Origin of the sequence: Mycobacterium kyogaense (genome assembly GCF_036946525.1) — a bacterium.
Taxonomy (GTDB): Bacteria; Actinomycetota; Actinomycetes; order Mycobacteriales; family Mycobacteriaceae; genus Mycobacterium; species Mycobacterium kyogaense_A.
The window spans coordinates 56410-113145 of record NZ_JAQIIY010000010.1 but is presented as its reverse complement, the minus strand read 5'-3'; the positions used below and the strand labels follow the sequence as shown (position 1 = coordinate 113145).

55 protein-coding genes, 1 tRNA gene and 3 pseudogenes (2 of these 59 cut by a window edge) are annotated in these 56736 nt (G+C 65.1%); 37 read left to right on the top strand and 22 right to left on the bottom strand.

The genetic code is table 11. The features are described from left to right. Nucleotides 1-711: the 3' portion of an agmatinase gene (gene speB / locus PGN37_RS08985; protein WP_335330682.1), read on the top strand. Its footprint begins 258 nt before the window's first position; 711 of the gene's 969 nt are visible here — the last part of the coding sequence; its start codon lies beyond the left edge, outside the window; its stop codon occupies nt 709-711. Between the two features lie 69 nt (nt 712-780). Here the strand turns inward: speB and sucD are convergent, their stop codons facing one another. Together sucD and sucC are read right to left on the bottom strand one after the other, a co-directional pair. After that, nucleotides 781-1683 (bottom strand): succinate--CoA ligase subunit alpha, encoded by a 903-nt coding sequence (gene sucD / locus PGN37_RS08980; protein ID WP_335330681.1) that lies wholly within the window; start codon nt 1681-1683, stop codon nt 781-783. Nucleotides 1684-1695: 12 nt separating this feature from the next. Further along, a complete protein-coding gene (gene sucC / locus PGN37_RS08975) occupies nt 1696-2859 on the bottom strand; it encodes an ADP-forming succinate--CoA ligase subunit beta (RefSeq protein WP_335330680.1) in 1164 nt (387 codons plus the stop codon). Nucleotides 2860-3127: 268 nt separating this feature from the next. Between sucC and PGN37_RS08970 the strand changes: the two genes are divergently transcribed. After that, nucleotides 3128-4171: a M23 family metallopeptidase gene (locus tag PGN37_RS08970; protein WP_335330679.1), complete on the top strand. Its 1044-nt coding sequence runs from the start codon at nt 3128-3130 to the stop codon at nt 4169-4171. After that, nucleotides 4172-4798, top strand: coding sequence for a hypothetical protein (locus tag PGN37_RS08965; protein ID WP_335330678.1), 627 nt, complete (start codon nt 4172-4174; stop codon nt 4796-4798). It abuts the gene before it with no gap. Here PGN37_RS08965 and pcrA read toward each other — a convergent pair. Continuing rightward, nucleotides 4795-7128, bottom strand: coding sequence for a DNA helicase PcrA (pcrA, locus tag PGN37_RS08960; RefSeq protein ID WP_335330677.1), 2334 nt, complete (start codon nt 7126-7128; stop codon nt 4795-4797). The two genes, PGN37_RS08965 and pcrA, sit on opposite strands and share 4 nt — an antisense overlap. A gap of 200 nt (nt 7129-7328) precedes the next feature. On the opposite strand from pcrA, the gene PGN37_RS08955 reads away from it, so the two are divergent. Continuing rightward, on the top strand, nt 7329-7646 hold the full coding sequence (locus tag PGN37_RS08955; RefSeq protein WP_335330676.1) for a chorismate mutase: 318 nt from the start codon (nt 7329-7331) through the stop codon (nt 7644-7646). A gap of 55 nt (nt 7647-7701) precedes the next feature. On the opposite strand, the gene PGN37_RS08950 is transcribed toward PGN37_RS08955, so the two are convergent. Then, nucleotides 7702-9717, bottom strand: coding sequence for an acyltransferase family protein (locus PGN37_RS08950; RefSeq protein ID WP_335330675.1), 2016 nt, complete (start codon nt 9715-9717; stop codon nt 7702-7704). A gap of 72 nt (nt 9718-9789) precedes the next feature. Then, the gene (locus tag PGN37_RS08945) at nt 9790-11247 is read right to left on the bottom strand and encodes an NAD-dependent succinate-semialdehyde dehydrogenase (protein WP_335330674.1); all 1458 of its coding nucleotides are present in this window, start codon (nt 11245-11247) and stop codon (nt 9790-9792) included. Nucleotides 11248-11296: 49 nt separating this feature from the next. Between PGN37_RS08945 and pgi the strand changes: the two genes are divergently transcribed. Next, nucleotides 11297-12949 carry a glucose-6-phosphate isomerase gene (gene pgi / locus PGN37_RS08940; protein WP_335330673.1) on the top strand — a complete coding sequence of 551 codons (1653 nt, stop codon included), beginning with the start codon at nt 11297-11299 and terminating at the stop codon, nt 12947-12949. A gap of 49 nt (nt 12950-12998) precedes the next feature. Here pgi and PGN37_RS08935 read toward each other — a convergent pair whose 3' ends face one another. The 5 genes and pseudogenes from PGN37_RS08935 to PGN37_RS08915 all read right to left on the bottom strand — a co-directional run bounded on the left by PGN37_RS08935 (nt 12999) and on the right by PGN37_RS08915 (nt 15905). Next, on the bottom strand, nt 12999-13808 hold the full coding sequence (locus PGN37_RS08935) for a glycoside hydrolase family 16 protein (RefSeq protein WP_335330672.1): 810 nt from the start codon (nt 13806-13808) through the stop codon (nt 12999-13001). Between the two features lie 30 nt (nt 13809-13838). Then, nucleotides 13839-14588, bottom strand: a complete 750-nt coding sequence (locus PGN37_RS08930; RefSeq protein WP_335330671.1) for an SDR family oxidoreductase — start codon at nt 14586-14588, stop codon at nt 13839-13841. Nucleotides 14589-14659: 71 nt separating this feature from the next. Then, complete coding sequence (locus tag PGN37_RS08925) at nt 14660-15133, bottom strand: zinc finger domain-containing protein (protein WP_335330764.1); 474 nt, start codon at nt 15131-15133, stop codon at nt 14660-14662. A 138-nt stretch (nt 15134-15271) separates the two neighbouring features. After that, nucleotides 15272-15517 (bottom strand): annotated as a pseudogene (locus PGN37_RS08920) (DNA-formamidopyrimidine glycosylase family protein); the annotation flags it as partial. A gap of 4 nt (nt 15518-15521) precedes the next feature. Continuing rightward, entirely contained in the window at nt 15522-15905 is a 384-nt protein-coding gene (locus tag PGN37_RS08915) for a phage holin family protein (protein WP_335330670.1), read from the bottom strand. A 126-nt stretch (nt 15906-16031) separates the two neighbouring features. Between PGN37_RS08915 and PGN37_RS08910 the strand changes: the two are divergent. From PGN37_RS08910 to PGN37_RS08880, 7 genes and pseudogenes are all read left to right on the top strand, one after another. Then, a pseudogene (locus PGN37_RS08910) lies at nt 16032-16934 on the top strand (AurF N-oxygenase family protein); the annotation flags it as partial. Between the two features lie 20 nt (nt 16935-16954). After that, the gene (locus tag PGN37_RS08905) at nt 16955-17662 is read left to right on the top strand and encodes a DUF4873 domain-containing protein (protein ID WP_335330669.1); all 708 of its coding nucleotides are present in this window, start codon (nt 16955-16957) and stop codon (nt 17660-17662) included. A 66-nt stretch (nt 17663-17728) separates the two neighbouring features. Continuing rightward, nucleotides 17729-18601 carry an LLM class flavin-dependent oxidoreductase gene (locus PGN37_RS08900; RefSeq protein ID WP_335330668.1) on the top strand — a complete coding sequence of 291 codons (873 nt, stop codon included), beginning with the start codon at nt 17729-17731 and terminating at the stop codon, nt 18599-18601. A 24-nt stretch (nt 18602-18625) separates the two neighbouring features. Beyond that, on the top strand, nt 18626-19336 hold the full coding sequence (locus PGN37_RS08895) for a class I SAM-dependent DNA methyltransferase (protein ID WP_335330667.1): 711 nt from the start codon (nt 18626-18628) through the stop codon (nt 19334-19336). A 68-nt stretch (nt 19337-19404) separates the two neighbouring features. Then, on the top strand, nt 19405-19749 hold the full coding sequence (locus PGN37_RS08890; protein WP_335330666.1) for a hypothetical protein: 345 nt from the start codon (nt 19405-19407) through the stop codon (nt 19747-19749). A 65-nt stretch (nt 19750-19814) separates the two neighbouring features. Then, a complete protein-coding gene (locus PGN37_RS08885) occupies nt 19815-21233 on the top strand; it encodes a sugar porter family MFS transporter (protein ID WP_335330665.1) in 1419 nt (472 codons plus the stop codon). A gap of 19 nt (nt 21234-21252) precedes the next feature. Next, on the top strand, nt 21253-21891 hold the full coding sequence (locus PGN37_RS08880; RefSeq protein WP_335330664.1) for a glyoxalase: 639 nt from the start codon (nt 21253-21255) through the stop codon (nt 21889-21891). Here the strand turns inward: PGN37_RS08880 and PGN37_RS08875 are convergent, their stop codons facing one another. Then, nucleotides 21892-23064 (bottom strand): aromatic ring-hydroxylating oxygenase subunit alpha, encoded by a 1173-nt coding sequence (locus tag PGN37_RS08875; protein WP_335330663.1) that lies wholly within the window; start codon nt 23062-23064, stop codon nt 21892-21894. A 69-nt stretch (nt 23065-23133) separates the two neighbouring features. On the opposite strand from PGN37_RS08875, the gene PGN37_RS08870 reads away from it, so the two are divergent. Beyond that, nucleotides 23134-23748 carry a TetR/AcrR family transcriptional regulator gene (locus tag PGN37_RS08870; protein WP_335330662.1) on the top strand — a complete coding sequence of 205 codons (615 nt, stop codon included), beginning with the start codon at nt 23134-23136 and terminating at the stop codon, nt 23746-23748. Between the two features lie 50 nt (nt 23749-23798). Further along, nucleotides 23799-24272 (top strand): ribonuclease HI, encoded by a 474-nt coding sequence (gene rnhA / locus PGN37_RS08865; RefSeq protein WP_335330661.1) that lies wholly within the window; start codon nt 23799-23801, stop codon nt 24270-24272. Nucleotides 24273-24282: 10 nt separating this feature from the next. Here the strand turns inward: rnhA and PGN37_RS08860 are convergent, their stop codons facing one another. Beyond that, complete coding sequence (locus tag PGN37_RS08860) at nt 24283-25773, bottom strand: HNH endonuclease signature motif containing protein (RefSeq protein ID WP_335330660.1); 1491 nt, start codon at nt 25771-25773, stop codon at nt 24283-24285. Between the two features lie 76 nt (nt 25774-25849). On the opposite strand from PGN37_RS08860, the gene PGN37_RS08855 reads away from it, so the two are divergent. Then, entirely contained in the window at nt 25850-27037 is a 1188-nt protein-coding gene (locus tag PGN37_RS08855; RefSeq protein WP_335330659.1) for an alpha/beta hydrolase family protein, read from the top strand. Between the two features lie 6 nt (nt 27038-27043). Here the strand turns inward: PGN37_RS08855 and PGN37_RS08850 are convergent, their stop codons facing one another. Beyond that, nucleotides 27044-29323, bottom strand: coding sequence for an ATP-dependent DNA ligase (locus PGN37_RS08850; protein ID WP_335330658.1), 2280 nt, complete (start codon nt 29321-29323; stop codon nt 27044-27046). An 82-nt stretch (nt 29324-29405) separates the two neighbouring features. Here PGN37_RS08850 and PGN37_RS08845 point away from each other — a divergent pair, with 82 nt between their 5' ends. From PGN37_RS08845 to PGN37_RS08790, 12 genes are all read left to right on the top strand, one after another. Then, the gene (locus PGN37_RS08845; protein WP_335330657.1) at nt 29406-30821 is read left to right on the top strand and encodes a mannitol dehydrogenase family protein; all 1416 of its coding nucleotides are present in this window, start codon (nt 29406-29408) and stop codon (nt 30819-30821) included. Beyond that, nucleotides 30818-31774, top strand: coding sequence for a carbohydrate kinase family protein (locus PGN37_RS08840; protein WP_335330656.1), 957 nt, complete (start codon nt 30818-30820; stop codon nt 31772-31774). Before PGN37_RS08845 ends, PGN37_RS08840 begins: the two co-directional genes overlap by 4 nt. A gap of 9 nt (nt 31775-31783) precedes the next feature. Continuing rightward, complete coding sequence (gene ku, locus PGN37_RS08835; RefSeq protein ID WP_335330655.1) at nt 31784-32743, top strand: non-homologous end joining protein Ku; 960 nt, start codon at nt 31784-31786, stop codon at nt 32741-32743. Nucleotides 32744-32798: 55 nt separating this feature from the next. Then, a complete protein-coding gene (locus tag PGN37_RS08830; protein ID WP_335330654.1) occupies nt 32799-33590 on the top strand; it encodes an SDR family oxidoreductase in 792 nt (263 codons plus the stop codon). Nucleotides 33591-33598: 8 nt separating this feature from the next. Beyond that, a complete protein-coding gene (locus PGN37_RS08825; RefSeq protein ID WP_335330653.1) occupies nt 33599-34675 on the top strand; it encodes an NAD(P)H-dependent amine dehydrogenase family protein in 1077 nt (358 codons plus the stop codon). Between the two features lie 20 nt (nt 34676-34695). Next, nucleotides 34696-34944 carry a hypothetical protein gene (locus PGN37_RS08820; protein ID WP_335330652.1) on the top strand — a complete coding sequence of 83 codons (249 nt, stop codon included), beginning with the start codon at nt 34696-34698 and terminating at the stop codon, nt 34942-34944. Between the two features lie 7 nt (nt 34945-34951). Beyond that, nucleotides 34952-35185: a hypothetical protein gene (locus PGN37_RS08815; protein ID WP_335330651.1), complete on the top strand. Its 234-nt coding sequence runs from the start codon at nt 34952-34954 to the stop codon at nt 35183-35185. Between the two features lie 93 nt (nt 35186-35278). Beyond that, the gene (locus PGN37_RS08810; protein ID WP_335330650.1) at nt 35279-36505 is read left to right on the top strand and encodes an Nramp family divalent metal transporter; all 1227 of its coding nucleotides are present in this window, start codon (nt 35279-35281) and stop codon (nt 36503-36505) included. Further along, entirely contained in the window at nt 36506-37570 is a 1065-nt protein-coding gene (locus PGN37_RS08805; protein ID WP_335330649.1) for a poly-gamma-glutamate hydrolase family protein, read from the top strand. It begins immediately after the preceding gene. A gap of 82 nt (nt 37571-37652) precedes the next feature. Then, entirely contained in the window at nt 37653-38384 is a 732-nt protein-coding gene (locus PGN37_RS08800) for a DUF1365 domain-containing protein (protein ID WP_335330648.1), read from the top strand. A 16-nt stretch (nt 38385-38400) separates the two neighbouring features. Then, nucleotides 38401-39009: a sigma-70 family RNA polymerase sigma factor gene (locus PGN37_RS08795; RefSeq protein WP_335330647.1), complete on the top strand. Its 609-nt coding sequence runs from the start codon at nt 38401-38403 to the stop codon at nt 39007-39009. Next, nucleotides 39006-39728, top strand: coding sequence for an anti-sigma factor (locus PGN37_RS08790; protein WP_335330646.1), 723 nt, complete (start codon nt 39006-39008; stop codon nt 39726-39728). The genes PGN37_RS08795 and PGN37_RS08790 overlap by 4 nt, the downstream gene beginning before the upstream one ends. On the opposite strand, the gene PGN37_RS08785 is transcribed toward PGN37_RS08790, so the two are convergent. Then, complete coding sequence (locus tag PGN37_RS08785) at nt 39725-40819, bottom strand: glutamate--cysteine ligase 2 (RefSeq protein ID WP_335330645.1); 1095 nt, start codon at nt 40817-40819, stop codon at nt 39725-39727. The genes PGN37_RS08790 and PGN37_RS08785 overlap by 4 nt on opposite strands. A 128-nt stretch (nt 40820-40947) precedes the next feature. On the opposite strand from PGN37_RS08785, the gene PGN37_RS08780 reads away from it, so the two are divergent. Next, nucleotides 40948-41772 (top strand): LLM class F420-dependent oxidoreductase, encoded by an 825-nt coding sequence (locus PGN37_RS08780; protein ID WP_335330644.1) that lies wholly within the window; start codon nt 40948-40950, stop codon nt 41770-41772. 6 nt (nt 41773-41778) lie between these two features. On the opposite strand, the gene PGN37_RS08775 is transcribed toward PGN37_RS08780, so the two are convergent. From PGN37_RS08775 to PGN37_RS08765, 3 genes are read right to left on the bottom strand one after another with little or no spacing between them, the layout of a single operon-like run. After that, nucleotides 41779-42048: a cytochrome C oxidase subunit IV family protein gene (locus PGN37_RS08775; protein ID WP_335330643.1), complete on the bottom strand. Its 270-nt coding sequence runs from the start codon at nt 42046-42048 to the stop codon at nt 41779-41781. A 1-nt stretch (nt 42049) separates the two neighbouring features. Beyond that, complete coding sequence (locus PGN37_RS08770) at nt 42050-42616, bottom strand: cytochrome c oxidase subunit 3 (RefSeq protein WP_335330642.1); 567 nt, start codon at nt 42614-42616, stop codon at nt 42050-42052. Next, nucleotides 42613-43266, bottom strand: coding sequence for a hypothetical protein (locus PGN37_RS08765; protein WP_442932891.1), 654 nt, complete (start codon nt 43264-43266; stop codon nt 42613-42615). The genes PGN37_RS08770 and PGN37_RS08765 overlap by 4 nt, the downstream gene beginning before the upstream one ends. A gap of 143 nt (nt 43267-43409) precedes the next feature. Between PGN37_RS08765 and PGN37_RS08760 the strand changes: the two genes are divergently transcribed. Next, nucleotides 43410-43482: transfer RNA gene (locus tag PGN37_RS08760), tRNA-Arg, on the top strand. Between the two features lie 209 nt (nt 43483-43691). Here the strand turns inward: PGN37_RS08760 and queC are convergent. Genes queC through PGN37_RS08740 form a run of 4 tightly spaced genes read right to left on the bottom strand, consistent with a single transcriptional unit; the run spans nt 43692 to nt 47774 of the window. Further along, nucleotides 43692-44372 (bottom strand): 7-cyano-7-deazaguanine synthase QueC, encoded by a 681-nt coding sequence (gene queC / locus PGN37_RS08755; RefSeq protein ID WP_335330763.1) that lies wholly within the window; start codon nt 44370-44372, stop codon nt 43692-43694. Nucleotides 44373-44386: 14 nt separating this feature from the next. Further along, nucleotides 44387-44824, bottom strand: a complete 438-nt coding sequence (locus PGN37_RS08750; RefSeq protein WP_335330640.1) for a nucleoside 2-deoxyribosyltransferase — start codon at nt 44822-44824, stop codon at nt 44387-44389. A 9-nt stretch (nt 44825-44833) separates the two neighbouring features. Then, complete coding sequence (locus PGN37_RS08745) at nt 44834-46543, bottom strand: SIR2 family protein (protein ID WP_335330639.1); 1710 nt, start codon at nt 46541-46543, stop codon at nt 44834-44836. Between the two features lie 10 nt (nt 46544-46553). Continuing rightward, nucleotides 46554-47774, bottom strand: a complete 1221-nt coding sequence (locus tag PGN37_RS08740; protein ID WP_335330638.1) for a DUF6884 domain-containing protein — start codon at nt 47772-47774, stop codon at nt 46554-46556. Between the two features lie 505 nt (nt 47775-48279). Between PGN37_RS08740 and queD the strand changes: the two genes are divergently transcribed. From queD to PGN37_RS08700, 8 genes and pseudogenes are all read left to right on the top strand, one after another. Continuing rightward, nucleotides 48280-48678, top strand: coding sequence for a 6-carboxytetrahydropterin synthase QueD (queD, locus tag PGN37_RS08735; RefSeq protein ID WP_335330637.1), 399 nt, complete (start codon nt 48280-48282; stop codon nt 48676-48678). Further along, a complete protein-coding gene (locus PGN37_RS08730; protein ID WP_335330636.1) occupies nt 48679-49440 on the top strand; it encodes a 7-carboxy-7-deazaguanine synthase QueE in 762 nt (253 codons plus the stop codon). 435 nt (nt 49441-49875) lie between these two features. Continuing rightward, nucleotides 49876-50160, top strand: coding sequence for a helix-turn-helix domain-containing protein (locus PGN37_RS08725; RefSeq protein WP_335330635.1), 285 nt, complete (start codon nt 49876-49878; stop codon nt 50158-50160). Beyond that, complete coding sequence (locus PGN37_RS08720) at nt 50157-50945, top strand: 8-oxoguanine DNA glycosylase (RefSeq protein ID WP_335330634.1); 789 nt, start codon at nt 50157-50159, stop codon at nt 50943-50945. Before PGN37_RS08725 ends, PGN37_RS08720 begins: the two co-directional genes overlap by 4 nt. Nucleotides 50946-51378: 433 nt before the next feature. Continuing rightward, nucleotides 51379-52521 (top strand): PfkB family carbohydrate kinase, encoded by a 1143-nt coding sequence (locus tag PGN37_RS08715; protein ID WP_335330633.1) that lies wholly within the window; start codon nt 51379-51381, stop codon nt 52519-52521. Next, nucleotides 52467-53156, top strand: a complete 690-nt coding sequence (locus tag PGN37_RS08710) for a 7-cyano-7-deazaguanine synthase (protein ID WP_335330632.1) — start codon at nt 52467-52469, stop codon at nt 53154-53156. The genes PGN37_RS08715 and PGN37_RS08710 overlap by 55 nt, the downstream gene beginning before the upstream one ends. A gap of 1214 nt (nt 53157-54370) precedes the next feature. Then, nucleotides 54371-55492 (top strand): Shedu anti-phage system protein SduA domain-containing protein, encoded by a 1122-nt coding sequence (locus PGN37_RS08705; protein WP_335330631.1) that lies wholly within the window; start codon nt 54371-54373, stop codon nt 55490-55492. Nucleotides 55493-55942: 450 nt separating this feature from the next. After that, nucleotides 55943-56050: pseudogene (locus PGN37_RS08700) on the top strand (IS30 family transposase); the annotation flags it as partial. Between the two features lie 54 nt (nt 56051-56104). Here the strand turns inward: PGN37_RS08700 and PGN37_RS08695 are convergent. Beyond that, nucleotides 56105-56736, bottom strand: partial view of a GAF and ANTAR domain-containing protein gene (locus PGN37_RS08695; protein WP_335330630.1) — the 3' portion only. It continues 55 nt past the right edge of the window; the window shows 632 of its 687 coding nt (coding positions 56-687); its start codon lies off the right edge, out of view — the gene reads right to left on this strand; the stop codon is at nt 56105-56107.

The following is a 56736-nucleotide window of genomic DNA, read 5'->3' as shown; positions in this document are numbered from 1 at the left end:
CCGCTGCAGGCGGTGCAGATCGTCGACGCGGGCGACATCACCGTGACGCCCTACGACATCGCCGAAGCCTGCCTGCAGATCCAGCGGCACATGCGCGAGGTGATCGGCGAGCGGGAGCGCAGGGTGGTGGCGATCGGTGGTGACCACACGATCGCGCTGCCGGCTCTGCGGGCCTTGCACGCTGTGCACGGTCCGCTGGCGCTGGTCCACTTCGACGCGCATCTCGACACCTGGGACACCTACTTCGACGCCCCGGTCACTCACGGCACGATCTTCCGCCGCGCGTTCGAGGAGGGACTGCTGGTCCCCGATCATTCGATCCACGTCGGCATCCGCGGGCCGCTGTACGACCGCGTCGACCTCAACGAGGACGCCCGGATGGGATTTCGCACGATCCGCGCAGGCGATCTCGACGTGATGGGCGTCGACGCGGCCGTCGACGCGGTCAAGCGCCGCGTCGGAGACGTCCCCGTCTACCTGTCTATCGACATCGATGTCCTGGATCCCGCCTTCGCACCGGGCACCGGCACGCCGGAGTCCGGTGGTCTCACCGCCCGCGAACTGCTCCGTATGCTGCGAAACCTGTACGGACTCAACCTCGTCGGCGCCGACGTCGTCGAGGTGTCCCCCGCCTACGACCACGCCGAGATCACCTCGATCGCCGCGGCCACCGTGGTGTTCGACCTACTCGCGCTGATGACCGTGCCATAAACGAGACTGCGGCCAGATCGCCGGCTCCGAAGAAGAGGCGATCTGACCGCAGTCTCGACCGTGCCTGAGTTACAGGGTTTCGAAGATCTCCCGGGCCAGCTTGGCGGTCTCGGACGGCGTCTTGCCGACCTTGACACCAGCGGCCTCCAGGGCCTCCTTCTTGCCCTGCGCAGTGCCCGCACCGTCGGAGACGATGGCGCCCGCGTGGCCCATCGTCTTGCCCTCGGGGGCGGTGAAGCCTGCGACGTATCCGACCACCGGCTTGGTGACGTTGGCCTTGATGTATTCGCCGGCCTTCTCCTCGGCGTCGCCGCCGATCTCGCCGATCATGACGATGAGCTTGGTCTCGGGGTCCTTCTCGAACGCCTCGATGGCGTCGATGTGGGTGGTGCCGATGACCGGGTCGCCGCCGATGCCGATGGCGGTGGAGAAGCCGAGATCGCGCAGCTCGTACATCATCTGGTAGGTCAGCGTGCCGGACTTCGACACCAGACCGATCGGGCCCTTGCCGGTGATGTTGTTCGGCGTGATGCCGACCAGCGACTCGCCCGGGGTGATGATGCCGGGGCAGTTCGGGCCGATGATGCGGGTCTTCTCACCCTTCTCGACGTTGTAGGCCCACGCGTAAGCGCTGTCCTGCACCGGGATTCCCTCGGTGATGACCACCAGCAGCGGGATCTCGGCGTCGATGGCCTCGATGATCGCGTCTTTGGAGAAGGCCGGCGGCACGAAGGCGATCGACACGTCGGCGCCGGTCTCCTTCATCGCCTCGGCCACCGAACCGAACACCGGCAGCTCGATGTCGTTGCCGTCCTTGTCCTGGTGCGAGACGGTGGTGCCCGCCTTGCGCGCGTTGACGCCGCCGACGACCTGGGTGCCTGCCTTGAGCATCAGCTTGGTGTGCTTGGTGCCCTCACCGCCGGTGATGCCCTGGACGATGACCTTGCTGTCCTTGTTCAAAAAGATCGACATCGTTTGTGTCCCTTACTTGTTCGCCAGCTCGGCGGCCTTGTCGGCGCCGGCGTCCATGGTCTCGGCCTGGATGACCAGGGGGTGGTTGGCCTCGGCGAGAATCCGCCGGCCCTCCTCGACGTTGTTGCCGTCCAAACGCACGACGAGCGGCTTGTTCGCCTCGTCGCCGAGGATCTCCAGGGCCTTGACGATTCCGTTGGCAACCGCGTCGCAGGCGGTGATGCCGCCGAACACGTTGACGAAAACGCTCTTGACCTGGCTGTCGCCCAGGATGACGTCGAGCCCGTTGGCCATCACCTCGGCCGAGGCGCCGCCACCGATGTCGAGGAAGTTGGCGGGCTTGACGTTGCCGTGCTTCTCACCGGCGTAGGCGACGACGTCGAGGGTCGACATGACCAGACCCGCGCCGTTGCCGATGATGCCGACCTCACCGTCGAGCTTGACGTAGTTGAGGTCGTTCTCCTTGGCCTTGAGCTCGAGGGGATCGGTGGCGTCCTTGTCCTCGAATTCGGCGTGGCCGGGCTGCCGGAAGTCGGCGTTGGCGTCGAGGGTGACCTTGCCGTCCAGCGCCAGGATCTGATCGTCAGGGGTACGCACCAGCGGGTTGACCTCCACCAGGGTGGCGTCCTCGCCGATGAACACCTCCCAGAGCTTCTGGATGGTCACGGCCGCGGCGTCGAGCACCTCGGCGGGCAGGTGGCCCTTCTCGGCGATCTCGCGCGCGAAGGCCAGGTCGACACCCTTGACGGCGTCGACGGGGACCTTGGCGAGGCGATCCGGCTTGGTGGCAGCGACCTCTTCGATCTCCATGCCGCCCTCGACGGAGCACATGGCCAGGTAGGTGCGGTTGGAGCGGTCGAGCAGGAAGGAGATGTAGTACTCCTCGGCGATGTCGCTGGCCTCGGCCACCAACAGCTTCTTGACGACGTGACCCTTGATGTCCAGACCGAGGATGTTCTGAGCGTGGGTGAAGGCGTCGTCCGGCGTCGCGGCGTACTTCACGCCGCCGGCCTTACCGCGGCCACCGACCTTGACCTGCGCCTTGACCATGACCGGCTTACCGATCTCCTCGGCGATGGCCTTTGCGTCTTCGGCGCTGTCGGTGACGCGGCCGGGCGTGGTGGGAACGTTGTGCTTGGCGAAGAGTTCTTTCGCTTGGTACTCGAAGAGGTCCATGGACTCTCAGACCATCCCTGTCTGTCGGCGGCGGGTGAATGTGTGCCCGACGGGCTCCGTAGGGGACTGTATCGACCCGGCATTCCGAAGTTGACATCGCCTGCCTGTCATGTGGTCGATCTCACCGACCCCTCAATCGTGATTCAGGTCACATTCTCGGGTCGACTACAGTCACGGGTTGGCACTCGCATTGGATTTTGGTTAACGTCCTGTGGTCTAGATAACGCTTTGGTCACGACGGTTCACGAGAGATTAAGGACGTCTGAGGTTGGCTCAGCATCGATCGCCTCGCTTCTCCGAGGCCCTCGCGGCACCTGAAGCCACCGAAGTCACTGACATCATCCCGTTCAACGAGTTCGGCGCCCTGGGCGAGCTGCACGATCTCGACAGCCCGGCCGATGACGTGTTCGACCGCGACACACAGGTCATCCACGCTCCCGAACTCGACGATCTGCTCGACACCGACGATCTCCAACCGCTGCGCCTCGTACCGGCCGAATTCCGTTCCGCCACCAGCACCCCGCGCTCGCGCGCATACCGCGACAGCCACACCGACCGCAGCGACGGCACCGCCACCACCGACGTCATCGACATGCGCGGCCGCACGGGCCAGCACCGCAAACCCGAGGTTCCCGTCAAGGGCCGGTTGATGGTCGCGGCCATGGCCGTCGGCGCCACCGCCGCGGGCGCGTACAGCGTCACCACGGCTGCCGAGAAGCAACCTGCAGAGACCGTGCTCGCATCCGACTCGACCACGATGGGCGGCCCCGGCGTCATCACCGGCTCGGTCGACGGGATGCAGATCGTCACCGTCGCCCCCGCAGCAAACTCCGCCATCCATGCCGAAGAGATCACCAAGGCCGCCGCGTTCGCGCAGGAGCGCGCCGAGCGTGAGGCACGCCTGGCCCGTCCGCAGTTCGTGATGCCGACGCGCGGGGTGTGGACGTCCGGGTTCGGCTTCCGCTGGGGTGTGCTGCACGGCGGCATCGACATCGCGAACAGCATCGGCACGCCGATCGTCGCGGCCGCCGACGGTGTCGTCATCGACGTCGGTCCGACCGCCGGCTACGGCGCGTGGGTCAAGCTCAAGCACTCCGACGGCACGGTCACGTTGTACGGGCACATCAACACGTGGCTGGTCAGCGTGGGGCAGCGTGTCATGGCAGGCGATCAGATCGCCACGATGGGCAACCGGGGCAACTCCACCGGACCCCACCTGCACTTCGAAGTACTTCTCGACGGCACCAACCGCATCGACCCCGTCGGGTGGTTGGCCAAGCGTGGACTGTCCCCGGGCAGCTACGTTGGCTGAGTGGCCAGCGACGCAGGCGATCAACCCGAGCACCCCGGCACCTCGCCGGATGATGCGGACACCCGGATTCTGCGCCGGGCTCCGCTGACTACAGGTTCGCAACCGCTGCCGTCGCAGCCGTTCTCCACGTCCGCCGAACCCGCCACCTCGATCCTTCGGCGTCAGCCCACCGGCGAGTTCCCCGCCGCGGCAGAGCCCGCAACCGGCTTCATACCCCGCGCTCAGCCCGTCGCCGTCGGCCCCCCGCACGCGCCGCGCGTACCCGCCCGATCGGCGATCGCGACCGCCGTCGTCAGCATCCTGTCCGGGTGGGCCACCGCCGTCATCGCGACCAACCTGATCTCTGGCTGGTCGGCGACCGACCCGCTGTTCTGCGTCGCCATCGGCTTCCTCGCCGCGATCTCTGCCGGGGCCACCATCGGCGGGCTGATCGCGCTGCTGCTGCGGCGCAGGATGGGCAGGCTGCTGGTGATCGTCGGCGCAGCGATCGCGCTACTGATCTTCGCGGGCCTGTTCGTCGCGGGCGCGGCGCTGCCCGCCCTCGTCTACGGCATCCCGGTGCTTCCGGTGGCGTCGATCGTGCTGGCGCTGCTGCCGGAGACGGCGCGCTGGGGCCGCTCCGGTTAGAGCTTGCTGACCGGCGCGTGGTTGTGCATCAGCTTGACGCGCCCGGCACTGCCGAAGTCGATCAGCGACATCGCCGACTCCCCCATGCCCGAGACCTCCTCCACGCGACCGAGCCCGTACTTGTCGTGCGTGACGCGATCCCCGGGCTCGAGCACCAGCAGCGGCCGCTTACCGGCCGACGAGCGCGCGGGCGACGGACGCGGCGTACCGAACCGGCCTGCCCCACTCACCGGCGCCGAGAAGTGCGACGTCGGCGCCTCGACCCGGCGCCAGTTGATCAGCTCCTGCGGAATCTCCCTCAAGAAACGCGATTCCGGGTTGAGCATCGGCTGGCCCCACGACGAGCGAACCTTCGCCCGGGTGAGGTAGAGACGCTGGCGGGCCCGGGTGATGCCGACGTAGGCCAGCCGGCGTTCCTCGGAGAGCTCGATGGGATCACCGAGGGCCCGCATGTGCGGGAACATGCCGTCCTCCCACCCGGTCACGAACACCACCGGGAATTCCAGGCCCTTGGCGGTGTGCAGCGTCATCATCGTGACCACGCCTGACCCGTGCTCGGGGATGTCGTCGGCATCGGCCACCAGCGACACGCGCTCGAGGAACGAAGCCAGCACCCCGGTGTCGGGGACGTCCTCGTCCTGCGGCTCCGCTCCGTCTTCCGCCGCCAGGGCTCGGGCGTTGGCCTGGTCGATGCTGAATTCGTGTGCGACGCTGACCAATTCGTTGAGGTTGTCGAGCCTGGCCAGATCCTGCGGATCGGTGGAGGCTTCGAGCTCGGCGCGGTAGCCGGTTCGGTCGAGCACCGACTCGACCAGCTCGCCGAGCTCCCCGTCGAGCCCGCCCCGCAGCTCGTCGAGCATCTCGACGAACCCGGCGATCGCCTTCTCCGCGCGAGTGTTGAGCATCGGCACCTTGCCCTCGGCGGCGGCCACGAGCGCGTCGCTGAAGCTCGAGCCGGTGTTCTCGGCATGCACCGCCACACACGCCTCCGCGCGGTCGCCGATGCCGCGGCGGGGGGTGTTGAGGATGCGCCGCATGCTGACCGAGTCGCCAGGGTTGTCGAGCACCCGCAGGTAGGCGACGATGTCGCGGATCTCCCGACGCTCGTAGAAGCGCACTCCGCCGACGACCTTGTACGGGATGCCGGCGCGGATGAACACCTCTTCGAGGGCGCGGGAGGAGTTGTTGGTGCGGTAGAACACCGCGACGTCGTTGTAGGAAAACTCAGCTTCGCTGTCGGCGAGTGCGTCGATCTCCTGCGCGACGAACCGGGCCTCGTCGTGCTCGTTGTCGGCGACGTAGCCGACGATGAGCTCCCCTTCGCCGGCGTCGGTCCACAGTCGCTTGTCCCGTCGACCGGCATTGCGCGCGATGACGGCGTTGGCGGCGTTGAGGATCGTCTGCGTGGAGCGATAGTTCTGTTCGAGCAGAATCGTTGTGGCACTGGGATAGTCGCGCTCGAAGTCCTCGATGTTGCGGATCGTCGCACCGCGGAATGCGTAGATCGACTGGTCGGCATCGCCGACGACGCAGAGTTCCGCAGGCGCCACGGCGGCGGGATCGTCGTGCGACGCTTCCGTTCCGACGAGCTCACGCACCAGCACGTACTGCGCGTGGTTGGTGTCCTGGTACTCGTCGACGAGGATGTGCCGGAACCGGCGCCGGTAGTACTGCGCGATCTGCGGGAACGACTGCAGAACGGCGACCGTCTCGCCGATCAGGTCGTCGAAGTCGAGCGCGTTGGCCGCACGCAGCCGGCGCTGGTACTCGGCGTACACCTCGGCGATGATGCGGGCCAGGTCTTCAGCGGCTTCGGAGGCCTCGGCGGCGGCTTGCTCGGGACCGATCAGCTCGTTCTTCAGGTTCGAGATGCCGTTGGACAGCAGCCGCGGCGAGAACTTCTTGGTGTCCAGACCCATGTCCTTGCCGATCATCAACAGCAGACGGCGCGAGTCGTCGGCGTCGTAGATCGAGAAGTTCGAGTTCAGCCCGGGTAGCAGCGACGCCTGGTTGCGCAGGATGCGCACGCACGTCGAGTGGAACGTGGACACCCACATGTTGCGGGCGCGCGGACCGACGAGCTGGGCGACGCGCTCCCGCATCTCGGCGGCGGCCTTGTTGGTGAACGTGATCGCGAGGACCTGGCCGACGCCGACCTCACGCGCCGCGAGCAGGTAGGCGATGCGACGGGTGAGCACCGCGGTCTTCCCGGAGCCTGCTCCGGCGACGATGAGCAGCGGCGTGCCCTCGTGGAGAACGGCCTGGCGCTGCTGGGGATTGAGCCCGTCGAGGAGCTCATCGGTGCCCGTTGCCGGAGAAATTGAAGTCATACTGTTCCAAACTTACCGCCGGACGGTGACACTCTTTGCGCAGGCGCGGCAGGTAGTGGCACACTCGTTGAGTGCTTTGTCAGCAGCGACGATTTTTCTACGGGTACCGGCCAGCGGTGCCCGTGGTCTAGCTGCTTCCCAGAGCCCCGCGGTCCGCTTCCGGACCCGGGGCTCGTCTGTTGTGTGAGGCCCGGAACCGGATGAGACCAGACCAGCCACACGACGAGAATCCGGAGAACGACATGACGATTGATTCTGGGACGGACACCGCCCACATGCCCGACATCGACGACCTGCGCCAGGAAATCGACCGCCTTGACGCGACGATCCTCGAGGCCGTGCAGCGGCGCACCGAGGTCTCGCAGATGATCGGCAAGGCCCGGATGGCATCCGGCGGCACCCGCCTGGTGCACAGCCGGGAGATGAAGGTCATCGAGCGCTACAGCGTGCTGGGCGCGGAGGGCAAGAACCTCGCGATGCTGCTGCTGAGGCTGGGCCGCGGCCGCCTCGGCCACTGACTCCCTGCGATTTCGGCGTGATTGCCGTCGCTGAGCGACGACAGGCACGCCGAAATCACCGTGGCTTGACCGCGTCGAGCAGCCAGGGCGTCAGCCACTCGACGGCTTCGGGTGTGGGGTGCACACCGTCGGCACGCACCACCATCCCGTTGACCTTGGCCTGGTAGTAGCCGTTGGGGCTGAGCTTGCGGTTCAGGTCGAGCACCGTGACGTTGGGGCGCGCGTCGGTGACGTTGCGCAGCAGACTGTTCCACGCGTCGACACGCTTGGGCTGATCCTCGGGGTAGAGGCTGCCGTCGGCTTTCTCCGCGCGCCGGTTGTACGGCTCGGTCGTGACGACGATCCGGGCACCGGTCGAGCCCAGGATGTCCAGCGCGCGGGTGAGCTCGCCGCGGAGGTAGGCGTCGTAGCCGGGCTCGCCGATGTGGGTCCAGCGGCCCTCGTTCATCCGGTCGACCACCTCCCACCGGCCGACCATCAGCACAACCACGTCCGGCTTTTCGTAGCCGATGCGCTGGGCCCACCGCGCCGGCCAAGAATCGCACTCGGGTTTCTGAGGCAGTTCCTGGCCCACGTACTCATACGGCCCACCGCGCGCGATGCCGCAGCCGATCGTGGTGAAGTCGGCGAAGTCGACGCCTGGGGTATCGGGCAGGTACCGCATGATCGTCCACGCGACCGAGTCACCGAAGACCGCCACCCGCACGTCCCCCGGAGCCCGCTGGCGCACCGGCTGGGTGACCGCCACCGGCACCTCGGGAGCGACGAGAGCGGCGGAATCGATCAGCGGGCCGGCGCCCGGCTTGGGAAAGGGCACACCGGAGGGGAGCACGGTCATCGCCACGACCGCCGCGGTGGCGGCCGTCGCCGCCGACAGCCGCAGCATCGGGACGAACGTCGGACGCCAATCCCGGATGGGCTGCTCGATCAACCACCACGAGACCGCGGCCACGGCCACGGTCGCCGCGCAGCGGAGCGCGAACAGCTTCCAGCCCTCGGACCCGGTGCGTTCACCGTTGAGCAGCAGGAAGATCGGCCAGTGCCACAGGTACACGCCGTAGGAGATGGCGCCGAGGCCCACCAGCGGGCCCATCGACAGCATGCGCGCTGCCGGGCTCGTCTGATCCAGCGCCACCGGGGCGATCACCAGCACGGCGGCCACGGCGACGACGATCAGCAGTCCGCCCCGGAACTCGGCGGCCGTCCCGACGGCCAGATGCGCCGCCGTCGCCAGCACGAGCAGCCCGACGACAGGGAGCAGCCAGGCCAGCCAGCGGGTCCACCGGGAGCGCAGCGTCACCAGGCCGGCGGTCATTCCCCGCCAGTCACGCACCACCAGCGCGGCCGCGGCGGCGCCGACGAGCAGGGCCTGCATACGGGTGTCGGTCCCGAAGTAGACGCGATGAAGCGCATCGTCGGACGCCAGTGCGACCGACGCGGCCGCGGAGCCGAGGACGCCGAGCGCGGCGACGACGAACACCGCGGTGCGGACCATCGTCGCGGTGACCGCGACACCGCGTCGGTAGGCGATCGCGCCCAGCGCCGCGACGATCCCGGCGATCAGCAGCGGCCACAGCAGGTAGTACTGCTCCTCGACGCCGAGCGACCAGGTGTGCTGCAACGGTGACGGCGGCGCGCCGGTGGAGAAGTAGTCCGTCTGCTGCGCGACGAACATCCAGTTCGACATCCAGAACAGCGCAGCGACCGCGTCCTCACGCAGGCCGGCTACCGACTCCGGGGCGAACAGATCGCGCGCGGCCACGACGGCCAGCACCATCACCACGAGCGCGGGCAGCAGCCGGCGTGCGCGTCGCACCCAGAATCCGCGGAGCCCGATCCGCCCGGTTCGGGTGGTCTCGTCGATCAGCAGCGACGTGATGAGGAATCCGCTGAGGACGAAGAACACGTCGACGCCGAGGAATCCGCCCGGCAGCCCCGGCACTCCGCCGTGGTCGGCGAGCACCAAGCCGACCGCGATGGCGCGCACCCCGTCGAGCGCCGGTATCCCCTGGCCCGAACCGACATAGCGGCGTGGGCCCACCCGGATCGGCGCCGCGCTCACGGCAGTCAACTCCTGCGGCCCTCCTTGCCTTCGAACAAGGAAGCCTAGGGAGGATCGGACGCGGAATCCGGAAGGCGCGCGCTACTTCGTCAGCGCAATGTATTTCGTGTCGAGGTACTCCTCGATGCCCTCACTGCCGCCTTCCCGGCCGAACCCGGATTCCTTGACCCCGCCGAACGGCGCGGCCGCATCCGAGATCACCCCGCGGTTGACGCCGACCATGCCGGACTCGATACCCTCGGCCACCCGCAGGGCGCGATCCAGCGACTGTGTGTACACGTAGGCGGCCAACCCGTACTCGGTGTTGTTGGCCGCGGCCACCCCTTCGTCCTCGGTGTCGAACCCGGTGATGGGGGCGACAGGCCCGAAGACCTCCTCTTTGAGGATGCGCGCGTCTGCCGGCACGTCGGTCAGCACCGTGGCGGGGTAGAAGTTGCCGGGGCCGCCCGGCGCGACGCCGCCGACGGCGACTGTCGCGCCGCGGGAGACCGCGTCGGACACGAGCTCGGTGACCGTGGCGACCTGCTTGGCGTTGATCAGCGGGCCCAGCGTCGACGAGGAATCGAGTCCCTTGCCGAGGGTGAACTCGCTCATCCGCTTGACCAGCTTCTCGGTGAACTCCTCGCGCACCGCGTTGGCGACGTGGAACCGGTTGGCCGCGGTGCAGGCTTCGCCACCGTTGCGCATCTTGGCCAGTACCGCCCCGTCGACCGCGGCGTCGACGTCGGCGTCGTCGAACACGATGAACGGCGCGTTGCCGCCCAGTTCCATCGACGTCCGCAGCAGCTTGTCCGCGGACTGCTTGACCAACGCCTTGCCGACACCGGTGGAGCCGGTGAACGTCAGCTTGCGCAGCCGGCCGTCGTTGATCAGCGCCTCGGTGACGCCGCCGGGATTGCTGGTGGGCAGGATCGACAGCACGCCCTTGGGCAGGCCGGCCTCGTCCATCAGCTTGGCCAGCAGCAGCATGGTCAGCGGGGTCTCCTGCGCCGGCTTGACGATCATCGTGCAGCCGGCAGCAAAGGCAGGCCCCATCTTTCGCGTGCCCATGGCCAGCGGGAAGTTCCACGGCGTGATCGCGTAGCAGGGGCCGACGGCCTGTTTGGTCACCAGGATGCGGCCGGTGCCGGCCGGACTCGCGGTGTACCGGCCGTCGATGCGGACCGCCTCTTCGGCGAACCAGCGGAAGAACTCCGCGCCGTAAGTGACCTCACCCTTGCTCTCGGCGACCACCTTGCCCATCTCGAGCGTCATCAGCGCCGCGATGTCGTCGGCGCGATCGGTGATGGTCTCGAACACCGACCGCAGGATCTCGCCACGCTTGCGCGGCGCCGTCGCCGCCCATTCACCCTGCACCGCACACGCGGCGTCGAGTGCGGCACGCGCGTCGTCGGGGGTGGCGTCGGCCACCTTGGTGATCACCTGATCGTCGCTGGGGTCGAGCACGTCGAACGTCGACGAACCCTGCCGCTCCTCACCACCGATCCAGAGACCGGTGGGAACAGAGTTCAACAGGGCGGAAACAGACGAAGAATCCATGGCCCCATCATCGACCCTCGGTCAAGCGGACCGCACTAGGGTTCTTTTCATGGGCTCTTCCGACATCACGGCCACGCCGGCATGGCAGGCACTGTCCCGGCACCACGAACAGATCAGCGGCACCGATCTGCGTCAGCTCTTCGCCGACGACCCGGGTCGGGGAACGGAGCTGACGCTGACCGTCGGCGACATGTACATCGACTACAGCAAGCACCGCGTGACCCGCGAAACGCTGAGCCTGCTGCTGGATCTGGCGCGCGGAGCCGGGTTGCCGGAGCGGCGCGACGCCATGTTCTCCGGGGAGCACATCAACACCTCGGAGGACCGCGCCGTCCTGCACACCGCGCTGCGGTTGCCGCGTGGTGGCGAGCTGACGGTCGACGGCCAGGACGTGGTGACCGACGTGCACGAGGTGCTCGACCGGATGGGTGACTTCACCGACCGGCTGCGCAGCGGCGAGTGGCTCGGCGCGACGGGTGAGCGCATCACCACGGTGGTCAACATCGGTATCGGCGGCTCGGACCTGGGTCCGGTCATGGTGTACCAGGCGTTGCGGCACTACGCCGACGCGGGCGTCTCGGCGCGCTTCGTGTCGAACGTCGATCCCGCCGATCTCGTCGCCAAGCTCGACGGACTCGACCCGGCGGCAACGCTTTTCATCGTCGCGTCGAAGACGTTCTCGACGCTGGAGACGCTGACCAATGCGACGGCCGCGCGGCGCTGGCTGACCGACGCGCTGGGTGATGACGCGGTGAGCAAGCACTTCGTCGCGGTGTCGACGAACGCGAAGCTGGTCGACGAGTTCGGCATCGACACCGCCAACATGTTCGGGTTCTGGGACTGGGTGGGTGGCCGGTATTCGGTCGACAGCGCCATCGGTCTCTCCGTGATGGCGGTGATCGGCAAGGAGCGGTTCGCCGAGTTCTTGGCCGGGTTCCACCTCGTCGACGAGCACTTCCGCACCGCCCCGCTGGAGGCCAACGCGCCGGCGCTGCTGGGGCTGATCGGGCTCTGGTACAACAACTTCTTCGGCGCGGAAACCCGTGCGGTGCTGCCGTATTCGAATGATCTGTCTCGGTTCGCGGCGTATCTGCAGCAGCTGACGATGGAATCGAACGGCAAGTCGGTGCGCGCCGACGGGTCACCGGTGACGACGAGCACGGGCGAGATCTTCTGGGGCGAACCCGGCACCAACGGCCAGCACGCCTTCTACCAGCTGATCCACCAGGGCACCCGGCTGATCCCGGCCGACTTCATCGGATTCAGCGAGCCCACCGACGATCTGCCGACCGCCGACGGCACCGGCAGCATGCACGACCTGTTGATGAGCAACTTCTTCGCCCAGACCCAGGTGCTGGCGTTCGGCAAGACGGCCGAGGAGATCGCCGGCGAGGGCACGGCGTCGAATGTGGTGCCGCACAAGGTGATGCCGGGTAATCGGCCGAGCACCTCGATTCTGGCGACCAAGCTGACCCCGTCGGTGGTCGGCCAGTTGATCGCGCTCTACGAGCATCAGGTGTTCACCGAGGGCGTGGTGTGGGGAATCGACTCGTTCGACCAGTGGGGTGTGGAGCTGGGGAAGACCCAGGCCAAAGCGCTGTTGCCGGTGCTGACCGAGGTCGATTCTCCTGCGGCGCAGTCGGATTCGTCGACCGATGCCCTGGTGCGGCACTACCGAGCGGAGCGAGGCCGCTCGGCGTGATTTCGGCGTGGTTGTCGTCGCTCAGCGACGACGAGCACGCCGAAATCACTCACCAGACGCGGACGTAGTCGATCAGCATCTCGGCCGGATAGCTGCCGCCGCGCGGGTCGCCGCCGCCCGAGCCCGCGACGGCCAGGTCGAGGATCGGGAACAGCTGGTAGCCGGGCTCGTTGAATTGCCAGTCGGGCAGCGCATGCGCCGGCACGTCGAAATACGGTGCGGCGCCGTCGGTGTAGTCCCGCCAGAACCGCATGCCGGCGTCGTCCCACTGCACCCGCCAGGTGTGCCACGCGCTGTCGACGGAGATCGTCTGGCTGACGTGCTCGCCGCCGTTGAGTTTGGCGTGCACGGCCGTTCCCGGTGCCCAGCTGCCGTTGCCGTACCACTCCATGATGTCGACCTCGCCGCCGTTGACGGGGTTGTTGTTGGCGAGGTACCACGCGGGCCAGCAGCCGGGGGTCAGGCAGTTCAGCTTGATGCGGGCTTCCCAGTTGTGGCCGATGCCGCCGCGGAAGGTGCCGAAGATCTTGCCGCTGTAGTAGGTGTCGCCGTCCTTGGCGGCATGGAACACCAGGTTGGAGTTGCCGTCGAGGTAGACATTGCGACGGTCGTCCCGGTACTGGCCGACATTGCCGGGCTGCTCCCAGTACGTCGGGTCCTCCATGGATTCGCGCGCGGTGGCGATCTCCCACTTCGACCGGTCGGGTGCAGAACCCGCGGGGCCGTCGAAGTGGTCTTCGAACAGGTACTTTGCCGGGGCCGGCGGCGGTGCGGCTCGACCGGTCGACATCGGCAGGGTGGCACCGAGCAGGCCGATCCCGGACATCACCATCAGGCTGCGGCGGTCAAGATTGCGCATCCGACGATGAAAGCACGCGTTCCTGTGGGTTCAGGCGAAGCGCTTCGTGTACTTCGGCGGCAGCAGCTTCATGACCTCGACCAGCGGCCACCACGGCCAGCCCGGCACGACGGCGCGGCCCTTCTCCTTCTCGATGGCGTCCACCATCGCTTTGACGCCGGTTTCGTTGTCGACCATCAGCATCGTGGAGTTGGACTTCGCGGTCATCTCGGACTCGATGTACCCGGGCTCGAGCACCGTGATCTTGATGGGTCCCGACGGGTACTCCGCGCGCAGCGACTCTCCCAGCGAGGTGACGCCTGCCTTGCTGGCCGCGTAGGCGGCCTTGTGGCCGGGCACCCCGACGTTGCCGAGCACGGAGGAGACGAGGACGAGATGGCCTTTGCCTGCGGCCTTGAACATCTCCATAGCGGTTTCGATCTGCACAAGGGCCGCAACGAGATTCGTCTCAAGAGTGGCCTTGTTTGCCCACAGCTTGCCGCCACCGAGCGGATAGCCCTTGCCGATGCCGGCGTTGACGATCACGCAGTCGATGCCGCCGAGTTCCTCGGCGAGTTCGGCGAAGACCTTGGGCACCTGGTCGTGGTCGTTGACGTCCAGCGCTGCGACGGCGACCTTGACCCCGGGGTAGCGGGTCGTGATCTCGGTCCGCAGTTCGTCGAGGTTGTCCAGCCGACGGGCGCACAGCGCGAGGTCGCGGCCCTTGGCGGCGAACTGGCGGGCCATTCCGGCACCCAGGCCGGAGCTCGCGCCGGTGATCAGGATCTTCTGCCGAGTCATTCCGGCAGGATAACCGAGTTAGACAACTGCGCCGAAATCGAGGACCCGCGGGCCGCGGGGTGGCGCCCGCGCTATTTCAGCAGGCGCGACATTCGCCGGTCGGCGAGCACCTTGCCACCGGTCTGACATGTCGGGCAGTATTGGAACGACTTGTCGGCGAACGACACCTCGCGCACCGTGTCGCCGCAGACCGGACACGGCATGCCGGTCCGCGCATGCACCCGCAACCCGGACCTCTTCTCACCCTTGAGCGTGGCGGCCTGCTGACCGACCGAGCGGGTCACCGCGTCGGTGAGCACCGAGATCATCGCGTCGTGCAGTGCGGCGAGCTGCGCCTCGGTGAGCTTGTTGGCGGTCGCGAACGGCGACAGTTTGGCCACGTGGAGGATCTCGTCGCTGTAGGCATTGCCGATCCCGGCGATCACCTTCTGGTCGGTGATGACGGTCTTGATACGCCCGGAATTGCCGCGCAGCACGTCGGCCAGCCCGTCGACGGTCAGCGCCAACGCATCGGGTCCCAGCGACGCGATCTGCGGCACAGCCATCGGATCGGTCGTCAACCACACGGCGAGTCGCTTCTGCGTGCCGGCCTCGGTCAGGTCGAAGCCCAGGCCCTCGTCCCCGAGGTGCACCCGTAGCGCGATCGGCCCCTTGCCCGGCTTCAGCGGTGTCGGCGACAGCTTGTCAGACCAGCGCAACCAGCCGGCACGCGATAGATGAGTGATGAGGTGTAGGTCGCCAGCCTGCAGCCCCAGGTACTTTCCCCAGCGGTTCGCGCCGGTCACCTCCTGACCGTGCAGCGCGGACAGTGGCGGATCGAACGTCTTGAGCACCGACAGGGCGGCGACGTCGACACGGCGCACGATCTGCCCGACCGCGTGCCGGCGCAGGTGGTCGGCGAGGGCTTCGATCTCGGGCAGTTCGGGCATGTGTTCAGTCTGCCTTCACGAGGAGCGACAGCACCCAGCTCACGATCGAGAGCACGATCGCCGCCCAGATCGCGGTCCACCAGAAATCGTCGATGAACAGACCCCAGTGGGTGGTGTGCTCGGTGATCGACGAGGTGATCCAGAGCATCAGCGCGTTGATCACGACGTGGATGAGGCCGAGCGTGAGGATGTAGAGCGGGATCGAGATGATCTGCACGATCGGCTTGATGACGGCGTTGACCAGCCCGAAGATGACGGCCACCACGAAGATGATGCCGACCCGCGCCGCGGTCGAGTCGCCCCCGACGAAGGCGATTCCCGGGACAACCAGAGTGACCACCCACAGCGCCACCCCAGTGAGCGCTGCACGCAGCAGGAACGACGTCACAGTTGTCATCATGCCCCGTCGGCGCCGACCCGGGGCAGTACCGAAGGTATGCGGTACCGCGGGTATTGACATGGTGGCGTACCGCTCCCTACCGTCGTGATCACCACGGACGAAGGGACGTCGACGATGACAGCTCCAGCCGCCCAGCGCAGCACCACGACGCGCGACGGATTCGCCGACCGCCTCCTCAAGGGCTCGGTCAAGAAGTCCTACGCCCCCGTCGTCGACATCGACTGGGAGGCCCCACTGGAGCCGGACAAGTTCTTCCTGCCTCCCAAAGTGGTCTCCCTGTATGGAACCTCGTTGTGGGACAGCATGTCTCGCGAAGAGCAGATCGAACTGTCACGGCAGGAGCTGGCGAACACGCTCTCGGCGGGCATCTGGTTCGAGAACATTCTGAATCAGGCCCTTCTCCGGAAGATGATGCATCAGGATCCGACCGCGCGTGCCACCCATTACGAGCTCACCGAGCTGGGCGACGAGACCCGCCACATGGTCATGTTCGGCAAGGCGATAGAGCGCATCGGCGCAAAACCGGTGCGGCCCAAGCTGTATCAGCGCGTGATCGTCAACATGCTGCCGTTTGCCTTCCAGGGCTCGCTGCTGTGGGTGGCCGCCCTCGTCGGTGAAGAGATCTTCGATTCCCTGCAACGGCAGATGATGGACGATCCCGAGTTGCAACCGCTCGTCCAGCGCCTGATGCGCATCCACGTCACCGAGGAGGCGCGCCACATCCAGTTCGCCCGCGACGGTCTGCGCAAGCGCGCACCCCAGCTCGGCCGGCTCTCGCGCATGTGGGTCAGCAACATCAACGGCGCCGGCGGGCTGTTCTTCCGGCATCTGTTCACCAACCGAGTCCAGTACTCACGCGTGGGGCTCGACGCCGCAGAGGCGAGGCGGATCGCACGCAGCAGCCCGCACCGCCGAGAGGTGCAGGTCACGGGCTTCGCGCCGCTCGCGGCGTTCCTCACCGAGGTCGGCCTGATGGGGCCGCTGGCCCGTCGCGCGTGGCAGCGCAGCGGGTTCCTGTGACCGAGACGGTCATGTACGTGAGCGGGTCCGTCGCCGCCGAGTTCGACGAGGGGACGCACACCTGGCAGGTGGGTGACCGTTCGGCGCGCATCCTGATCGCGACCGACGGCACGCTCCCGGCAGGCGCCGCGGCACAGCCGGACGGCCTCATCCCCTATCTCGGGGTGGCAGTCGCCGGGGTGCCCAACTACTTCCTACTGTCGGGACCCGACACCGCCGCGCAGAAGAGCTACATCGCCAAATGCCTGGACCACCTCGACCGCACCGGTGCATCGCGGATCGAGGTCCGTCTCGCCTCCCAGCGCATCTTCAGTCAGCGACGTCGAGCCGGGGAGCACCGCGGCGGACGGTACTGGCGCGCAGTCGGTGCGAAGATCCCGTCGGCGTTCGAGGTTCAGCGCACGTGCCCCGACGACCTGCCCGACGATCTGGACGACGCCGTGTACGACGGGGCCGCGACCGTGTCCGTCGACGGACACGAGGTCCGGGCGCGAGTGCGGCTCACCGGGCAACTCGATCCGATCGACGGCCTTTTTCATTGGCGCGGAACGCTTTTCGCAGAGTTTGATGTCAGGCTTCCTGCCGACGTGGACATCGCGGCCGACGGCGAACCGGTTCGGGCACGACTGACGGAACGGACCCCGCAGGGCGGGATCACGGTCGTGGGCTCCGGCGCTCCCCCGTTCGCGTTGGCAAGCACCGACGTCGACGTCCCCATCCTGTAAGACCGTTGCCGCCCGCACTATCTAGAACACGTTCTAATATGCGGTCAGCGACGACCAGGAGGCGATGTGCGGTTCACCTTTGCAGAAGCGATGACCGACCCGACGTACTACATCCCGCTGGCCAAGGCGGCCGAAGCGGCGGGCTATCACGCGATGACGATCCCCGACAGCGTCGCGTATCCGTTCGAGTCGGATTCGACCTACCCGTACACCCCGGACGGCAGCCGCGAGTTCCTCGACGGGAAAGCCTTCATCGAGTCGTTCGTCCTCACCGCTGCGCTGTGCGCCGTGACGACCACGCTGCACTTCAATCACTTCGTGCTCAAGCTGCCGATCCGGCCGCCGGCGCTGGTCGCCAAGCAGGCCGGGTCGCTGGCCGCACTGTTCGACAACCGGTTGGGCCTCGGCGTGGGCACCAGCCCCTGGCCGGAGGACTACGAGCTGATGGGTGTGCCGTTCGCCCGTCGCGGCAAGCGGATGGACGAATGCATCGAGATCATCCGGGGCTTGACCTCGGGCGAGTACTTCGAGTTCCACGGGGAGTTCTACGACATCCCCAAGACGAAGATGACCCCGGCGCCGTCGCGTCCCGTGCCGATCCTCATCGGTGGGCACGCCGACGCGGCACTGCGCCGGGCCGCACGCAACGACGGCTGGATGCACGGCGGAGGCGACCCGGAGGAACTCGACGCCCTGCTGGCCAAGCTCGCCCGCTTCCGCGAGGAGGAGGGCAGTGCCGACAACGACGACTACCAGATCCATGTCATCTCGATCGACGCGTACACACTCGACGGCGTGAAACGGCTCGAGGACAAGGGCATCACCGACGTGATCGTCGGTTTTCGGATTCCCTACATCACCGGGCCGGACACCGAGCCGCTCGACACCAAGGTCCGCAATCTGGAGATGTTCGCCGAGAACGTGATCGCGAAGCTGTGAGTCGCGGTGGGTAGAGTTCGGCTGATGACACGCGGCGCCTACGACGTTCCCGACGCCTTCGACGCCGGGGCGGACGCCTACGACGTCCTCGTCGATTCGAACCCGGGGTATCACGACCACCTTCGGTTGTCGGCGCAGCGCATGGCTCTGCCGGATCAGGGCCGCGGGCTGCGGTTGCTCGACATCGGCTGCGGTACCGGCGCATCGACGGCCGCGCTGCTGGACGCGGCGCCCCACGCGGAGATCATCGGCGTCGACGGGTCGGCCGGAATGCTGGCGCAGGCGCGAGCCAAACAGTGGCCGGATTCGGTGAGGTTCGTACACAGCCGCGCCGAAGGTCTGGCCGAGGCCGGAGTGACCGGACCGTTCGACGGCATCTTGGCCGCGTACCTGGTGCGGAACCTGCCCGACCCCGATCCGGTGCTGCAGACCCTGCGTGGCCTGTTGACCCCCGGCGGCGTCTTCGCCGCGCACGAGTACTCCGTGCGCGATTCCGCTGTCGCCCGGGTGACGTGGAACCTGGTCTGTGCGGCCATCATCATTCCCAGCGGCAAGATCCGGTCGGGCGATGCCGGGCTCTACCGCTACCTGCGTACCAGCGTCAACGACTTCGACGGAGCCGCTGGGTTTCGGGAACGCTTGCAGCGCAACGGTTTCGTCGATGTGCGGAGCCTGACGGTGTCGGGCTGGCAGCGCAACATCGTGCACACCTTCCTGGCCCACGCGCCCCGCTGACCTGATCTCGCGCCGACATCGGCTGGAAATACGGGATTAACACCGCTGCGGTGGGGGCACACAGCGGCATGGCTTTCAAACTCACATACTCCGACGGGCAGGAATCCACGCACGACGACGACACCGTCTGGGAACTCGACGAGGGTGTTCTGAAGCTCGGCCGCGAAGAGGGCAAGTGGTCAGTGCTGCTGTCGCCGAGTCACTGGGCGGTCCTCGAACTCGTGGCGTCCTCGTCGTCGGATTCTGACGACGACGAGAAGGACGACGACAAGAAGTCCGACAAGGACTCCGACGACGACAAGGATTCCGACGACGAGAAGTCGGACAAGAAGTCGGACAACAAGTCGGACAAGGACTCCGACGAGGACGACGACGACGACGACGACGACAAGAAGTCCGACAAGGACGACTAGTCCCGAATCTTCTGCACGGCAGCATCTTTCGAGCTGCAGTGCACCGTGGCGCCCAGGAGGCCCGGATGAAGTCCCACGACACCGCCGCGTCCGATCAAGACAGGACCACCGCCCCGGGGCAGCTGACCGGTGCCGCGATCATCGTCGCACTCGTGTCGGCGGTGTCGGGCATGCTCTACGGCTACGACACCGGAATCATCTCCGGTGCGCTGCTCCAGATCACCAAGGACTTCGGTATCGAGGAGTCGTGGAAACAGGTGATCGCGGCGAGCATCCTCCTGGGCGCTGTGATCGGTGCTCTGACCTGTAGTTATCTGTCGGAGAGGCGGGGCCGCAAGGGGACACTGCTCATGCTCGCGGTGGTGTTCGTGGTCGGCGCTCTCTGGTGCGCCGTCGCCCCGAATCCGTTCGTGCTCTCGCTCGGCCGCCTCGTCCTCGGGTTCGCCGTCGGTGGCGCGACGCAGACCGCACCGATGTACGTCGCCGAGCTGGCGCCCCCGAAGTACCGCGGCCGGCTGGTGCTCTGCTTCCAGATCGCCATCGGCGTCGGCATCGTGATCGCGACGATCGTCGGTGCCACCGAACACATTCCGTGGCGGTGGTCGATCGGCGCGGCCGCCGTCCCGGCCGCGATAATGCTCCTGCTGTTGCTCCGCCTGCCCGAGAGTCCGCGCTGGCTCGTGAAGAACGATCGCGGCGAGGATGCCCGCGAGGTCCTCGAACGGGTTCGCCCGTCGGGATACGACGTCGACGGTGAGCTCGAGGAGATGGAAGAACTGACGCGCAAAGAGCAGACCGCGAAAACCCGGGGTTGGCCGGGGTTGCGCGAGGCATGGGTGCGTCCGGCCCTCGTCCTCGGTTGCGGCATCGCGATTTTCACGCAGCTCAGCGGTATCGAGATGATCATCTACTACTCGCCGACCATCCTGACCGACAACGGCTTCTCGGAATCGGTGGCACTCGAGGTGTCGGTCGCGCTCGGCGTCAGCTATCTGGTGGCGCAGTTGGTGGGCCTGTCGATCATCGACAAGGTGGGCCGGCGCAGGCTCACACTGATCATGATCCCCGGCGCCGCGGTGAGCCTGTTCGTGCTCGGCACGCTGTTCGTGACGGGAAACAGCGGCCGGGATTCAGTCCCGTTCATCATCGCGTGCCTGGTGGTGTTCATGCTGTTCAATGCCGGCGGCCTCCAGCTGATGGGCTGGTTGACGGGCTCCGAAACGTATCCGCTGGCGGTGCGTCCGGCGGGCACGGCGGTGCAGTCCGCGGCGTTGTGGGGGACGAATCTGCTCATCACGCTGACCTTGCTCACGCTGATCAGTGGCATCGGTGTGGGTCCGGCGATGTGGCTCTACGGACTGTTCAACGTGGCGGCATGGCTGTTCGTGTACTTCCGCATGCCCGATCTGACCGGCCGCAGCCTCGAGGAGATCGAGAGCAAGTTGAGCGACGGCAAGTTCCGTCCCGCCGACTTCGCGCGCTGATCTGACACACTCGGCGGTCATGACGTTGCGCATCGCCACGCTCGAGGTGGCCGATCCCCGGTCTGCCTGGGTGGAAGCGGGTTTCACGGTGGATGCTGGCGACGTATGCCGGATCGGTGATGTCGGCGTCGAATTGGTCGGGCGTGCCAGAGGTTCCGGCATCGTCGGGTGGTCGCTCGGCGGACTTCCTGCCGACCTGGGTGAGGACGTGGACGGGATCGCTACGACGAGATCTGGCGCCAGTGCGCCGGTGCCGGGGGTTCATCGCAACGGCGTCACCGCGATCGACCATGTGGTGTTGATGTCGCCGGATCTCGACCGGACTGTCGAGACGCTCGGCCGCCTCGGCGAGCAGCCGCGTCGCGAACGCGACGCTCATGTCGGCGAGCGGCCAATCCGGCAGATCTTCTATCGGTTCGGCGAGACGATCGTCGAAGTAGTCGGCTCGCCCGGGGCGTCGGACCCAGGGCCGTCGACGCTGTGGGGCATCACCTACGTGGTCGTCGACATCGACGAGTCGGCCCGCTTCTTCGGTGATCGAACCTCCCCGATCAAGGCAGCTGTACAGCTCGGTCGGCGGATCACCACGCTGCGCCATCGCGACCTGGGCATGTCGGTGCGTACCGCGCTGATCTCGGCGCGGCCCGCCCGACAGTGATCAGGACAGCGCTATACCGAGCTCGTCGGCGAAGACCTTGATCATGTGTTGAACCGCAATTTCGTTGCGGCCGATGATCATATGGTCGTGCTGACCGTGGCGCACACCCTGACCGCACTGCGGCAGCATCGCGAAATCCTCGTCGCGTACCGCGGCGTGGACGCTGTCGAAGATGGTCTCGTAGGTGGCGCGCATGTCGTCGTTCTGCGCGGGAACACGCGCCATCCAGCTGTGCCGGACGGTGCAGCGGGTCGGCTCGCCCGCGGGCAGCATGTCGATGATCTCCACTCCGACGGGGCTGTTGGCGAGGATGAGGTTCGGGTAGATCCAGTAGATGACGCCCATGTTGGTCAACACCTCGCGCGGGGCCGCGGGGTCGGCGTCGAGGTTCGTGATCCAGGTGAACGGGAATCCGATGCGGTGGTGTCTGCCGTACTCGTCGTAGATCGCGGTGTTGGCCAACGTGTTCTGCCCGATCAGGCTCTCCCCGTGTACGAACGGAAAGTGATAGCCCTCGGCGAAGGCCTCCAAGGCTCCCTTCCACGAGACGTCGGAGGTGAACTCGCGTTCGGCGTGGTAGCCGTATGACGCGTAGTTCCACCGCTCGAGCTCAGATGCGACGGGCCCGAGGTGGGCGTCGAGGTCGATCGTCGCGTCGGCCGTCAGGACCGCCCAGATGAAGCCGTACCGCTCTTCGGACGGCAATTCGACGAGACCGTAGTCCTTCAGGTTCATCGAATCGAAGCCTGCGCGCCCGGGGACCATGAACAGTTCACCGGTGTTCTTGTAGGTCCATGCGTGATAGGGGCAGACGAACCGCGAGGCGTTGCCAGAACCGCACGCCGGCATCGCGCCCCGGTGCCGGCAGTAGTTGAGCAGGACGCGGCTGGCACCCGTGCGATCGCGGGTGACCAGGAGCGAATCGCCGAGCACCGATCGCACGACGTAGTCGTTGGCGTTCGGCAGCTGCGCCGACGGGACGATCGCGAGCGGGACGCGGCGCAAGATCTGCGACTCCTCGACCTCAGTGGTCTTCGGATCGCGGTAGTAGTGCAGCGGCACCCGCAGCTCGCGGTCGGCCATATCGGTGGTGCCGGCGAGCGCATGGGCGAGAGCCCGCTCGGTCAACACCTCGTCGTCGCAGGGGGCAGGGATGTCGTGGGCCAGCACCATGTTCTGACCATACATTCGCTTACAACTGTATTGTCAAGGTTCGGCGACGTTTCGTGCGACGATCGCGGCATGCGCAGGCACGGGTGGGCGGGCGACATCCCTCGCGACGACGACGAGGCCGCCGGGCGCATCCTGGCGGCCGCCCGACGGGCCATCGACGGCGGGCAGCCCGCGACAGTGTCGACGATCGCGCAGGAGCTGGGCGTGACGCGGCAGACGGTCTACCGCTACTTCCCCACTCAGGAAGCCCTGCTCGCCGCCACGGCACTGTCGTCGATCGACGGCTTCCTCGATCGGCTCGCCGACCAACTGGGCACCATCGTCGAACCGACGCGAGCCGTTGTCGAGAGCATCGCCTACACGCTCGAACAACTCTCGCAGGACCGGTATCTGCGCCTGGTCGTCGAACCGGGAAAGGCGTCGGCATTCACCGCGGGCGTGACGTCCGACCTGGCGATCAGCTTCGGCCGGTCGATCCTCGAGCGCTTCGACGTCGACTGGGCTGCAGCCGGTTTCGCTGACGAAAAGCTCGACGGCCTGGTGGAGTTCATGCTGCGGATGCTGCAGTCGTTCATCGTCGACCCCGGCGGACCGGAGCGCCAGGGCGCCGGCCTGCGCGACTACCTGGCCGACTGGATCGCGCCTGCGATCCAGTCCCGCGCGGGAGCGGCGACTCGGCGGTGACGCGGCGAGTCACCCTGCCCGCCGGTCACGCGATTGCCTATCCTCGGCGCATGCCTGACGCCACCCGAGACGATGTCGTGGTGATCCACACCGACGGCGGCTGCCGGCCCAACCCTGGACCCGGTGGCTGGGGAGCGGTGCTGCGGCAGCGCCAGCATGTCCGTGAGATGTGCGGCGGCGAGTCCGGCGTGACGAGTAACAATCGGATGGAACTGACGGCACCGATCATGGCTCTCGAGGCTTTGACGCGGCCGGTGTCGGTGCACCTCTACACCGACAGCACGTACGTGCGTAATGGGATCACCAAGTGGGTGCTCGGCTGGGAGCGCAACGGCTGGCTGACCGCCGCCAAGCAACCGGTGAAGAACGTCGACCTATGGCAACGACTCCAAAAGGCTTGTGCGCGGCACGAAGTGGAGTGGTTCTGGGTGAAGGGCCACTCCGGCGTCGACGACAATGAGCTGGCCGATGTCCTCGCCACCCGCGGCATGACCGAGGCCATTGCCGCAGGGATCGCGATCTAGCAAAAGGCCCTCAGGCCACTTGGTTGTCGGGTGGTGCGGGTCCGCCGGGTTCTGACGGGTCGCCGGTCGACGGCGGCGGGCACGTGTCGGCGCCGCGAACCGGATCGGCCTGCGCGACAGCGTCGTTCCCCTCCTCCTCGGGTGGGCGGAGGAGGCGTTCGGGGGTGTGGTGGGTGTTGATGCGGGTTTGTCCGGTGTCCAGGTTCGGCGGTGGGGTCCATTCGACGTCGTGGCGGGCGTTCATCGATGTGGTCCAGCCGCCGGGTGCGACGGCGCGGTTATCGGGTGGGCAGGCCAGGCCGAGGTCGTCGATATTGGTGAGCCCGCCGTCGGCCCAATCGGCGGTGACGTGGTGGACCTGGCAGCCGTACGCCCCGACGGGGCAGCCGGGTTTGGTGCAGCCCCCCTCGCGGGCGATCAACATGATTCTTTGCGCCACCGAGGCGGTGCGCCGCGCCCGGAACAGGTCCAGCGCGGAGCCGGTGGCCCGGTCGAAGACCGCCAAATAGTGGGACGCGTGGGCGCCCATCCGGATCACGTCCTTGATCGGGAGGCGGGTGCCGCCACCGGTGGTGCCGATTCCGGCGCGGGATTCGAGGTCCTGGAGGGTGGTGCGCACGATCACCGTGACCGGTAACCCGTTGAGCTGCCCGAGTTCCCCGCTCATCAGCGCGATGCGTCCGACGGCGAGCAAGGCATCATGGTGGCGTTGGGCCAGGCTGCGGTGATCGTTGTCGATCTGGGCTTGGGTCGGCGTCCCCGAGATACACGGCTCCTCGTCGTCAGGGTTGCACATGCCCGGCGCGGCGTACTTGGCGAAGATCGCCTCCCACACCGCGGCGGCTTCCGGGGTCAGATCTCCCTGCCACGCCGTCATCCCGTCGCGACCCTGCCGAGATTTCTTGAGACTCCGTTTGCGGGTGCGTTCGGTGTCGTCGGGTTCGGGGCCGTCCTGATCGAGCAGAAATAACTCCAGATCCGCAGCATCCTGGGTGGCTTTCGGACCGGCACCGGCAGCGATGCGCACCACCTCGGCCTCGAACTGCTCACGCGTGGTCGCATCCACGAAGCCGGGCAACTTGTCGACGGCTTTACGGATGATCTCCACATGCTCCGGCGTGATCCGACCCAAGGCTTGGGCCGCCGCCGTCGCCTCCAACACCGGCGGCAACGGTTCCCCGGTCAGCGACGACCGCGGTGCGAGCAAGGCGGCCTCGGTCAACCGACGATTCGCCTCCGGGCCACTGATGCGATAGCGGATGGCGAGGACGTCTTTCCAGTTCTTGGCGCCCATCTTCTGCGGAGTGGTCTCGACCTGCAGCCGCGCCAACCCACGATTGCGGGCCGCCGGCAACCGGCACCCCGCCGATTCGATCTCGTCGAGCAGCTCCTTGAGCTCGCCGGCGGTCGCGAGGTCCAGATCGGCAGCGAGCACACCATCGACCGCGGCCCGTAGGACCGCCACCGCCTCCCGCACCTCCGACATGATTCGAACATACATTCGACCACCGACAGATCCGGGCTGCCCGCATGCGCCGGCAACACATCCTGCTGACCGAATGTGATTGGCTGCCTGTATGCGCCCGACGACGCGAATCCTGGTGGCCCTACTCCTCATTACAGCCCTGGTGGCCGCCCCAGCGTCACCGGCGAACGCCGAGGCGCCGGCGTGGTCCGGCCTCGACGCGCGGTCCTTCGCCGGCCCCGTACCTCCGGCCGGGACGACCATCGCCTCTGTTCCTCTGGACCCCGCGCTGTCGCTGACCGGCGCCGGGCCCGCGTACCGCGTGCTCTACTCCACCACCGATCAGCACGATCGCCCCGCCGTCAGCACGGGAGCGGTGTTCGTCCCTCCCGGCCCCGCACCGGAAGGCGGATTTCCCGTCATCGCCTGGGCCCACGGCACCGTCGGCCTCGGCGATGACTGCACGCCCTCTGCCCACCCGCGGACACCACGCGACGACGAATACCTGTCGCACTGGCTCGGCCAGGGATACGCAGTTGTCGCCAGCGATTACGCCGGCCTGGGCACGCCGGGGTTGATGAGCTACCTCAACAGCATCACCACCGCCCACGCAGTCGTGGACTCGGTGATCGCCGCCCACGGCATGGGCCTGCCCCTCTCGCCGGAGTGGGCCATCGTCGGCCAGTCGCAGGGCGGCGGCGCCGCGATCAGCAGCGCACGCTGGGCCACCGAGTTCAGCCGCGGCACCGGCCTGGACTACCGCGGCGCCGTCGCCACCGGCGCACCCGCCAACATCGACAAGCTCGTGGCCCAAGCCGGGCCGAACCTCGAGCTGCCCGAATTAGGGCCTATCGCCAACGCCTACACCGCATACATTCTGGCGTCCCTGCGCGAGGCGCGACCCGATCTGGACATCGACGGCGTGCTCAGCCCCGCCGGGATCGACGCCGCCTCCCGCGCCGAAACCCTCTGTACCGCAGAGCTGTCCGACCAGCTGGCGCATCTGACACCGGCCTCGTTCTTCTCCGCGCCGCTGAACTCGATCCCCGGCATGGCTGAGGCGCTGAACGACTTCATGGGGACGCCGTCCACCGGGTTCGACCGCCCCCTCTTCCTCGGCGTCGGGCTGCTGGATCGCGACGTTCCGCCGTCGTCGACGTTGTCGTTCTACGACCAACTGGTGGCCAACAATGAGGACGTCACTTTGCGCGTCTACCCCGAGGACGACCACAGCGGAACGGTCCTCGCGTCGATGGCCGATTCCACGCCGTTCCTTCGTGACGCCTTCGGCCGCAACTGATTCGCGCTACTCCCAGCGCACGTCGTCTGGCGCCTTATCGGGGCGAAGCCCGCGCCAGCTCGGCTGGCGCAGCCGGTTGTCTCCGGTGCGTTCGCTGTACCGAACCTCGCCCACCAGCTCCGGCCGCACAAACGTCACGCCTTTGGCGTCCTGAGCGGGAAGCTTTGTCGCGAAGGGTGATTCCGAGGTGTGTAGTGGCTCGAGCGTCTTCCGTAGCATCGCCAGTTCCTTCTCGGTGAATCCGGTGCCGACCCGGCCCGCGAACTGCAGACCGCTCTCGTCGGGGATGCCGAGCATCAACGCGCCGAGACCGCTGGTGCGCCCGCCCGCTCCGGCGCGCCACCCGCCGATCACGACCTCCTGCGTTCGCCAGAGTTTGTGCTTGATCCACGCCGATGACCGCCGGCCCGGCTGGTAGGTGGCGTCGCGCTTCTTGGCCACCACGCCTTCCCAGTTCTTCTCCCGCGCGAGCGCCAGCGCATCGCGACCGTCCCCATCGAATTGCGCCGGAACGATCAAACCGCCCTGCTCGGCCAGCGCGTCGAGGATGCGACGACGGTCGGAATACTTGGCCCGCAACAGAGATCGACCGTCCAAGAAGAGAATGTCGAACGCCCAGAATTCGACCCGCGTCGACCGCTTCCGGTTCTGCATCTCGCGGAAGCTGGGCGCACCGGACTCGTCGAGCGCGACCGCCTCCCCGTCGAGGATCGCATGATGTTCGGCGAGATCGGCTGCCAGCGCGCGAAACTGCGGATACTCGGCGGAGACGTCCCGACCGGAACGCGACCGGACGCTCAGCGCACCGTGGTCAGCGTCGACCAGCACCCGGTACCCGTCCCATTTTCCCTCGAAAGCCCACTGCGCCTTCGTGTATCGCTCGATGGAACCCTCGGTGGCCAGCATCGGCGCCAGATCCGCGAACGTCGGCTCCTGCTGTTCCTTCATACGATGGGCGAGCCAGTTCTTGCCGTCCGTCTGGATCAACGCGTAGCGGCCGCGGATCTTGTCGCCGTGCAGCGTCACGATCACCTCACCGCCTTTGGCAGGCCCGTCCGGCGAGTGGTCGGTGAATTTCTCGGTGTCGTAGGTGCCGGTGTCCCACACGAAAACCTGTCCGCCCCCGTACTCACCTTTCGGGATCTGTCCTGCGAACGTCAGGTACTCCATCGGATGGTCCTCGGTGTGGACCGCGAGGTGATTGACCGACGGAGTGTCCGGCAGGTTCTTGGGCACCGCCCAGCTGACCAGGACACCGTCGCGCTCGAGCCGGAAGTCGTAGTGCAGCCGCCGCGCGTGATGCTCCTGGATGACGAACTTGTCGTTGTTGCCGACCTGCGGCGCCTGCGCCGGTACCGGTTCGGGTGTCTTGGCGCTGTCACGCATACCGCGGTAGGTGGTCAGCCGATCGGGCACCGGCAGCGGCTCGTCGAGATCGCTGAGCAGATCCCCGTCCCGCTCCCAGCGCTCCAGGACCTCGGCGAACGTCAGATGTCGCAGATCGGGATCGTCGATCTCCTCCCAGGTGCGCGGTGCGGCCACCGTCGGATGTTCGCGTCCGCGAAGCGAATACGGCGCGATCGTGGTCTTGTTCCCGTTGTTCTGACTCCAGTCCAGGAAGACCTTGCCGTCACGCACGCTCTTGGTCATCGTCGCGGTGACCTTCTTCGGCATCACCTGTTCGAGCTGCACTGCGACCCTCTTGGCCAGCACCGACGCGCCGCGTGAACTGATCGGATGGTCCAGCGGGACGTAGAGGTGCAGACCTTTGCTGCCGCTGGTCAAGGGGAACGTCCGCAGACCGATGTCGGAGATCAGGTCCTTCACCTCGTGTGCGACCTCGCACAGCTGAACCATGCTCACTCCGTCACCGGGATCGAGATCGAACACGATCCGGGTCGCCTGCCCCGCATCCGATGAGCCGGTGCGGTCCCCCGGTTCGAAGCGCCATTGCGGCACATGGACTTCCAGCGCCGCCTGTTGCGCGATCCACGCCAGACCCTCCGTGGTGTCGATGATCGGGTAGGTCGTGGTCCCCGACTTGTGCACGATGGTCCCGCGGTCCAGCCAGTCCGGCGCTGAGGACGCCAGCTGCTTTTCGAAGAACGCCGGCTCGTCCACGCCGTTGGGCCACCGCTTGCGGGTGACCGCACGACCCGCGATGTGCGGCAGCATCGCCGCGGCGATCGAGACGTAATACTCGAAGACCTCGGCCTTCGTGGTGCCCGTGGCCGGATACAGCACCTTGTCGGGGTTGCTCAGCCGCACCCTCTGGTAGCCGTCCACGGTCAAAACGTATACCCGCTTTGCGGCACTGCCTGCCTGCGCGCGAGGAGCCGGGTAGCGTCGAGACCGTGGCGATGCCGGCATGAAACTCGACGACGAAACCCTCCCGCAGCTCACGATTCCGGGTCCGAGCTACGACCGGGCCCACACCGGCGTCGGCATCGTGCATTTCGGGGTCGGCGGATTCCATCGCGCGCATCAGGCCGCCTACCTGGACCGACTCCTCAACGAGGGGCTGGACGGCGGGTGGGGTATTTGCGGTGTCGGCGTGCTGCCCGCCGACCGGAAGATGGCCGATGTGATGGCCGCGCAGGACGGACTGTACACCTTGCTGCTGGTACATCCCGACGGCACCCGCGAGGCCCGGGTCATCGGCTCGATCGTCGAGTACCGCTATGCACCCGATGACCCGGACAGCGTGATCGAGCTGCTGGCGGCGCCGAGCACCCGCATCATCTCTCTGACGATCACCGAAGGCGGTTACCAGCTCGACGATCTGCCCGAGATCAACGTGTTCGGCCTCGTGACCGATGCCCTCGCGCGTCGGCGCGACCGGGGAGTTCCGTCGCCGACGATCGTGTCGTGCGACAACATCGAAGGCAACGGCGATGTCGCCCGGGATGCCTTCACCAGATACGCCGACTCCGCTCACCCCGGGCTCTCGGGCTGGATGGCCGAGCACACCCGTTTCCCCAATTCGATGGTCGACCGCATCACGCCGGTCACCACGCCTGAGGTGATCGACACGGTGTCAAGCGGATTCGGCATCGACGACCAGTGGCCGGTGATCGCCGAGCCGTTCACGGCGTGGGTGCTCGAGGATTCCTTCTCCGACGGCCGGCCCCCATGGGAGGATGCCGACGTCCTGCTGGTCGACGATGTGACGCCCTACGAGTTGATGAAGCTGCGCCTACTCAACGCCGGCCATCAGACCCTGTGCTATTTCGCCTACCTGGCCGGTTACCGGCTGGTCCACGACGCCGCCGGAGATCCCCTGTTCGCCGAGCTGCTGCGGCGGTACTTCGCCGAAGCCACACCGACACTGGCTCCGGTTCCCGGCATCGACCTCGAGGACTATCAGCGCACCCTGATCGAGCGTTTCGCCAATCCCGGCGTGCGCGACACCATCGCCCGGCTCTGCGCGTACTCCTCGGACCGGATCCCGCAGTGGCTCGTGCCGGTGATACAGGCGAATCTGAAAGCCGGTCGTAGCGTCCAGATTTCGGCGGCTGTCGTCGCCAGCTGGGCGCGCTACGCCGAGGGCGTCGACGAACAGGGTGAACCGATCGACGTCGAGGACAACCGCGTCCAGACGCTCGCACCGCTTGCGAAAGCCCAACGCGACAACCCCACCTCGTTCGTCGAGAACACGGCACTGTTCGGCGACCTCGCGCAACAGCCCCGCTTCGTCGAGGCCTACCGCGAGTCGCTCGCCTCACTGCACGAGCACGGCGCACGCGCGACGCTGGAGGCACTGATCTCCGGTGACGCGCGATGAGCGACCGGCGGGCGCTCGTGATCGGTGAAGCGCTGATCGACATCGTCATTCGCGGCGCGGAGGTGACCGGCGAACACGTCGGCGGAAGCCCACTCAACGTCGCCGTCGGGCTGGGCCGGCTCGGCCGCAGCGTCGACTTCCTCACCCACATCGGCCGCGACGAGCACGGCCGTCGCATCACCGAGCACCTGAGCGCCTCCGGCGTCGAACTGGTCACCGGCAGCAGCACAGCCGAACGCACACCGACCGCACGCGCGATGCTCGACGAACACGGCGGCGCCACCTACGAATTCGACATCGAATGGCAGCTGAGCGGCACCCCCGAAGTTGCTCCGCCCGTGGTGGCCCACACCGGTTCGATCGCCGCGGTGCTCGAACCGGGATGCCGGGCGGTGGCTGCGCTGCTCGACACCTACCACCCGTCGGCCACCGTGACCTTCGACCCCAATGTCCGGCCGTCACTCATCGACGACGATGATGCGGCCCGCAATCGCATCGACCGTCTGATCGAGCGCAGCGACATCGTCAAAGTCAGCGACGAGGACCTGGCCTGGTACGACCCGGACCGTTCCCCTGAGGAGATCGCGCACACGTGGCTCGGCCTCGGGCCGGCCGCCGTCGTCGTGACGTTCGGCGAGCGTGGCTCGTTCGGGCTCGCCGCAGGCGGCAGCGTCCGCATCGCGGCACCGCCGGTCGACGTGGTGGACACCGTCGGCGCCGGAGACTCCTTCATGGCCGGACTCATCGATGCGTTGTGGGAGATCGATCTGCTGGGGGCCGAGCGGCGACACGACCTGCGCGGCATCTCCGAAGCCGCGCTCACCCACGCCTTGGAAAGCGCCGCGCTGTCGTCGGCGCTGACCGTCGCACGTCCGGGCGCCGACCTGCCCGATCGGGCGACCCGCGACGCGGCCGCGGCGAGGTCCGGCCCGCAGGCGGGTCGACCCGGCTAGCCTGGGGTGATGCGGTCCATCTGGAAGGGTTCGATCGCCTTCGGGCTGGTCAACGTCCCCGTCAAGGTCTACAGCGCCACCGAGGACCACGACATCAAGTTCCATCAGGTGCATGCCAAGGACAACGGTCGTATCCGCTACAAGCGCGTGTGCGAGGTCGACGGGGAGGTCGTCGAGTACCGCGACATCGCCAAGGCCTACGAGTCCGACGACGGGCAGACGGTGATCATCACCGACGAGGACATCGCCAGCCTGCCCGAGGAGCGCAGCCGCGAGATCGAGGTGTTGGAGTTCGTGCCCGCCAGTGATCTCGACCCTCTGATGTACGACCGGAGCTACTTTCTCGAGCCCGATGGCAAGTCATCGAAATCGTATGTGCTGCTTGCCAAGACTCTGATGGAGACCGACCGGGTCGCGATCGTGAACTTCGCGCTGCGCAACAAGACACGGCTGGCCGCGCTGCGGGTCAAGGACTTCAGCAAGCGCGACGTGATGATGATCCACACGCTGCTGTGGCCCGACGAGATCCGCGACCCCGACTTCCCGGTGCTGGACAAGGATGTCGAGATCAAACCCGCGGAGCTCAAGATGGCCAGCCAGGTCGTCGATTCGATGACCGACGACTTCAATCCCGATCGGTATCACGACGACTACCAGGAGCACCTGCAGGAGCTGATCCAGGCCAAGCTCGAGGGCGGCGAGGCGTTCACCACCGAGGAGCAGCCCACGGAGCTCGACGCCTCCGAGGACGTCTCGGACCTGCTGGCCAAGCTCGAGGCGAGCGTCAAAGCCCGCAAGGAGCAGAGCGGCGCCGCCGAGAAAGACGACACCGAGAAAGACGACCAGCCCGCCAAGAAGGCGCCCGCGAAGAAGGCCGCCAAGAAGGCTCCGACGAAACAGGCGGCGAAACAGGCGGCGAAGAAGGCCCCCGCCAAGAAGGCTGCGAAGAAAGCCGCAGCCAAGAAGTAGAACGTGTTCCAGAAACACCTTCCGGGGCGGCGGTTCGCTTGCTAGCGTGACGCCCGTGATCCTGGACAGATTCCGGCTCGACGATCAGGTGGCCGTGGTGACGGGCGCGGGCCGCGGCCTCGGTGCGGCGATGGCAGTCGCCTTTGCAGAAGCAGGCGCTGACGTGCTGATCTCTGCCCGCACGCAGGCCCAGTTGGAGGAGGTGGCCGAGCAGGTCGCCGGCACCGGCCGGCGGGCGCACATCGTGGTCGCCGACCTCGCCCACGCCGACGACACCGCCGCCCTCGCGGCCCAGGCCGTCGAGGCGTTCGGCAGACTAGACATCGTCGTCAACAACGTCGGCGGGACCATGCCGAATGCGCTGCTGAACACGTCCACGAAGGATTTGCGCGACGCATTCGCGTTCAACGTCGCCACCGCCCACGCGCTGACGCTCGCCGCGGCACCGCTGATGATCGAGCACTCCGGTGGCGGCAGCATCATCAACATCACCTCGACAATGGCTCGGGTGTCGGGCCGCGGATTTGCGGCCTACGGCACCGCGAAGGCCGCGCTTGCGCATTACACGCGCCTCTCGGCGCTGGATCTGGCACCGCGCATCCGCGTCAACGCGATCGCCCCGGGCTCGATCCTCACCTCGGCGCTCGACATCGTGGCGAGCAACGACGACCTGCGAACACCGATGGAACAGGCCACGCCGATGCGACGCCTCGGCGACCCGCTCGACATCGCGGCCGCCGCGGTCTATCTCGCCTCCCCGGCCGGCGCTTACCTCACCGGCAAGACGCTCGAGGTCGACGGCGGCATCACCTACCCGAACCTCGAACTGCCCATCCCCGACCTGTAGAGGACACCATGACGATTCGCGTAGCCGCCATCGGAACCGGAAACGTCGGCAGACACGCACTGGCACAACTCATCTCGGACCCTGCGTACGAACTCACCGCGGTGTGGGTGTCCTCCGACGCCAAGGCCGGCACCGACGCGGGCGAGCTCGCGGGGCTCGGGGTCTCGACCGGCGTGCTGGCCACCACCGATCTCGACGCCGTCATCGCCACCGCACCCGACTGCGCGGTCTACACCGCGATGGCCGACAACCGGTTGCCCGAGGCGCTCGAGGACTACCGCCGCATCCTGGCCGCCGGTATCAACGTCGTGGGAAGCGCCGCGGTGTTCCTGCAGTACCCGTGGGGAGTGTTGCCCGACGAGATGGTGACCCCGCTCGAGGACGCCGCCAAGGCGGGCAATGCCAGCGTCTTCGTCAACGGCATCGATCCCGGCTTCGCAAACGATCTGCTGCCGATGGCTCTGGCAGGTACCTGTCAGAGCATCCAGCAGATCCGCTGCATGGAGATCATCAACTACGACACCTACGACAGTGCGACGGTGATGTTCGACGTCATGGGTTTCGGCGGCAGCCTCGACGAGACGCCGATGCTGCTGATGCCCGGCGTGCTGAGCCTGGCGTGGGGGTCGGTGGTGCGCCAGCTCGCCGCGGGCCTCGGCCTGGAACTCGACGAGGTGACCGAGACGCACACGCGGGTGCCAGCACCCGAGGACTTCGACATCGCCTCCGGCCACATCGCCGAAGGAACAACTGCGGCAATGCGTTTCGAGGTCCGCGGAATGAAGGACGGGGAGGTCGCGGTCGTTCTCGAACACGTCACCCGGCTGCGTGACAATCTGTGTCCGGACTGGCCGCAGCCTGCGCAACCCGGCGGTTCCTACCGCATCGAGATCACCGGCGAACCGTCCTACACGGTAGATCTGTGCCTGAGCAGTCTTCACGGCGACCACAACCACGCCGGCCTGGTCGCCACGGCCGCCCGCGTGGTCAACGCGATCCCCGCGGTGATCGACGCCGCACCCGGGATCGTGACAGCGATCGAGTTACCTCCCGTGACTGGCAAAGGTCTGTACGCTAACCGGTGAACCCGCTGAAAGGACCCCGCATGAAGGTTCGCCTGAGTACCGTTGCCGCTCTTCTCGTTGCCGGCGGCGCGTCCGTCGCCATCGCCGCCGCACCTGCTGCCGTGGCCCAGCCCACCTGCGTCCAGACCGGTGAGGGCGGCGGCTTCCAGGGCGGCGCGAACACGGATTGCCAGTCCCCGGGCAATGCGCAGATCGACTCCCGGCCGAGCGTCTACGCCGAGCCGTGGGAGGGCGGTTTCGGCTGGGGCTACGGCCCCTATGTGATGTGAGCCGACGATGACGCGTCGGGCACTCGGCTTCGCGGCGGTCGTGGGTGCGGGTGCCGCAATCGCCTGGGGCGGAATGGGCGTCGCGACGGCGACGCCGAAATGCAGTGACGTCGGCAAGACGATCACCTACTGCGAGACGAACGGCAGCACGCAGATCACCGCGACACCTCCCCCGTGGAACTGGGGCGGCTGGCAGGGCGGCGGCTACTACCCCTTCGGCGCCTTCGGTTACCTGCCCTGACGTAGGCCCAGCCGACCGGCTCGTTGCCACGCTGCGAGATTTTCGGCTAACCTAACTTTTCTCTTCGCTCTCACGAATAGAAAAGGACCGCGGGTGAAGCCCGACGTCGCAGCACCGATCCGTCCGCTGTGGCTGCTGCTCGGCCCCGCTTTCGTCGCCGCCATCGCCTACGTCGACCCCGGCAACGTCGCAGCGAACGTCAGTGCGGGCGCCCAATTCGGGTTCCTCCTCGTCTGGGTCATCGTCGTCGCCAACGCGATGGCGTGTCTGGTCCAATACCTGTCCGCCAAGCTCGGTCTGGTGACCGGCCGATCGCTTCCCGAAGCCGTCGCCGAACGGATGGGCACCCCGACGCGGCTGGCGTACTGGGTCCAGGCAGAGCTGGTGGCGATGGCGACCGATCTCGCCGAGATCGTCGGCGGAGCCATCGCGCTCTACCTGTTGTTCGATCTGCCTCTCCTGATCGGCGGGGTGATCACCGGCGCGGTCTCGCTGGTCCTGCTCATGATCAAAGATCGCGGCGGCCAGAATGTGTTCGAGCGCGTCATCACCGGCCTGCTGGCGATCATCGCCATCGGCTTCTTCACCAGCCTGTTCGCCGCACCGCCTCCCGGCGGCGAGGCCCTCGCAGGCCTGGTGCCGCGCTTCGAGGGGCCGGAGAGCATCCTGCTGGCAGCCGCGATGCTCGGCGCGACGGTCATGCCCCACGCGGTGTACCTGCACTCCGGGCTCGCGCGCGATCGGCACGGCCATCACGCGCCCGGGCCGCGACGCAAGGCACTCCTGCGCGCCACCCGGTGGGACGTCGGTGCCGCGATGCTGGTCGCCGGCGCAGTGAACCTGTCGATGCTGCTCGTCGCGGCGACCACGCTGCAAGGGATGCCGGACACCGACTCGATCGAAGGGGCGTTCGCCGCCGTGCAGAGCACGCTCGGCCACACCGTGGCGCTGCTGTTCGCGATCGGGTTGCTGGCGTCCGGGCTCGCGTCATCGTCAGTCGGCGCCTATGCCGGCGCGATGATCATGCAGGGCCTTCTGCGCCGATCGGTGCCCCTGCTGACGCGGCGGCTGATCACGCTGCTGCCCGCGCTGGCCGTGCTCGCGGCGGGCGTCGACCCGAGCCGCGCGCTGGTGTTGTCCCAGGTGGTGCTGTCCTTCGGCATCCCGTTCGCGCTCATCCCGCTGATCCGGCTGACCAGTGACCGATCCCTGATGGGCGCCGACGTCAACCGGCGGGTGACCACGACCCTGGGCTGGCTCGTCGCCGGCCTGATTAGTGTGCTCAACGTGGCGCTCATCTATCTGACGCTGACGGGCTGAATGTCGGCTCGTCACCATTACTTCGCGTACGGCTCGAATCTGTCGGTCCGCCAGATGGCGCAGCGCTGCCCCGACGCCACCGATCCGCAGCCCGCCACCCTCGCCGACCACGACTGGCTGATCAACGAACGCGGAGTCGCCACCGTCGAGCCGCAACCGGGTGGGGTGGTGCACGGCGTTGTGTGGCGCGTCTCCGACCACGACCTGGCGACGTTGGACAGCGCCGAAGGTGTGCCGGTGCGATACCGGCGCGACGCACTCATCGTGCACACTGCCCATGGCCAGCGCACCGCCTGGGTCTACATCGACCACCGCGTGGAGCCGGGGCCGCCGCGCCCGGGCTACCTGGAACGGATCCTCGAGGGCGCCCAGCACCACGGTCTTCCCCATCGCTGGATCGACTTCCTTCAACGGTGGGACCCGACGCGCTGGCCCCGACGTGACGCGGACCCGGATTCCACTCCCCCACAATCCCTTTCGGAACTCTTGGCCGCGCCTGGGATCACCGAGGAGAGCGTGCTGCGCTCACAGTTCGGGTTTCTGGCCATCCACGGCGGTGGTCTCGAGCAGATGACCGACGTGATCGCACGCCGTGCCGCGGATGCGGCTGGCGCATCCCTTTACGTCGTCCATCACCCCGATCGCTACCCCCACCACCTCGCGTCGGCGCTCTACGATCCCGCGCAGTCACCCCGCCTGGCGGAGTTCCTCGGCCACATCGACGTCGCCGTATCCCTGCACGGGTACGGCCGGACGGGTCGCAGCACCGAACTCCTGGCCGGCGGCCGGCACCGCGAGCTCGCGCATCACCTCGCCGACCACATCGCCATTCCCGGCTACCGGGTGATCACCGACCTCGATGCGATCCCGCGCGAGCTGCGCGGCCTGCATCCGGACAACCCGGTCAACCGGCCCCGCAGCGGCGGCGCCCAGCTGGAGCTCTCCTCCCGAGTGCGCGGCATCAGCCCGCGCAGCGGGCTGCCCGGTGACGACGGACTGGCTCCCGCCACGTCGGCTCTGGTGCAGGGATTGGTGCACGCCGCACGGTCCTGGCGCCACATCTGACAGAGAGACACCATCCGGGCGCAATCCGCAACCCGGACCGCTCCGAATAACGGGTGTGGAACAACAGGGCGGCGCTGCGGACATGACCGCCGCGATCTACCGCACCCGCATCACGCACCTGCGGCGTGCCCCGGTGCATCACTATTTCGAGCACCGCAGCTACAGCTGGCTGATCGACCTCGATCACATGCCGAAGGTGCCGGGATGGCTTCGTGCGTTCGCGACCTTCGACCCCGCCGATCATCTCTGGCCCGCGCCCGTCGACACGCTGCGCGGCCGCGTCGATGCGTTCCTCGCCGGCAAGGGCATCGACCTGGCCGGCGGTCGGATCACCGCGTTGCTGCAGCCCCGCGTTCTCGGCTCGGTGTTCAACCCGTTCACGTTCTACTGGTGCCACAACCGGGACGGCGCACTTCGGCACGTCATCGTCGAGGTGCAGAACAGCTGCGGTGAACGGCACGCCTACCTGCTGCCGCCGTCGGGCGACTGGCCCGTGATGGTCACCAAGAAGCTCTACGTCTCGCCGTTCAACGATGTCGACGGCCACTACCTGATCAATGCGCCGCACCCCGACGAGCGTCTCGACCTGCGTATCTCGCTGCATCGCGAGAACCATCCGGCGTTCGTCGCGACGATGCGGGGAGACCGCAGACCCGCCGGGATCGCCCAGATACTCGCGCTGCAGGTCATGTCACCGCTGGCCCCGAAGATGAACTCGGTGAGCATGCGCATGCAGGGCGCGCTGCTGCGCCTGCGCCGCGTCCCGGTGCTTCCCCACCCCTCCGAAGAGCGGGAGAAGGTGTATCACTCGTGATCGGCAGGGTCACCTGATGACGGCCACCTTGCCCGTGAGGTCCGCGGTCCGCGCGGTGGCAGCCGCTAGGCTACCGCTCGTGACTGCGGAACTCGACGCTTTGCTGCGCCAGGTGGCCCGCCAGGACGTGGATGCCTTCGCCGCTCTCTACGATCAGACTCGCTCGCGGGTCTTCGGTCTGGTCCTGCGCGTCCTGCGCGATCCGGGATACAGCGAGGAAACCACGCAGGACATCTATCTGCAGGTATGGCGCAACGCGCACACCTTCGACTCGTCGGCGGGCTCACCTCTGGCGTGGCTGATGACCCTGGCGCACCGGCGTGCGGTGGACCGGGTGCGCTCGGAGCAGGCCGCCAGCACCCGGGAATCGCGCTACGGCGCCGCCAACGTCGAGCCGCCCACCGATCACGTCGCCGACGAGGTGATTCTCGACGAGGAGCGGCGCCAGGTCGCGGAGTGCCTCGGCTCGCTCACCGACACCCAGCGGGAATGTATCCAGTTGGCGTATTACGACGGTCTTACCTATGTGCAAGTTTCCGAGCATCTTTCGACGAACCTTGCCACCATCAAGTCGCGGATGCGTGACGCCATCCGCGGTCTCCGCCGATGCCTGGGGGTGACATGACCAGCCCGGAAGAACTGCTGTCCCTTGCGACGCCCTATGCGCTGCATGCGCTCAGCGACCATGAGGTCGACGACATCAACCGTCGGCTCAGCGACGCCCCGCCCGGCGAGGCCGAGGCGTTTCGCGCCGAAGTCCGCGCCGTGCGCGAGACGATGGCGGTGATCGCCGAAGCCACCGCCGTCGAACCGCCGCCCGAACTGCGTGCGCAGGTCCTGAGCCAGATCGCACGCAGCGGCGGCGGCAACGCCAGGGTGCGCGCCCTCGCGCCGAAGCGACGGCGCTGGGCCACCGTGATGCTCGCCGCGGCGGCTGTCGTGGCCGTCGGCCTCGGCGCTCTGGGAGTCGGGATCGCGATGCGCCCGACTGCTTCGGAGTCGACGACCGACCAGATCTTCGCCGCACCCGATGTGCGGACCGTGTCGGGCGAGATTCCGGGCGGCGGCACCGCGACGCTGGTGTTCTCCCGGGAGCGCGATTCCGGCGTGCTCGTGATGAACAACGTGACACCGCCCAAGGCGGGGACGGTCTATCAGATGTGGTTGGTCGCCGCCGACGGTCCGCACTCCGCGGGCACGATGGACGCCGGCGCGGTCACGCCGTCGACCACGGCGGTGCTTCCCGATCTCGGCTCGTCGAAGTCACTGGCGTTCACGATCGAACCGCCTGGCGGATCGAAGGAACCCACCACGCCCGCCTTCGCCGAACTGCCGTTGACTTAGAACTCCAGCGTCGCGTCGGCCGCGACGGCGATCACCTCACGCATGTCGTGTCGGCGCTGCCATGCCCGTCGCTGCCGCATCGCCCCGTTGCCCCGTTCGATGACGGCGGCCAACTCACGGTGTGCCACATCCTCGTCGCCGGCGACTTGCAGCGCGGGACCCACCCAGTCGATGAGTGCCTGCAGCAGCGTCGTCATCGGGACCGCGGTGTTGTCGCGCAGGTCGACACCGGTCCCGTCGAGGCCGTCACGCGCGGCCTTCCAGTACGCCGCCTTCAACGTCCACGCATCCAGCGTCGGCTGCACCTCCCCGCGTTCCTCCTCGGCGAGCGCGGTCATCACCGCGGCGCGGGCCAACACCGCGAACAGGACCGTCTCCGCCACCGTCGCGGGCACGTCGGCCACGCGGATCTCGACGGTCGGGAAGTTCGCCGACGGCCGCACATCCCAATAGACCATGCCGTCGTCGCGGATGACCTCGGACTCCACGAGCATCCGCACCGCAGCGTCGTAGTCCGCGGCGGAATCGAACCGCGGCGGCGGCCCAGCGCTCGGCCAGCGCGCCCACAGCACGCTGCGCCAGCTCGAGTGGCCGGTGTCGGCGTTGCGGTAGATCGCCGAGTTGGCGGTCAGCGCGAGCAGCGGCGGCAGCCAAGGGCGCAACCGATTCGACACCGCGACCGCTGCGTCCCGATTCGGGACCGCGACATGCACGTGGCATCCGCAGATGCCCTGTTCGTGGGCGATCATTCCGAACCGGTCGCCAATGTCGCGGTAGCGCGGCGTGTCGGTGATCGGGAAGTCGTGCGGCAGGGTCGGCGGCAGACCCACCGCGAGGAGCCGTGCACCGGTCCGGTCGGCGGCGTCAGCGACGGTGCTGCGTAGCCGCACCAGCGCGCCGCGAAGGTCGTCGGCGGTGTGTGCGACGTGTGTCGCCGTCTCGATCTGACAGCTGGTGAGCTCGAGTTGCAGGTCGACGCCCAGCTCGGCAGCGTGTTCGGCGACCTCCCGGTTCCGCGGTAGCGGTGCGCCGGACGCCGGATCGACGAGGAGGAACTCCTCCTCGACGCCGATCGTGGGAATGTCTGCCATGGCCATGCGGCCCCTGAAAATTTTGATCCGGCCCGTCGGATAGTCACAACGGGCCGGATCTGCGGGAAAAGACTGCAGCCTTAGTGCCCCTGCCGGATCCGCTTCAAACCTGTCCCTACGATCGGATCGTGGCCAAAGAGTTTCGATTCGGTATCGGCGTCATGCGCGGCACGTCACGCCGTCAGCTGCACGATTTCGCGCGTCAGGCCGAGGACCTGGGCTATGACGTCGTGCACGTGCCGGACCATCTCGGTGGCCCGGCACCGTTTCCGGTGATGACGGCGATCGCGATGGCGACCTCGACTCTGCGGGTCGGCACGTTCGTCCTCAACGCGGCGTTCTATCGGCCGGCGCTCCTGGCGCGTGATGTGGCGGCACTGCGCGACGTCTCCGAGGGCCGGCTCGATCTCGGGCTGGGCACCGGATACGTCAAGGAGGAGTTCGAGGCCGCAGGCATTCCGTTCCCCAGCGCCGGAGCGCGGGTCGACCACCTGCGCGACACCTGCGCGTATCTGGGTGAGCACCTCCCCGACGTGCCGATCATGATCGCAGGCAACGGCGATCGGGTCTTGCGGCTCGCGGCTCGGGTCGCCGACATCGTGGGGCTCACCGGAGGCGATCGCGCGGCGGGAGCCGACGAAGATCCGCTGGCAGACCGGATCGCGTTCGTGCGGGACGCCGCCGGTGATCGCTTCGGTTCGCTGGAACTGAACATCGCGATCACCGCGATGCCGCTGGACGGTTCCGGCATGCCCGACCTCACCATTCCGCGACACTTCTTGCCCGGTCTGTCCGATGACGAACTGCTGCACCATCCGGGTGTGCTGTCGGGGTCCGCCGCCGAGATGGCCGATCGTATTCGCGGCTACCGAGATCGGTACGGCATCACCTACATCACGGTGCAGGACAGGCACGCCGAAGCTTTCGGCGAAGTCATCGCGCTGCTGAAATAGGTTGCGCTACAACCACAGATAGAGCGCCGAGAGCAGCACCCACATGCCCACGCAGTAGGCCTCGAACGTGGCACGCAACGGGACCGGCGCGTGCCGCAGCTCCATGAAGTCGAGGCCGACCAGACGCACCTTGATCGCGGCGATGCCCAGCACGATCACCCCGACTGCCGAACCGGTGCCGTGGTCGGCGCCGACCACCCAGGACACGATCGTGGCGGCGACGAGGATCAGCCAGGTGAACCCGGCGCGGTTCTTCAGCAACTCGAGGACCGTCATCTCAACTCACCAGATACAGCAGCGCGAACAGGAAGATCCACAGCAGGTCCACTAGATGCCAGAAGCATGCGGCGCCCTCCACCAGTGCCGTGCGTGTGACGCTGAGTTCAGACCGCCGGGTTTGGGTGAGCAGGAACGTCAGGGCACCGAGTCCGAGGCACACGTGAAACAGATGCAGGCCGGTGAGGATGACGTAGTAGAGGTAGAAGTGGTTGGCGCCCGGGCCGTGTCCCGCGTGGGCGAGCGCGACGTATTCGGTCACCTTGAGGCCGATGAAGATCAGTCCGCAGGCGATCGCCGCACCGGCCGCGCGGGTGGCGATGGCCCGCTGGGCGGCGCGCATCGCGTTGAGAGCGAGGACGACACACAGCGAGCTGGTCAACAGCACCAGTGTGTTGGCCACCCCGACCCCGATGTGCAAGGTGGTGCGCGCCTGGTCGAAAAGCTCTGGTGCTGTTGCACGTTCGACGAGGAAGGTGACGAAGAACGCACCAAACACGACCATGTCGCCGAACAGGAAGACCCAGGTGCCGCTTTCGGCCGGCACCCGGCGCGCGGTAGTCGTCACCCCGACAGTGCCCGCTGAACCGTGATCGACTTCAGCATCACCGCTGTCGTGGTGAACAACCAGACGACGAGCACCAGCCCGGGTATGTAGAACGCGAATACGCCGTTCCACGCGAGTGGACCGTCGTTGAACACGACGACGACGCAGCCGGGCAGCGACAGCGTGGCCACCCAGAGGTTGAGGTAGCCGTACCAGCGCGGGAAGGTCGGGGTGTCGGCCTGGTCGGTGAACGCGGCGATGGCCAGCGTGATGTTCTGCACGATGATGGTGCCGACGATGCCGATGAACCACAACCAGAAGATGTCGTTGAGGGCCTGGGTGAGTTCGGCGGATCGGCCCTCGGGCCGGAAGGCTGCCACGCCGAGGAAGAACTGCGGGAAGATCAACGCCGGCACGAACACGGTCGCGGCCATCAGTTGGGTCATCGTGAGCATCCCCCAGCCGCCCTCGGCGCGTTTGATGCGCAGCACGATGGTCGCGAGGAACGGCAGCGCCAATGCGGCGCTGAGCAGAGCCCCGGAGACGCCGAAGCGGATCCAGAGCTTGTGGTCGACGAAGAAGGCGGCGATCTCGTCGGCCGGTGCAGCGGGCGACAGCGGTGGGAAGAGTTGCGCGACGCCGGAGAAGCTGGCGCCGTAGAGGACGATCATGATGCTGCCCGACCAGGCGCCGATGCGTTGCAGTGTCAGCTCCACGCTCGGCACGCTACCGGCGACACTCTCGCGTTTTGTCACTTTTGCCATATCGCGCAGGCTGGGGTTCAGCGGCCGTCGACCGGTAAGCTCCCAGCGTCGCCCCCGTAGCTCAGGGGATAGAGCACGGCTCTCCTAAAGCCGGTGTCGCAGGTTCGAATCCTGCCGGGGGCACTTTTGTGATGTCGCAGGACATCGGAATAGCTGCGGACCTACTTGAGGTCTGCGGTTTTTTCCGTTTGGGGCCTTTGGGGGCGCCGGTGGGTTGGTAGTCCCTGGTGGGGTCGAGTGTGAACTTCTCCGGTGGCGGCGTTGATGACGGTGATGTGGTGGTCTTGGGCGAGCGACAATCGCGGAATTCGCTTTCGCCAGACTCGCAACCGTCAATGCTTGTCTGTCCAGTATCGAGTCGGATCCGCCAAGCCGGCCTCGACGAATCCTGCGCGCCGCAACTGACAGGCGTCGCAGCGCCCACACGCGGCGCCGTCATCCGCGGCGTCATAGCAGGACACGGTCTCCTTGAGGTCGACGCCGAGACGACGCGCCAAAATCACAATATCCGACTTCGACAGGGAAGTCAGTGGCGCAATAACTCTGGGCGCTGACCCGTACTTTGCCCCTGCTTTTGAACCAAGATTCAGGGCAGCCTGAAACGCGTCAATGAACTCTGGGCGGCAATCGGGATAGCCGCTGTAATCGATCGCGTTGGTGCCAATGTAAATCCGCATGCAATTCCGCGCTTCGGCGAACGCGCTGGCAATGCTCAAAAACACAAGATTACGGCACGGAACGTAGGTTGCGGGAATCCCCGACTCGCTGCCACCCGCCTGCGCCTCGGGAATCGCGATTGCTTTGTCCGTAAGAACGGATCCTCCAAAATCTCCGATCGGCAGCGAAGTCACGACATGCGAGTCGACGTTAAGCGCTCTCACAATCAGTCGTGCCGCATCGATTTCGGAAGCGTGCCTCTGGCCGTAATCGAACGTCAAACAGTGGACAGCATCGGAATCACGCCGCGCAACCGCACATGTAACCGCTGAGTCCATTCCTCCTGACAGAAGCACGACTGCGTCGCCCTTCACCTCGCGTATCCCCGCGCGAGCACGGAAAGGTATTCGATAAGACCGAACTCGGAGTCGAAAGGTCCGGCAGCAAGACTGCCGACCCACATAGGGTTCCTGAAATAGCCCTCCGCGCGCCGGCTGTCCGATGTGTATCCAATACAGACCTTCTGGTGCGCAAAGGCAAAGCCCAATTCAAAGGCGACGCCGTCGTCCACTGCCGCACCATCAACGACAGCCACCAGCGCGTCAGCGGCCGAGATCGCCGCTATGTCAGCCTGGAATATCTTCTGCGAAATTGAGCGTTCTGCCGAACTTCGGCGCTCCTCGGCGAGAAGAAGCCCGTCTCTCTGCGGTAGATATACATGTGCAACCGACTCGATTGCTTTGCACAGGGAGAGATTGAAGGCACGCTCGGCGCCGGTGAACAGGGGAGCTGCTAAATAGATTCTCATGCCAGCTGCCTATGATGGCGCTGCGGCATCTGGAAGTGCCGCCCTAGAGTTCTCGTAATCTGCTAAGCGTCGGTCCAGATTGCATTCGATATAGTCTTGCCTGAACACCACATCGGCCACTGCTTTTAGCATTTCCGCTATGGTCAATCCTCCAACGTCCACAACCGTAACCCCCGCGATCCGTCCAGTTTTTCCCCCGTAAACGTACTTCGTGGCATCCTGCAGCCATTTGAAGTATTCAATGGACGCGCCCGACTGCCTATTGCGCACCAATGCGCGCATCCGAACGTCCCGAGGTTCTCCCACCAACAAAATGATGTGGCCCGACTGCACCGGTCTCCGTGCAGCATCGTCGCAAATCTCGTTGCGGAGATTTTTGGCCTTTTCAGCCCATTTGCCGGGCTCTTTCGTGAAAGTTATCGCGTCGAGAGGACAGCGATCCACGATTGAAACCCCCACTCCGCGTGTTTTCTCTTCTTCAATTATCCTGTTTTTGTTCTTTACCTGTTCCGCTACCCACTCGTCGACGTAATTACGCTCGGCCGGAGTAAGCTTATTAAACGGTTTTGACATTTCGATCGGACGCTCATCGAGCCATTCGTCGTGCGCGACCAAACTTGACAGATGTTTAAACGACGTTGTCTTGCCGACACCCGGGACGCCAGCAAGGTAGTAGACATATGAAACTGTGTCGCCCTGTCTAACCGCTTGATTTCGGATGTCATCAAGTCCGCGACCTAAAACCTGCCCCAATGCCGCGATCCCAGCGTCATCCAAGAATAAGGTGATGAGGTTGAAATTATTGAAGTGTGCGTTCGCAAGATGGCGTGCTTTCGCTTCGTCGAAAGACTTTACATCTCGGATGTGATGGACGCGATAGTGATAATGACCTGGATTAAGCACCGCATTTAGGCGAAGGAGATGTCGTAAATTTTCGTCGTTAAGCGACAATCCGATAAGAAGAAAGGTATTTTTTGTGAGGTAGTGCGTCAGAGTCGCATTGGCACCACGGACAGTGTCAAGTAGCTGATCCGCAAACTCACCCTCAGAGAAGACAAGGCCCTCACCGACACCCTCCAGAGGGTTGCGTGGAAGGAAACCATTGACGTGAAAAATGTTTCCTTTTGGCAGCCGGAAGGGAAGCCTCGCGTCGGTCATCACCTGGAACCCTCTACCGCTAACACGATTGGCGGGATTACGGTCGTGCAGCAGGAGGCGTTCGATGGTGTCATCGAAGTTGTATGTCACGGTGATTCGCGACTGCCGGATGATCGATAGATAGTTTTTATAGACTTTGTCCTCAGATTGGAGCAAAGAGAGGTCGCCCGGAACTTTTTCGTACAGACATTCCTGTATGACACTTCGCCACTCCGCTTCTAGCATTTGCGGGAATAAGGGATGAGTGCTTGTATTGTGAAGCCGACCTATCGACTGCCGATTATCGAGCGCATATTTCTCAAATAGCACCTGGGCTGCGGTCGGCAACGGATCTCCGTCATTGGCACCGACGAGCTTCCTAGCGAGAACCTTGGAGTGCTTCGCAATGCGGCCCACGAGGTCCGCCCAAACGGGGATACCCACCGATAGGCTGGCGCCCGCCCCAAACATCAAGCTGAGATTGGAGTCGCTATTCTGACGCGCCAAATGCGCAATCGCGCGCGGATATTTGGACAAAACCATTCGCTCTTGACTAGTCCACGCCCCCGAGGAAGTACTCACTCTCCGGAATTTACCAGAGCGTTGGTCGCTCGGCGGCGTCTTTCCACGCTCGCCACCCTGGTGGGGCAATAGACGCATCGAGCTCGCCGGATAGCGAGTTGGTTCCTGCCGTCAATGCCCTATCGACATACTGTGCAAAGATATTGATGAATCTGGGATCGTAATCTACGTCCGTATGGTCCACGTTCCAAATGCCGTACTTGACAATAGATGGCCGGTCGCTCCACTTGCCGAGCCAACTGCAGCTCGGCTCGTTCAGAAAGGCGCCATGAACAAGCAGAGCGATGGCATTCCGTTCGATGAACGCCCTATCGCTTTCCGGGCCGCTCTCATCGGAAATCTTCAACCATGTCACTTTCGTCGAAGCCATGAAGCTCGACACACTATTCTCCAGCCATCGCTCTGTGTCGATGACAGATGGCGTCGCCGTCTGTTCGCGACCCCAAGTAACTGGCAACTCAGCCCCATCGCGCCGGGCGATAGCGACCCCGACATGACGACGAAAAACTGACGAGCGGTGGCTACCCGAGCCTGCCACAGTCCCCAAGTGTGTCCGCAAGCGCGAACGCAGGGTTGCTTTGGATCCGGCACTGACGGCATGCGTTCCAACTCGCACAACCCGTAATTGACCAGTCATGCGTAATTCGCCGGGCTCCATGAAAAAATACACGCCGCGCTGCGGAAGGTCTTTCCTCAAGGCAAGTTCGGGAAGCCGGGCCACGGCGCCTAGTTCGGTGCTCAGTCGGTACAACTGCTGGTAGAAGTCCTCGAGGTCAACGGCCAATCTAATTCCGCCGCGAAGCGCAATCCCGAGCCACGCAAGTCGTCGACCGATACCCAAATTCTTCAAGGGGTAAAAGACGCGGCCAAAGTGTTCGTTGATAAAAACATCGATTGGACTCGAATAGGCTTTTCCAGCAAGCATCACAATCTCAGCATTGCGGGCATCAAGCTGCTGAAGCTGAGATGCCACCCTTGCGGCCCAGATCTTTTTGTCAGCTGGTTTCATACCGTTCAGAGTCACGTCATACGGATCAAGTTCGGTATCCAGATGAACGAGACCATGTAAGGCCGAAAGAATGTATATCGCGCCATTCGAGTCTGACGCCGCAGCAGCGAGACTTTTCGAAAATAGAGGCGAAGAATAGAGGTTCTTAGCAGGTGCTCTTTGAGATAGTTTTGTCGCTGAACACTGCAGTAGATATATTCTGAACGGTCTATTCTTATTCATTTTTCTTTAGCTTTTTCATAAACGTACCTCGCCGACGCCTGCCAATTTGGCCAGCAACACAAGCGAAGCTGCCGCGCTCGTATAGTTCGTGGCCGATGACCGCCAATTCGGGCTCGGAGTTTGTAATGTACTCAAGTACGCATAGCGTGTGATCACACGCAGTAATCCTCCCATCTCAGGCCCTCTCCATCGGGACACCCCCAGCGGCCGCGCACGCGATTGCGCTGTCGGACGGACACCTCCATCGCACATCGAGCTCCGACCCTAGAATTCTGCATCTCGGCCCGGCTACGTGCACGCCCTGTCTCGATACTGACCACAATGCTCGGATGAGAGCATTCATGTCTAACGTTCAGCAGTTCAGGTATGCAAGCGATCCGACCTTCCGCAGGCCGTGCGGGTTCCGTACGCATGCAAGTTGGTGTCGTAGATGGAGACCGACCGAGGCGCCCGCGTCATAAGCAAAACTCGGATGCGATCGCCTGAGCGTGCAGAATAGTGCAACATGAACGCGGCACGCCCCCATGCTGATTGCAGCGCATATCCGCAACTCATTACGTCAGTGGCCAGACGATTCTCGTTCGAAGCTGCGCACCAACTTCCCTGGCATACCGGGAAGTGCGCCAAGCTCCACGGGCACTCCTACCGGCTGGATGTAACGGTCACGGGCCCCGTTACCGGTGAGGGCATTGTGATTGACTTCACTGACCTCAAGTCCATAGTCAGCAAAGCAGTGCTTGCGGACTACGACCACGCGTTCCTCAATGACTTCCTCGCGAATCCCACCGCCGAGCTCATCGCCACAGATATCGCAAAGCGTCTACTGGATGCGGGCCTCGCGGTGTCGGCCGTGACGGTGCATGAGACCGCGAACTGCTCGGCAACGGTTGAGGTACAGCGATAGATGGAAGATGATCGGCAGGACCCCGTTCCATCTGTGTCCACAACGCTATCGGTGGTCGAGCTATTTGGCCCCACTATCCAGGGTGAAGGGCCATCCGTCGGCAACGCCGCACAATTTCTCCGGTTGGCAGGTTGCAATCTCACCTGCGTGTGGTGTGACACGGCGTTCAGCTGGGATTCGCAAAGGCGAGATCCAGATCGCCCGCCCCGCACGATCACCATCAACGAGGCCCTCGAGCATCTAGACCCTAGATTCCGGGACCCCTTCGCACGCGCACCTCTTGTCAAGCGACTGGTTGTGACCGGCGGTGAGCCCCTCCTCCAAGCCAGCCAGTTGGCAGAACTACTCGTTCCGCTTTCCGCGCAGGGATGGGCAGTAGAAGTCGAGACATCTGGCAGCGTGCCACCCGGCCCAGTTGCAGCTCTTGCCACACGATTCAACGTATCGCCTAAACTGTCCCACAGTCGGGTCGCAGAAAAAGCGCGTCTTCGCATACACGTTCTGGATCGATTCGCTGTGATGCCGTCGTCCATATTCAAGTTCGTCGTTCAGGACTCCGCCGATCTGCGCGAAATCGAAACACTGCTCAACAAACTCTCGGTACTTGTTCCACCAGAACGCGTCTACGTAATGGCGCAAGGATCGTCGGGCACGACGGTGCTAGAACGCAGCCGCTCGATCGTCGACGATGTCGTCGCGCGAGGGTGGAGCCTCACGCCACGTTGGCACACCCTGCTTTGGAACGATGAGCGCGGACGTTGAGCTGCCTTAAGTAACACCAAGTTTGGCAGAGAAAGCAAGGGACTCTCAGCACGCGGGGTCACCGCTAACCGAATTCACGCGTTGGCTGTCTGGAATCAAATATCTCCGACCACATTTTTGCACCCACGACTACTGAGCGCATCGATGGTAGCGAGATGAAGTCGCGGCGCTGAATACCCCGGCCGCGAAAAGCATGCGCTACCCGTCGTAGGCTCACGGATTCGAATAGTCAGACGAGGCAATGAATAACGCTGTCTTCTTGAATTAGCTGTGGGCCTCACCGGGTGCGTTCGATCACTATTGGGCAGACGTTTGCTAGAAGTGCGCACCAAATCGCGGATCGTCGCGTCACCGTGCGGCGGCGAGCCTGACTGATGCCATTGCCCCCAGCACTGCATCGCACGGCTACCGCGTCACACAGGTCGATAATAATACATGTATTGTTATCGCATGCGTCGAAAGCTTGGTGGTTTCGAAGTTTCACACGGCCGTCAGATCGGGGCCGCGCTTGCCCAGGCACGTGCCCGCGCCAACCTGTCTGCCTCTGAAATTGCAAGGGCCTCAAGTGTTTCGCTTGACGCGATCCGCAGTGTAGAAACCGGACGGGTGCCAACCCCTGGCTTTCTTACCGTGGCACGTCTAGCCGGGGCACTTGGTATCAGCCTCGATGATTTGCATTCTCAAGCAAGCGCGTCCGCCGTTGACGGGTTTGCGTCGTGACTTCTCGAGCAACGCGGCTGCGCGATCCCGGCCAGCAGGTGAGGCTACTGCCGCACGGACACACTCCACGCGAGGTGACTTGGGGCCATTGCTGGCAGGTAGGTACACCCGCGTACTGGATCGCCTTGACCCGCGAAACTTGCACGCATACAAGCATTTCTGACAGTCCGGTTCGCCACCGTCTCGGCGGCACCCTCGCCGAGGAAATTGCGGCTTGCGTGCTAGGTGGACACGGCATTCCCCATCACGTCGGTCTCGCAGCGTTCAAAGCCGTCAGAGACTCGGGTGCTTTGAGTCCTTCGTCACGCAAACCCGTCTCGATTGCCGACGTTCTTGGCAAACCAATTCGATTGGAAGACCGCGAAATCCGGTATCGCTTCGCTGCCCAACGTTCGGCTTACCTGCAGATGACCTTAGATCGCATGCACAACGATCCACCTCCATCTGATGCGCTCGGCCTACGTCGTTGGCTGCTGGCCTGCCGAGGCATTGGGCCAAAAACAGCTAGCTGGATCGTCCGTAACCACCTGGGAAGCAATGACGTTGCCATCATCGATATCCACGTTTTACGGGCCGGAATCGCCGCAGGTGTCTTCGACCGGGCATGGAATCCAGCGCGTCATTATGACCTTATGGAGGCCCTGTTCCTAGCCTGGGCACGGCACGGTCGGGTCAGTGCCGCCGATCTGGACGCAGTGATTTGGTCAGAACGCGCACGATGGCCCGCGGGGTACGCGATCATCGGCGCGGCGGGTCAATTCAGAGTTAAGACACAACAACGCTAGGGGGACACTTGACAGGAACCGGAAAGGATGACGGCGGATACGTCGGGCCCACGACTAGCGATCCGTGCGAGAAGCTACGTCTGACGCGATTCTTAGAGGGACCGATTGAGTCGGTGGTCGCAACTCTCAACCCCGGCGACGTTTTGACCATCCTGTTACGGGGCGAATCGCCCCCGCTGGTAATTGCCGCCACCGCTCGCGGTGAGGAAGCCGGAGGCATCTTGCCGACTGGGCAACTCATTGACTGCTTGCAGCGGGGCGTCGCATTTGCAGCTCGCATCACGCGGATCAACGACGGTGCCATCGAACTCGACGTTCGTGCCGCGACGTGATCGTTGTAGGGGGGACCTACGAAGAGCACGTTGTCGTGCCAAACCACCATGTAGTTGCCGGCAGCGGACTACGTGCGGCCGCTGCATTAGGTGATGTTGAGGTGCGGCTACACACAGCGATTGATGATGAACAACGCCTCGCCGCTGAGTCCTCATTAGCGACGTTGAACGTTAACGTCACCGTGGTCGACCGCGACGAACCGGTGGCATTCCGATACTTCACACCGGTCGCACCGCCGACCATAGAAGGCGCGGCCGCGACCCACGCGCAGACCATCACTGCCGATGATGACGCCGTTCTCGTCTTCGGCATGATTGAAACGGGACATCGTGATATTCGTTCCCGCCGCGCAGTTGTGGATCCTCAACGCCCGCGCGACCTGCAGGTGCTCAACTTGCAGGGTATCCAGGCCGATGAACTAGCGGTTGTTCTCAACGCACGCGAGGCTCGCGCCCTGACCGGCGGTACAGACAATCTTCGGCAGGCAGCGCACCAATTGCTTGCTCGAACGACGGCCGACATCATCGTCGTCAAGGACAGCGGCCGCGGATGCCTCATTCAACTACGCGGCGCGGACACCGCTGTGCGAGTTGGCCCCTTCCCGACACGTTCAGTCTGGCCGTTAGGAAGCGGCGATGTCTTCGCCGCCGGATTTGCGCATGCGTGGAACGGCGGCGCCCATCCGATCGAGGCTGCTCGTGTGGCCAGTAGTTGCGCCGCGTTCTGGTGTGCGACCCGGCGCAGCCGCTTGCCGGTCGAACTTCTCGCTGGCACACCAGTAAATACCGTCCTCGACGCTGCCGCGCCGGAGCTAACTCCCGCCGAATCGACGCCAACCATCTACCTGGCCGGTCCCTTCTTCAGTGTCGCCGAAAGATGGCTAGTGGAGACGTCCCGAGCTGTGCTGGCGGGTCTGGGAGCTTCTGTGTTTAGCCCTTTGCATGACGTCGGCCTCGGGGGCGACGAAGTTGCGGCTCCCGATCTTGAAGGACTGCGCCAGGCGGACGCCGTCTTCGCACTGCTTGACGGATGGGACCCTGGCACCGTCTACGAGGTCGGGTGGGCCCATCACAACGACCTTCCAGTCGTCGGGTTCCTAAATGCACCGGTCCATGAAGGCAGCAAGATGCTCGTAGGTGCCGGAGCTGAGTTGCATGACGATTTGTCCAGCGCCCTCTACCGGGCCGTGTGGGCCGCGCAAAGCCGCCAAGTCGAAGCGGGCCGGATCCAGAGCCCGTGGTGAGCCTAAGAGCTGAGCCCTCCGCGGTCTTACTGCTGTCAGGCGGGCTCGACAGCACCGCCCTAGCTCACTTAATACGTCCGCCTCTATGCGTGGTCGTCGATTACGGGCAACGCTGCGCGCACGCTGAAAAGCGGGCCGCGGCGGCCGTATGTCGCGCTCTCAATCTGCGGCTGCTGCCCTTACGGATCGACGTAAGACAGATCGGGTCAGGCCTGCTGCACGGTGAGCAACATCTTGAAGGTGCCCCGAGCCCTGAGTGGTGGCCCTACCGCAACCAGCTACTTGTCACTGCGGCGGCATCGATTGCGCTGCGCGAGAAGCTTTCTCGGGTAATCATCGGGAGCGTCGCGAATGATGGCGGCCGCCACGTGGACGGAACCGTCGCATTCTACGAACTTCTTGATCGCCTTGTCAGTCTGCAAGAGGGCGCCATTCGCGTTAGTGCTCCCGCCTTGCACCTCACCACTGCGGAATTACTTATTGAGAGCGGACTTCGCGAGAACATTCTGGGTTGGACAGTTTCTTGCCACCGTGCCGATTATCCCTGCGGCACTTGCCCTGGGTGCCACAAGCGCGCCGAGGTTCTAGCTCAGGTTGGCGTTCTCTCAGGGACAGTGCGCCAGGCTCCTCTATGAGTGCCGATCCACCAGGCCAGAAGACCGATTGGCGCGACGCGTTACTGGAAGCGCACCGGGCCCACCCAATCGCAAGCTCCGACGACGGCGACGGAGCCGCCCAACTCCGCCTGTTGGCCACGGAGGGACCGATGATTCCCATCACGGACCTCGGTCCCAGCCAGCACTTCGACGAGGTCGTCCGTCGGCGTCGCAGCATTCGGCGGCTGGGGGCTCCATTGCTAAGCGACCTAGGAGTCGTTGTTGCGCGCGCGGGCCTCACACGTCACGGGGCCTGCACCGAACTGGGAAATCCCCTGACTAGCCGGCCGGCCCCCTCAGGTGGCGCGCGGCATCCGCTGCAGTTGGTAGTCATCACAGCAACACCACTGCACGCCACACACCGAAGCCGAGCGTGGGTGCTTGACCCCGATGGCGGCGTCCTGCGAAGAGCAAAGTTAAGCGAGAACACCGTAGACAATGCCCTAACACGCTTCGCCGAGGCACTTCATCTCAATACCGCTCCGCCGGCAGCCGTCGTAGCAGTGGGCTTCCCGCACCGAACCCTCACTAGGTACCCCGGTGGCATGTCGCTGCTATGGCGCGAGACTGGAGCTCTACTCATGCTCGTGCACCTCGCCGCTACCGATCTGAATCTTGGCTCGAGTTTCGTCGGTACGTGCGGTGTCCTCTATCCCGTGGGCCGCCAACCGCAGGATCCTGTCGACCTGGGCGCAGTTGCGGTTGGGACACCGAAACAATGAAAGTGGTCGACCGGTCCCGCTCTAACCGCTTACTTCCCGGACACACCTGACCGGGAGTTCGAGAAGTCGATAACCTTTCCACGATGGGCGGCTGATCACGGGGCACGCCATCCGGTGCTGCGCGAGCAGGATCAGGTCGCCGTCGACGAGCAATGCGCGGCACGAATCACGCGACGTTGCGTGTAATTCCAGACAATCGAAAGACCGAGCCAGACACGCGCGCAACATAAGAACCACCGTGACGGCCCAAGCCGGATAGTTTCATTCGTCACGGAACTTATTCATCGGTCCGCAACAGGTGGCCGCAGCGTGACACCCGACCGCTTCAGTGCCGAGCACAACAATCTGACCCCTGTTTTCGATGTGCCGATGCCCTCAGTTTGGCAATCCGCTATTGCGGGTGCCAACCAAATACGGGATACTATTGGCAAATAGGTGGGCGGACAGAATTAACTCCAGAAGGGAGCCCACGTGGCTATAAAGAATTTCTTTGCAGAATACGCCGGTCCAAATACATTTAAAATCGAGGGCAACGATTTCTCGAACATCGAGATTCGTGGGACGAACAATCCAAAATTCTTTTATTTTTACGACAACGCGAGTCATCAGCTGATCAAGGACTTCGCCCTTCATCAAACAGCCCAAGTCATCACGCTTTGCCGTGTCACACTCATCTTCAACGATGGCGAGTACTCACCACGATTCCGCTTTTGGAAGCGAGATAAGAAGGAATTAGGTAACAACCCTGCGGCAGAGGAGGTCTCGATCACGGAGGTCGAGGCACGGTCAGTGAAGTCCTCAGTTGACATCGGAGATGGATACGGCAATTTTTGGCGTCTGATTGATTTTCTGCAGACATGCAAAGACATCACGGTCCCACACCAGATCATTAACTTTGTCACGGGTGATGCCGCACGTCTGGCGGATTTATTCAGCGGCCAACCCGATGCTTTAGATTCGCTGTTTAAGGCAATCGCCGAGAATCCCGAAGCGCAGTCGGTTATCGCCTCCCGACCGTCCGCCGCCATACTCTCGGAAATGATTAATTTGCATCGCCAACGCGAAGCTATCGATCAATTGCAAGCAATAGCAGAAGACCCGACCAAGAACGAGCACGATTTGCAGAAGATACTTAAGAACCAATGGTGGATCTTTGGTGGCAGGTTCATCGACATCGCTAACCGTCAAAAATTCACGGTTCTGGAAAGCCTCGATATCCCACTGCTCCGTCATGACGGTTCCTTGCACATTGTTGAACTCAAGCAGGCCAACATTGACACTCTAATCAAGATGGACCACGACACGCCGATCCTCGGTGCAGACGTGCACAACGCTGTCAGCCAGGCGATGGTCTACCTTCGGTCACTCGACAGCCAACGAGCCGAGATTCTGGCAACCTTTGGTATTGAGGTGCAGCGTGCGGGTGTCACTGTGGTGATCGGACATCCGAGGTTCATGAGCGACAAGTACACCGAAGCTCAGTTGAACGACGCCTTTCGTACCTACAACAGTCACTTAAGTCGCATCGAGGTCATGACCTACAAGGAGCTGATTGATGGTGCTCGTCGCTCGCTCGAATATGCAGCCAGTTAGGCCTGCACAAATCCTCAATTGCGATTGCAACTTCGCTAACCATGAAAGCGTGTCGTGAATCGTTGCAGGATCGAAGTAGAACGTCGACTGGTCCTTCGTTGGGAGGCAAGATCTGGTCAGCCTGTGCGCGAACGCGTTCGCCGAACTGCAGCTTTCGCTACCCTCGCAAGTATCGCCCCACGATCTTTTGCGCCACATTATGCGAGCGATAATGGCTTCTGTTTCTTCCGTGAGACCGTTGCCGATTTCACATCCCTGGGCGCGCGATTCAGCAGAAGACTCTCGAGCGCAGCGGCCGCGGTGAGCATTGAGGCACCAATCGAGATTAGTCGCGCATCCGTTAATAATCGATCGCGATTCATCGATGACCATGTCAATCTCACCAGGCCACCCAAGAGCCAGCGCAGCGAGATGGCCAACAATTCGGCCACCTCCCAGGCCACCGATCTCGACATCTACTTCTGCGACCCACACACGCCCTGGCAGCGCGGTAGCAACGAAAACACCAACTGGCTGCTGCGCCAACGGTTTGCCAAAGGCGGTGATCTATCAGTGTTTTTGCCCGAGTGCGGACGTCAGATTCCGTGCACTCGGCACACGCCGACGATGGCCTCAGCTACCCCGCGTCGCGATCACGCGCTCGGCGATGTCGGTCAGCTTGGTGTTGCTGTCCTGCGACAGCCGACGCAGCATGTCGAAGGCCGCCACGTCGTCGACGTTGTAGCGCTCCATGATGATGCCCTTGGCCTGACCGATGCGATCCCGCGTGGACAGCGCCGACTGCAACTGTTCGTGATGCCGGCTGGCGAGGATCGCGGCAGCCGCGTGGGCCGCCAAGACCGCACCGATGTTCTCGTCGGCGGCATCGAAGGCATTGGGCTTCGTCGCGAACAGATTCATCGCGCCGGCGGTCTGTGAGCTGGTGTAGAGCTTGAACGACAATCCGCTGCGGACCCCCAGCTCCGCGGCGGCGGCCGAATAGCGGCGCCAGCGGGGTTCGGTGGCGAAGTCGTCGGAGCGCACGATCGTCTCCTCGAGGGCGGCCTCCAGGCACGGCCCCTCGTTGTACTTCATCTGCAGCCGGTCCAACTCGTTCGGCAACTCTGAGGTGCCGGCGACGGACTCGAAGCGGCCCGCTTTACCGACGAACAGGATGCCGGCCGCGTCGGTACTCGGAATCAGTTCCAGCACCTCACGGGTGACATCGGACAGCACTTCTTCGACACTGCGTGGCGAGGCGACCG

What these genes read in the sequence shown, in the direction of transcription:
- PGN37_RS08765 (WP_442932891.1), bottom strand. Translation starts at nt 43,266, where the DNA reads ATGATCGTCCTCTACGGCGCCAGCTTCTCCGGCGTCGCGCAACTCTTC.
- ku (WP_335330655.1), top strand. Translation starts at nt 31,784, where the DNA reads ATGCGGTCCATCTGGAAGGGTTCGATCGCCTTCGGGCTGGTCAACGTC.
- PGN37_RS08875 (WP_335330663.1), bottom strand. Translation starts at nt 23,064, where the DNA reads ATGGTGCTGGCCCACGACATCCCTGCCCCCTGCGACGACGAGGTGTTG.
- PGN37_RS08890 (WP_335330666.1), top strand. Translation starts at nt 19,405, where the DNA reads ATGGCTTTCAAACTCACATACTCCGACGGGCAGGAATCCACGCACGAC.
- PGN37_RS08860 (WP_335330660.1), bottom strand. Translation starts at nt 25,773, where the DNA reads ATGTATGTTCGAATCATGTCGGAGGTGCGGGAGGCGGTGGCGGTCCTA.
- PGN37_RS08885 (WP_335330665.1), top strand. Translation starts at nt 19,815, where the DNA reads ATGAAGTCCCACGACACCGCCGCGTCCGATCAAGACAGGACCACCGCC.
- pgi (WP_335330673.1), top strand. Translation starts at nt 11,297, where the DNA reads ATGGGCTCTTCCGACATCACGGCCACGCCGGCATGGCAGGCACTGTCC.
- sucC (WP_335330680.1), bottom strand. Translation starts at nt 2,859, where the DNA reads ATGGACCTCTTCGAGTACCAAGCGAAAGAACTCTTCGCCAAGCACAAC.
- PGN37_RS08815 (WP_335330651.1), top strand. Translation starts at nt 34,952, where the DNA reads ATGACGCGTCGGGCACTCGGCTTCGCGGCGGTCGTGGGTGCGGGTGCC.
- PGN37_RS08800 (WP_335330648.1), top strand. Translation starts at nt 37,653, where the DNA reads ATGACCGCCGCGATCTACCGCACCCGCATCACGCACCTGCGGCGTGCC.
- PGN37_RS08925 (WP_335330764.1), bottom strand. Translation starts at nt 15,133, where the DNA reads ATGGCTGTGCCGCAGATCGCGTCGCTGGGACCCGATGCGTTGGCGCTG.
- PGN37_RS08945 (WP_335330674.1), bottom strand. Translation starts at nt 11,247, where the DNA reads ATGGATTCTTCGTCTGTTTCCGCCCTGTTGAACTCTGTTCCCACCGGT.
- PGN37_RS08740 (WP_335330638.1), bottom strand. Translation starts at nt 47,774, where the DNA reads ATGAATAAGAATAGACCGTTCAGAATATATCTACTGCAGTGTTCAGCG.
- PGN37_RS08790 (WP_335330646.1), top strand. Translation starts at nt 39,006, where the DNA reads ATGACCAGCCCGGAAGAACTGCTGTCCCTTGCGACGCCCTATGCGCTG.
- PGN37_RS08785 (WP_335330645.1), bottom strand. Translation starts at nt 40,819, where the DNA reads ATGGCAGACATTCCCACGATCGGCGTCGAGGAGGAGTTCCTCCTCGTC.
- PGN37_RS08825 (WP_335330653.1), top strand. Translation starts at nt 33,599, where the DNA reads ATGACGATTCGCGTAGCCGCCATCGGAACCGGAAACGTCGGCAGACAC.
- PGN37_RS08730 (WP_335330636.1), top strand. Translation starts at nt 48,679, where the DNA reads ATGGAAGATGATCGGCAGGACCCCGTTCCATCTGTGTCCACAACGCTA.
- PGN37_RS08725 (WP_335330635.1), top strand. Translation starts at nt 49,876, where the DNA reads ATGTATTGTTATCGCATGCGTCGAAAGCTTGGTGGTTTCGAAGTTTCA.
- rnhA (WP_335330661.1), top strand. Translation starts at nt 23,799, where the DNA reads ATGCCTGACGCCACCCGAGACGATGTCGTGGTGATCCACACCGACGGC.
- sucD (WP_335330681.1), bottom strand. Translation starts at nt 1,683, where the DNA reads ATGTCGATCTTTTTGAACAAGGACAGCAAGGTCATCGTCCAGGGCATC.
- PGN37_RS08820 (WP_335330652.1), top strand. Translation starts at nt 34,696, where the DNA reads ATGAAGGTTCGCCTGAGTACCGTTGCCGCTCTTCTCGTTGCCGGCGGC.
- PGN37_RS08805 (WP_335330649.1), top strand. Translation starts at nt 36,506, where the DNA reads ATGTCGGCTCGTCACCATTACTTCGCGTACGGCTCGAATCTGTCGGTC.
- PGN37_RS08955 (WP_335330676.1), top strand. Translation starts at nt 7,329, where the DNA reads ATGAGACCAGACCAGCCACACGACGAGAATCCGGAGAACGACATGACG.
- PGN37_RS08775 (WP_335330643.1), bottom strand. Translation starts at nt 42,048, where the DNA reads ATGACGGTCCTCGAGTTGCTGAAGAACCGCGCCGGGTTCACCTGGCTG.
- queD (WP_335330637.1), top strand. Translation starts at nt 48,280, where the DNA reads ATGAACGCGGCACGCCCCCATGCTGATTGCAGCGCATATCCGCAACTC.
- PGN37_RS08895 (WP_335330667.1), top strand. Translation starts at nt 18,626, where the DNA reads ATGACACGCGGCGCCTACGACGTTCCCGACGCCTTCGACGCCGGGGCG.
- PGN37_RS08870 (WP_335330662.1), top strand. Translation starts at nt 23,134, where the DNA reads ATGCGCAGGCACGGGTGGGCGGGCGACATCCCTCGCGACGACGACGAG.
- PGN37_RS08750 (WP_335330640.1), bottom strand. Translation starts at nt 44,824, where the DNA reads ATGAGAATCTATTTAGCAGCTCCCCTGTTCACCGGCGCCGAGCGTGCC.
- PGN37_RS08930 (WP_335330671.1), bottom strand. Translation starts at nt 14,588, where the DNA reads ATGACTCGGCAGAAGATCCTGATCACCGGCGCGAGCTCCGGCCTGGGT.
- PGN37_RS08855 (WP_335330659.1), top strand. Translation starts at nt 25,850, where the DNA reads ATGCGCCCGACGACGCGAATCCTGGTGGCCCTACTCCTCATTACAGCC.
- PGN37_RS08880 (WP_335330664.1), top strand. Translation starts at nt 21,253, where the DNA reads ATGACGTTGCGCATCGCCACGCTCGAGGTGGCCGATCCCCGGTCTGCC.
- PGN37_RS08935 (WP_335330672.1), bottom strand. Translation starts at nt 13,808, where the DNA reads ATGCGCAATCTTGACCGCCGCAGCCTGATGGTGATGTCCGGGATCGGC.
- PGN37_RS08845 (WP_335330657.1), top strand. Translation starts at nt 29,406, where the DNA reads ATGAAACTCGACGACGAAACCCTCCCGCAGCTCACGATTCCGGGTCCG.
- pcrA (WP_335330677.1), bottom strand. Translation starts at nt 7,128, where the DNA reads ATGACTTCAATTTCTCCGGCAACGGGCACCGATGAGCTCCTCGACGGG.
- PGN37_RS08840 (WP_335330656.1), top strand. Translation starts at nt 30,818, where the DNA reads ATGAGCGACCGGCGGGCGCTCGTGATCGGTGAAGCGCTGATCGACATC.
- PGN37_RS08795 (WP_335330647.1), top strand. Translation starts at nt 38,401, where the DNA reads ATGACGGCCACCTTGCCCGTGAGGTCCGCGGTCCGCGCGGTGGCAGCC.